This window comes from Amycolatopsis vancoresmycina (assembly GCF_000716785.1).
GTDB classification, from domain to species: Bacteria; Actinomycetota; Actinomycetes; order Mycobacteriales; family Pseudonocardiaceae; genus Amycolatopsis; species Amycolatopsis vancoresmycina.
Genome location: NZ_JNYY01000007.1, coordinates 169937 through 225582, shown reverse-complemented (window position 1 = coordinate 225582; position 55646 = coordinate 169937). Strand labels below are relative to the sequence as shown.

60 protein-coding genes (2 of these 60 running past the window's edge) are annotated in these 55646 nt (G+C 72.1%); 34 read left to right on the top strand and 26 right to left on the bottom strand.

What is annotated here, in order from left to right; translation table 11 throughout:
* On the bottom strand, positions 1-1013 hold the 5' portion of the coding sequence (locus OO60_RS19405; protein WP_003093653.1) for an anhydro-N-acetylmuramic acid kinase. Its footprint begins 193 nt before the window's first position; the window shows 1013 of its 1206 coding nt (coding positions 1-1013); its start codon is at positions 1011-1013; the stop codon falls past the left edge of the window.
* 139 nt (positions 1014-1152) lie between these two features.
* Here OO60_RS19405 and ftsY point away from each other — a divergent pair, with 139 nt between their 5' ends.
* Entirely contained in the window at positions 1153-2436 is a 1284-nt protein-coding gene (ftsY, locus tag OO60_RS19400; protein ID WP_003093652.1) for a signal recognition particle-docking protein FtsY, read from the top strand.
* Here ftsY and OO60_RS19395 read toward each other — a convergent pair.
* A complete protein-coding gene (locus OO60_RS19395; RefSeq protein WP_156081311.1) occupies positions 2433-3257 on the bottom strand; it encodes a hypothetical protein in 825 nt (274 codons plus the stop codon). The genes ftsY and OO60_RS19395 overlap by 4 nt on opposite strands.
* A 62-nt stretch (positions 3258-3319) precedes the next feature.
* On the bottom strand, positions 3320-3790 hold the full coding sequence (locus tag OO60_RS19390) for a hypothetical protein (protein ID WP_003067696.1): 471 nt from the start codon (positions 3788-3790) through the stop codon (positions 3320-3322).
* A gap of 136 nt (positions 3791-3926) precedes the next feature.
* Here OO60_RS19390 and OO60_RS19385 point away from each other — a divergent pair, with 136 nt between their 5' ends.
* Complete coding sequence (locus tag OO60_RS19385) at positions 3927-4427, top strand: GNAT family N-acetyltransferase (protein WP_003067698.1); 501 nt, start codon at positions 3927-3929, stop codon at positions 4425-4427.
* A 1-nt stretch (position 4428) separates the two neighbouring features.
* On the opposite strand, the gene OO60_RS19380 is transcribed toward OO60_RS19385, so the two are convergent.
* Positions 4429-4728, bottom strand: a complete 300-nt coding sequence (locus OO60_RS19380) for a hypothetical protein (RefSeq protein ID WP_003067700.1) — start codon at positions 4726-4728, stop codon at positions 4429-4431.
* A gap of 74 nt (positions 4729-4802) precedes the next feature.
* Complete coding sequence (locus OO60_RS19375) at positions 4803-5579, bottom strand: IclR family transcriptional regulator (RefSeq protein ID WP_003067702.1); 777 nt, start codon at positions 5577-5579, stop codon at positions 4803-4805.
* A 112-nt stretch (positions 5580-5691) separates the two neighbouring features.
* Here OO60_RS19375 and aceB point away from each other — a divergent pair, with 112 nt between their 5' ends.
* Together aceB and OO60_RS19365 are read left to right on the top strand one after the other, a co-directional pair.
* Positions 5692-7269, top strand: coding sequence for a malate synthase A (aceB, locus tag OO60_RS19370; protein ID WP_033261813.1), 1578 nt, complete (start codon positions 5692-5694; stop codon positions 7267-7269).
* On the top strand, positions 7269-8456 hold the full coding sequence (locus OO60_RS19365; RefSeq protein ID WP_003067708.1) for a DUF6986 family protein: 1188 nt from the start codon (positions 7269-7271) through the stop codon (positions 8454-8456). Before aceB ends, OO60_RS19365 begins: the two co-directional genes overlap by 1 nt.
* Before the next feature lie 3 nt (positions 8457-8459).
* On the opposite strand, the gene OO60_RS19360 is transcribed toward OO60_RS19365, so the two are convergent.
* Genes OO60_RS19360 through OO60_RS19350 form a run of 3 tightly spaced genes read right to left on the bottom strand, consistent with a single transcriptional unit; the run spans position 8460 to position 11324 of the window.
* Positions 8460-9497, bottom strand: coding sequence for a DUF2786 domain-containing protein (locus tag OO60_RS19360; protein WP_003067710.1), 1038 nt, complete (start codon positions 9495-9497; stop codon positions 8460-8462).
* Positions 9497-9985, bottom strand: coding sequence for a MarR family winged helix-turn-helix transcriptional regulator (locus OO60_RS19355; RefSeq protein WP_003067713.1), 489 nt, complete (start codon positions 9983-9985; stop codon positions 9497-9499). The genes OO60_RS19360 and OO60_RS19355 overlap by 1 nt, the downstream gene beginning before the upstream one ends.
* Before the next feature lie 4 nt (positions 9986-9989).
* Positions 9990-11324: a PucR family transcriptional regulator gene (locus OO60_RS19350; RefSeq protein ID WP_033261812.1), complete on the bottom strand. Its 1335-nt coding sequence runs from the start codon at positions 11322-11324 to the stop codon at positions 9990-9992.
* A 124-nt stretch (positions 11325-11448) separates the two neighbouring features.
* On the opposite strand from OO60_RS19350, the gene OO60_RS19345 reads away from it, so the two are divergent.
* Genes OO60_RS19345 through pucD form a run of 4 tightly spaced genes read left to right on the top strand, consistent with a single transcriptional unit; the run spans position 11449 to position 16362 of the window.
* A complete protein-coding gene (locus tag OO60_RS19345) occupies positions 11449-12312 on the top strand; it encodes an FAD binding domain-containing protein (protein WP_003102986.1) in 864 nt (287 codons plus the stop codon).
* A complete protein-coding gene (locus tag OO60_RS19340) occupies positions 12303-12770 on the top strand; it encodes a (2Fe-2S)-binding protein (RefSeq protein ID WP_003102989.1) in 468 nt (155 codons plus the stop codon). The genes OO60_RS19345 and OO60_RS19340 overlap by 10 nt, the downstream gene beginning before the upstream one ends.
* Positions 12767-14107, top strand: coding sequence for an 8-oxoguanine deaminase (locus OO60_RS19335; RefSeq protein WP_003102992.1), 1341 nt, complete (start codon positions 12767-12769; stop codon positions 14105-14107). Before OO60_RS19340 ends, OO60_RS19335 begins: the two co-directional genes overlap by 4 nt.
* On the top strand, positions 14104-16362 hold the full coding sequence (gene pucD / locus OO60_RS19330; protein ID WP_003102995.1) for a xanthine dehydrogenase subunit D: 2259 nt from the start codon (positions 14104-14106) through the stop codon (positions 16360-16362). Before OO60_RS19335 ends, pucD begins: the two co-directional genes overlap by 4 nt.
* 1 nt (position 16363) lies before the next feature.
* Here pucD and OO60_RS19325 read toward each other — a convergent pair whose 3' ends face one another.
* The 6 genes from OO60_RS19325 to OO60_RS19300 all read right to left on the bottom strand — a co-directional run bounded on the left by OO60_RS19325 (position 16364) and on the right by OO60_RS19300 (position 20857).
* A complete protein-coding gene (locus OO60_RS19325) occupies positions 16364-17938 on the bottom strand; it encodes a glycoside hydrolase family 27 protein (protein WP_003102997.1) in 1575 nt (524 codons plus the stop codon).
* Positions 17939-18065: 127 nt separating this feature from the next.
* Positions 18066-18650, bottom strand: a complete 585-nt coding sequence (locus tag OO60_RS19320) for a TetR/AcrR family transcriptional regulator (protein WP_003102999.1) — start codon at positions 18648-18650, stop codon at positions 18066-18068.
* 27 nt (positions 18651-18677) lie between these two features.
* Positions 18678-19559, bottom strand: coding sequence for a factor-independent urate hydroxylase (gene pucL, locus OO60_RS19315; protein ID WP_003103002.1), 882 nt, complete (start codon positions 19557-19559; stop codon positions 18678-18680).
* Positions 19560-19561: 2 nt separating this feature from the next.
* Positions 19562-19879, bottom strand: a complete 318-nt coding sequence (uraH, locus tag OO60_RS19310) for a hydroxyisourate hydrolase (RefSeq protein ID WP_003103005.1) — start codon at positions 19877-19879, stop codon at positions 19562-19564.
* A complete protein-coding gene (gene uraD / locus OO60_RS19305; RefSeq protein WP_003103007.1) occupies positions 19876-20325 on the bottom strand; it encodes a 2-oxo-4-hydroxy-4-carboxy-5-ureidoimidazoline decarboxylase in 450 nt (149 codons plus the stop codon). The genes uraH and uraD overlap by 4 nt, the downstream gene beginning before the upstream one ends.
* A 55-nt stretch (positions 20326-20380) precedes the next feature.
* Positions 20381-20857 (bottom strand): helix-turn-helix domain-containing protein, encoded by a 477-nt coding sequence (locus tag OO60_RS19300; protein WP_033261811.1) that lies wholly within the window; start codon positions 20855-20857, stop codon positions 20381-20383.
* Between the two features lie 128 nt (positions 20858-20985).
* Here OO60_RS19300 and allB point away from each other — a divergent pair, with 128 nt between their 5' ends.
* Positions 20986-22314, top strand: a complete 1329-nt coding sequence (gene allB, locus OO60_RS19295; protein WP_033261845.1) for an allantoinase AllB — start codon at positions 20986-20988, stop codon at positions 22312-22314.
* A 1-nt stretch (position 22315) separates the two neighbouring features.
* A complete protein-coding gene (gene alc, locus OO60_RS19290) occupies positions 22316-23329 on the top strand; it encodes an allantoicase (RefSeq protein ID WP_003103030.1) in 1014 nt (337 codons plus the stop codon).
* Here alc and OO60_RS47165 read toward each other — a convergent pair.
* The 4 genes from OO60_RS47165 to OO60_RS19275 form a co-directional block, all read right to left on the bottom strand.
* A complete protein-coding gene (locus OO60_RS47165; RefSeq protein ID WP_003103033.1) occupies positions 23326-23499 on the bottom strand; it encodes a hypothetical protein in 174 nt (57 codons plus the stop codon). The two genes, alc and OO60_RS47165, sit on opposite strands and share 4 nt — an antisense overlap.
* 114 nt (positions 23500-23613) lie before the next feature.
* On the bottom strand, positions 23614-24357 hold the full coding sequence (locus OO60_RS19285; RefSeq protein WP_003103036.1) for an MBL fold metallo-hydrolase: 744 nt from the start codon (positions 24355-24357) through the stop codon (positions 23614-23616).
* A 41-nt stretch (positions 24358-24398) separates the two neighbouring features.
* Complete coding sequence (locus OO60_RS19280) at positions 24399-24875, bottom strand: CoA-binding protein (protein WP_003103039.1); 477 nt, start codon at positions 24873-24875, stop codon at positions 24399-24401.
* Complete coding sequence (locus OO60_RS19275; protein WP_003103043.1) at positions 24872-26158, bottom strand: O-acetylhomoserine aminocarboxypropyltransferase/cysteine synthase family protein; 1287 nt, start codon at positions 26156-26158, stop codon at positions 24872-24874. Before OO60_RS19275 ends, OO60_RS19280 begins: the two co-directional genes overlap by 4 nt.
* A 75-nt stretch (positions 26159-26233) precedes the next feature.
* On the opposite strand from OO60_RS19275, the gene OO60_RS19270 reads away from it, so the two are divergent.
* Positions 26234-26671 carry a VOC family protein gene (locus tag OO60_RS19270; protein WP_051767724.1) on the top strand — a complete coding sequence of 146 codons (438 nt, stop codon included), beginning with the start codon at positions 26234-26236 and terminating at the stop codon, positions 26669-26671.
* Positions 26672-26674: 3 nt separating this feature from the next.
* On the opposite strand, the gene OO60_RS19265 is transcribed toward OO60_RS19270, so the two are convergent.
* Entirely contained in the window at positions 26675-27493 is an 819-nt protein-coding gene (locus OO60_RS19265; RefSeq protein ID WP_033261808.1) for an SDR family NAD(P)-dependent oxidoreductase, read from the bottom strand.
* Between the two features lie 71 nt (positions 27494-27564).
* Between OO60_RS19265 and OO60_RS19260 the strand changes: the two genes are divergently transcribed.
* Both OO60_RS19260 and OO60_RS19255 read left to right on the top strand, forming a co-directional pair.
* Positions 27565-28467 (top strand): LysR family transcriptional regulator, encoded by a 903-nt coding sequence (locus OO60_RS19260; RefSeq protein ID WP_205624231.1) that lies wholly within the window; start codon positions 27565-27567, stop codon positions 28465-28467.
* Between the two features lie 73 nt (positions 28468-28540).
* Positions 28541-29395, top strand: a complete 855-nt coding sequence (locus tag OO60_RS19255; RefSeq protein WP_003103048.1) for a sigma-70 family RNA polymerase sigma factor — start codon at positions 28541-28543, stop codon at positions 29393-29395.
* Here the strand turns inward: OO60_RS19255 and OO60_RS19250 are convergent.
* Together OO60_RS19250 and OO60_RS19245 are read right to left on the bottom strand one after the other, a co-directional pair.
* Positions 29392-30018: a (2Fe-2S)-binding protein gene (locus OO60_RS19250; RefSeq protein WP_003103051.1), complete on the bottom strand. Its 627-nt coding sequence runs from the start codon at positions 30016-30018 to the stop codon at positions 29392-29394. The two genes, OO60_RS19255 and OO60_RS19250, sit on opposite strands and share 4 nt — an antisense overlap.
* Before the next feature lie 18 nt (positions 30019-30036).
* Positions 30037-30885: a putative RNA methyltransferase gene (locus OO60_RS19245; protein ID WP_063749400.1), complete on the bottom strand. Its 849-nt coding sequence runs from the start codon at positions 30883-30885 to the stop codon at positions 30037-30039.
* A 174-nt stretch (positions 30886-31059) separates the two neighbouring features.
* Here OO60_RS19245 and OO60_RS19240 point away from each other — a divergent pair, with 174 nt between their 5' ends.
* From OO60_RS19240 to OO60_RS19230, 3 genes are read left to right on the top strand one after another with little or no spacing between them, the layout of a single operon-like run.
* Entirely contained in the window at positions 31060-32445 is a 1386-nt protein-coding gene (locus OO60_RS19240) for an ammonium transporter (protein ID WP_162146240.1), read from the top strand.
* Complete coding sequence (locus OO60_RS19235; protein ID WP_003103060.1) at positions 32442-32780, top strand: P-II family nitrogen regulator; 339 nt, start codon at positions 32442-32444, stop codon at positions 32778-32780. Before OO60_RS19240 ends, OO60_RS19235 begins: the two co-directional genes overlap by 4 nt.
* A gap of 10 nt (positions 32781-32790) precedes the next feature.
* Positions 32791-35103: a [protein-PII] uridylyltransferase gene (locus OO60_RS19230; RefSeq protein ID WP_003103064.1), complete on the top strand. Its 2313-nt coding sequence runs from the start codon at positions 32791-32793 to the stop codon at positions 35101-35103.
* Here the strand turns inward: OO60_RS19230 and OO60_RS19225 are convergent.
* The 3 genes from OO60_RS19225 to OO60_RS19215 all read right to left on the bottom strand — a co-directional run bounded on the left by OO60_RS19225 (position 35100) and on the right by OO60_RS19215 (position 38257).
* Positions 35100-36404: a GGDEF domain-containing protein gene (locus OO60_RS19225; RefSeq protein ID WP_003103074.1), complete on the bottom strand. Its 1305-nt coding sequence runs from the start codon at positions 36402-36404 to the stop codon at positions 35100-35102. The two genes, OO60_RS19230 and OO60_RS19225, sit on opposite strands and share 4 nt — an antisense overlap.
* Positions 36405-36896: 492 nt before the next feature.
* Positions 36897-37649, bottom strand: a complete 753-nt coding sequence (locus tag OO60_RS19220) for a glucose 1-dehydrogenase (RefSeq protein ID WP_003103076.1) — start codon at positions 37647-37649, stop codon at positions 36897-36899.
* A gap of 23 nt (positions 37650-37672) precedes the next feature.
* Positions 37673-38257, bottom strand: a complete 585-nt coding sequence (locus OO60_RS19215; protein WP_003103078.1) for a TetR/AcrR family transcriptional regulator — start codon at positions 38255-38257, stop codon at positions 37673-37675.
* Positions 38258-38377: 120 nt separating this feature from the next.
* Between OO60_RS19215 and OO60_RS19210 the strand changes: the two genes are divergently transcribed.
* Together OO60_RS19210 and ku are read left to right on the top strand one after the other, a co-directional pair.
* Positions 38378-38740 carry a hypothetical protein gene (locus OO60_RS19210; protein ID WP_003103080.1) on the top strand — a complete coding sequence of 121 codons (363 nt, stop codon included), beginning with the start codon at positions 38378-38380 and terminating at the stop codon, positions 38738-38740.
* Between the two features lie 53 nt (positions 38741-38793).
* Complete coding sequence (gene ku, locus OO60_RS19205) at positions 38794-39669, top strand: non-homologous end joining protein Ku (protein WP_003103082.1); 876 nt, start codon at positions 38794-38796, stop codon at positions 39667-39669.
* 357 nt (positions 39670-40026) lie between these two features.
* Here the strand turns inward: ku and OO60_RS19200 are convergent, their stop codons facing one another.
* Together OO60_RS19200 and OO60_RS19195 are read right to left on the bottom strand one after the other, a co-directional pair.
* Entirely contained in the window at positions 40027-40476 is a 450-nt protein-coding gene (locus tag OO60_RS19200) for a MarR family winged helix-turn-helix transcriptional regulator (protein WP_003103084.1), read from the bottom strand.
* 9 nt (positions 40477-40485) lie between these two features.
* Positions 40486-42264, bottom strand: coding sequence for an ABC transporter ATP-binding protein (locus tag OO60_RS19195; RefSeq protein ID WP_003103088.1), 1779 nt, complete (start codon positions 42262-42264; stop codon positions 40486-40488).
* A 195-nt stretch (positions 42265-42459) separates the two neighbouring features.
* Here OO60_RS19195 and ffh point away from each other — a divergent pair, with 195 nt between their 5' ends.
* From ffh to OO60_RS19115, 16 genes are all read left to right on the top strand, one after another.
* On the top strand, positions 42460-43998 hold the full coding sequence (ffh, locus tag OO60_RS19190; RefSeq protein WP_003103091.1) for a signal recognition particle protein: 1539 nt from the start codon (positions 42460-42462) through the stop codon (positions 43996-43998).
* Complete coding sequence (locus tag OO60_RS19185) at positions 43995-45071, top strand: amidohydrolase family protein (RefSeq protein ID WP_003103093.1); 1077 nt, start codon at positions 43995-43997, stop codon at positions 45069-45071. Before ffh ends, OO60_RS19185 begins: the two co-directional genes overlap by 4 nt.
* A gap of 45 nt (positions 45072-45116) precedes the next feature.
* A complete protein-coding gene (locus OO60_RS19180) occupies positions 45117-45842 on the top strand; it encodes a CPBP family intramembrane glutamic endopeptidase (RefSeq protein WP_003103095.1) in 726 nt (241 codons plus the stop codon).
* Positions 45843-45942: 100 nt separating this feature from the next.
* The gene (locus OO60_RS19175; RefSeq protein ID WP_003103099.1) at positions 45943-46746 is read left to right on the top strand and encodes a CPBP family intramembrane glutamic endopeptidase; all 804 of its coding nucleotides are present in this window, start codon (positions 45943-45945) and stop codon (positions 46744-46746) included.
* 171 nt (positions 46747-46917) lie between these two features.
* On the top strand, positions 46918-47358 hold the full coding sequence (gene rpsP, locus OO60_RS19170) for a 30S ribosomal protein S16 (protein WP_003103106.1): 441 nt from the start codon (positions 46918-46920) through the stop codon (positions 47356-47358).
* A complete protein-coding gene (locus tag OO60_RS19165; RefSeq protein WP_003103110.1) occupies positions 47355-47594 on the top strand; it encodes an RNA-binding protein in 240 nt (79 codons plus the stop codon). Before rpsP ends, OO60_RS19165 begins: the two co-directional genes overlap by 4 nt.
* A gap of 20 nt (positions 47595-47614) precedes the next feature.
* Complete coding sequence (gene rimM, locus OO60_RS19160) at positions 47615-48127, top strand: ribosome maturation factor RimM (RefSeq protein ID WP_003103114.1); 513 nt, start codon at positions 47615-47617, stop codon at positions 48125-48127.
* A 1-nt stretch (position 48128) separates the two neighbouring features.
* Entirely contained in the window at positions 48129-48908 is a 780-nt protein-coding gene (trmD, locus tag OO60_RS19155) for a tRNA (guanosine(37)-N1)-methyltransferase TrmD (RefSeq protein WP_003103116.1), read from the top strand.
* 133 nt (positions 48909-49041) lie between these two features.
* Entirely contained in the window at positions 49042-49410 is a 369-nt protein-coding gene (rplS, locus tag OO60_RS19150; RefSeq protein ID WP_003103119.1) for a 50S ribosomal protein L19, read from the top strand.
* A gap of 31 nt (positions 49411-49441) precedes the next feature.
* A complete protein-coding gene (gene lepB, locus OO60_RS19145; protein WP_033261807.1) occupies positions 49442-50380 on the top strand; it encodes a signal peptidase I in 939 nt (312 codons plus the stop codon).
* Positions 50381-50463: 83 nt separating this feature from the next.
* Complete coding sequence (locus OO60_RS19140; RefSeq protein ID WP_051767720.1) at positions 50464-51306, top strand: ribonuclease HII; 843 nt, start codon at positions 50464-50466, stop codon at positions 51304-51306.
* Positions 51303-51626 (top strand): DUF2469 domain-containing protein, encoded by a 324-nt coding sequence (locus OO60_RS19135; RefSeq protein ID WP_003096226.1) that lies wholly within the window; start codon positions 51303-51305, stop codon positions 51624-51626. Before OO60_RS19140 ends, OO60_RS19135 begins: the two co-directional genes overlap by 4 nt.
* A gap of 266 nt (positions 51627-51892) precedes the next feature.
* Positions 51893-52270, top strand: a complete 378-nt coding sequence (locus OO60_RS19130; RefSeq protein ID WP_003096227.1) for a YraN family protein — start codon at positions 51893-51895, stop codon at positions 52268-52270.
* On the top strand, positions 52270-53781 hold the full coding sequence (locus tag OO60_RS19125; protein WP_003096228.1) for a YifB family Mg chelatase-like AAA ATPase: 1512 nt from the start codon (positions 52270-52272) through the stop codon (positions 53779-53781). Before OO60_RS19130 ends, OO60_RS19125 begins: the two co-directional genes overlap by 1 nt.
* The gene (gene dprA, locus OO60_RS19120; protein WP_205624219.1) at positions 53778-54917 is read left to right on the top strand and encodes a DNA-processing protein DprA; all 1140 of its coding nucleotides are present in this window, start codon (positions 53778-53780) and stop codon (positions 54915-54917) included. Before OO60_RS19125 ends, dprA begins: the two co-directional genes overlap by 4 nt.
* 103 nt (positions 54918-55020) lie before the next feature.
* Positions 55021-55646: the 5' portion of a tyrosine recombinase XerC gene (locus OO60_RS19115; protein WP_033261806.1), read on the top strand. It continues 355 nt past the right edge of the window; only the first 626 of its 981 coding nucleotides appear in the window; it begins with the start codon at positions 55021-55023; the stop codon falls past the right edge of the window.

Sequence of the window (55646 nt, the reverse complement as noted above, 5' to 3'; positions counted from 1 at the left end):
TTGCCGCCGCTTGGCAGTCCGAGGTTGTCGCTGGTCCGCAGCGCTGCCGGCGCCAGCTTCTTCGCCAGTGCCGTCATCAGTGCCGGGTTCGCGACTCCGCCGCCGGAAGCGACGACGGTGGCGACGTCGTGGCCAAGGCACTCCTCGGCGACGGTCGCCGCGGTCAGCTCGGTCAGCGTCGCCAGCAAGTCGTGGGGGCCCACCGGCGGCAGTCCGGCCAGCGCCGCGTCGAGGTAGTCCGCGGTGAAGTGCTCCTTGCCGGTGGACTTCGGTGGCGGGGCGGCGAAGTACGGGTCGGCGAGCAGCCGGCCGAGCAGGTCCCAGCGCACCGAGCCGCCGAGCGCGAGGCGGCCGTCGACGTCGCGGTGCCGCCCGGTGACGCGGTGGGCCGCGAGGTCGAGCAGGGCGTTCGCCGGCCCGGTGTCGTAGGCGATCGCGGGTTCGCCGCCGGCGACGACGGTGATGTTCGCGATGCCGCCGAGGTTCAGCGCGGCGACCGGCCGGCCGGTGTCCTCGGCGAGGCCGCGCAGCCACAGCTGGTCGAGCGTACTGGCCAGGGGAGCCCCGTGGCCGCCCGCGGCGACGTCGCGGGCCCGCAGGTCGGCGCACACCGGCAGCCCGGTGCGTTCGGCGATCCAGGCGGGCTGGCCGAGCTGCAGGGTGCCGCGGGCGTGCCCGTCCTCCACCCAGTGGAAGACCGTCTGGCCGAGTGACGCGACGAGGTCCGCGCCGCCCAGCTCGTCGACGCCGCGTGCGGCCGCTTCGGCGAACGCCTGGCCGACGCCGGTGTCGAGCCGCGTCAACTCGCCGGCGGTGCACGGGTTCGGCGGCAACGCGGCGAGCAGGGCTTCGCGCAGGGGTTCCGGGTAGGGGATTTCGAGCTCGCCCAGCGGCGTCAGCACGACCGTGCCGTCTTCGGCGTGCAGGTCGGCGGCGGCCACGTCGATGCCGTCGAGCGACGTGCCCGAAATGAGCCCGATCACCCGGACGCCGTGGCTCGCACGTTTCCCCATCCGGAGGGGTTTAGTGCAGCTCCCGGGGCGGCGCAACCCGTGTGGTGAAGTCTTGGCTCAATCGGGACCCAGCTCGTTACGAATTGCCTGTGCGGACGGGGTGTCCGCGGCGGCGCGGCGCGGATGAAAGGATGGGCGCGTGTCGAGCACCTGGTTCCTGTTCGTAGTCGTCGCCGTCGTCGTGCTGGTCGCCCTCCTGGTGACCGGCCTGCTGGTCGCGCGCAAGCGCCGGATCAGCCTGGACGCCCAGCGCGAGGTCGAGGAGAAACCCAAGGGCGGCTCGTACGCGGCCAGCGGGGGCATCGCGCTGGCCCCCGGTGGCACCGAGGCCCCCGAGCACCCGGTCGAGGACCGGCCCGAGGTCGACGGCCAGCCGGCCGTCGGCGACGACGCGGCGGTGCCGCGCGACTCGGCGCAGCGCACGGTCCGGGACGTCAAGCTGCCGGACGCCGAAGTCGCCGAACCGGCCCCGGCGGCCGCCGAGGAGATCGAGCCGGCGACGGGCCGCATGGAACGGCTGCGCGGCCGGCTGTCGAAGTCGCGTTCGATGTTCGGCACGAGCCTGCTGGGCCTGCTCGGCGCGGGTGACCTGGACGAGGACTCCTGGCAGGACGTCGAGGACACGCTGCTGATGGCCGACCTGGGCGCGGCCACCACGAACCAGATCGTCGAGCGGCTGCGCGACGAGCTGTCCCGGCGCGCGGTCCGGTCGTCGGCCGAGGCCCGCGAGGTGCTGCACGAGGTGCTGACGGCGCAGCTGTCCACCGACGGCCACCGCGCGGTGCGCGCGCTGCCGCACACGGTCGACGGCCGCAAGCAGCCCGCGGTGGTGCTGGTCGCGGGGGTCAACGGCACGGGCAAGACGACGACCACGGGCAAGCTCGCCCGCGTCCTGGTGGCCCAGGGCGGCACGGTCCTGCTGGGCGCGGCGGACACGTTCCGCGCGGCGGCGGCCGACCAGCTGCAGACGTGGGCCGAGCGCGTGGGCGCGGAGGTCGTCCGCGGCAAGGAGGGCGCGGACCCGGCGGCGGTGGCGTTCGACGCGGTCAAGCGCGGCGTGGACACCGGCGTCGACGCGGTCCTGGTCGACACCGCGGGCCGCCTGCACACGAAGACGGGCCTGATGGACGAGCTGGGCAAGGTCAAGCGCGTCGTCGAGAAGCAGGCGAAGGTCGACGAGGTGCTGCTGGTCCTCGACGCGACCACGGGCCAGAACGGGCTCATGCAGGCCCGGGTGTTCGCCGAGGTCATCGACGTGACGGGGATCGTGCTGACGAAGCTGGACGGCACGGCCAAGGGCGGCATCGTGTTCCAGGTCCAGAGGGAGCTCGGCGTGCCGGTGAAGCTGGTCGGGCTCGGCGAGGGGCCGGACGACCTGGCGCCCTTCGAACCGGGTGCGTTCGTGGACGCGCTCCTGGGCTAGGTGATCGGCTGCCGGCTGCTCCAGTCGTACACGGTTTCGCCGCGGTTGAGGGCGTTGTGGTGCAGCATGCACAGCCCCGTGCCGCCGATGCCGAACGGCGGGTGGAAGCAGCGCGAGCCGAACCGGCTGGTCGCTGCCCGGCACCGCGGCCGGCCGGCGCGCTGCGCGGACCGGCCGAACCGGTCGGCACTCGCGGCGGCCGCCGCGTGGCGGGCCGCCGCCGCCGCCGCGCTCGCCGCCGCGGCACCGGCGCTCGGGAGCAGCCGCGGGGCGGGCGTGGTCCGCGGGGCGATTTCGAACGGGCTGGTCCCGTCCGCCGACCGCAGCCCCAGCTTCTCGAGGAGCTGGGGCGTCGGGACCTGGCTCGCGATGGTGAGCCGGTCGGTCCCGCTGCTCGCGACCCAGTGGCGGACCCAGCCGACGCCGTGCAGCACCGGCTTGCCGCCGAGCTCCGCGGGCGGGTCGAGGACCAGGGCGCTGATCAGGTAGTCGTCGCGGGGCAGGGTGAGGTGCGCGGTCTCGCCGAGCACCATCGGCACGGTCACGCCCGCGGTCCGCTCGCCTTCGCGCGGCGCGGTCTGGAACGCCAGCAGCACCGGCCGCCGCCCGGCGAGCGCGGCCCGCACGGTGATGTCGACGTCGCTGGTGACGTCGCCGAGCCGGTGCCGCCGCGGCTCGGCCCGGGGCGGCACCGGGGGCAGGACCACCTGGCGGGGCCCGTCGAGCAGCCGGTCGATCCCGCGTTCGGCGAGCCGTCCGACGATCGCGGCGCCTGCCGTCTGCCCCAGCCAGATGAGCGACATGGTGAACGGTTCCGGCACTTCGTCTCCCTCCGCGAGCACGTGCTGCCAAGAAAGACGCTCCGGGTTCCCCCCGGTGATACCTAGATCCGGAACAGCGGCGTCCCGTCCGCCTTCCGCAGTCCCAGCTGCAGGATCACCGGCGCCGACGGGCGGGCGACCGGGATCAGGCAGGGGGACGTCCGCCGGGCCGCGACGGTCAGCCGGGACCAGCCGATGCCCTGCAGCGTGCGGCGGGCCGGGTCGACCACCATCGCCGCACCGAAGTAGCGGCCGCCCGGGAGGGCGATGCGGGCGGTGTGGCCCAGCACCACCGGGAACGCCGTGCCGGTGCGGCTGCCGTCCTCCTGCAGGGTGATGATCACCGGGGTCCGGGCCTTCGCGGCGAGGTGGTGCCGGACGGTGATCTCGGCCGTCCCCGCCGGCGTGGTCACCGGCCGCGGCCACGCGGGTGGCGGCGCCGGCCCGTCGAGCGCGCGGTCGACGAGGCGGTTCAGGAGGTTCGAAGCGGCGCCCTGGGCGAGCCAGGCCAGTGCGCCGGTGTGGGAGTCCATGCGGTCCTCCGGCGATATTCGGATGACGGCGGCGGCGGTACGAGCGCAGAATCCGGGCATGCCCGGTTGACGCACGCGCGCCCCTCCTCGTGACAGACGCTCCGAAGCCGTCGTTCGCTACGAGAGAGGACCAATCATGACCGCCATTCACGGAGATCGGGTGCGGCTGCGCCCGATCGGCTCAGCGGACCGCGTCCGGGTGCGCGAAATCCTGGCCACCCCGGAGGTCGCCCGGTGGTGGGGCGACCCGGACCGAGAGACCGAAGGCCTGTACGAGGTCGAAGCGGGCTACACCGTCTACGTGATCGAATTCGACGGTGAAGTCGTCGGCCTGATCCAGAGCTGCGAAGAGCTGGACCCGCAGTACCGCCACGCGGGTATCGACATTTCGGTGCACCCGGCGTTCCACGGCCGCGGCCTCGGCACGGACGCGATCCGGGCGGTGGCCCGCCACCTGTTCGCGGCGGGCCACCACCGGCTGACGATCGACCCGGCGGCGTCCAACGAGACGGCGATCCGGGTGTACACGAAGGTGGGATTCCGGCCGGTGGGCCTGATGCGCGACTACGAACGCGCCCGCGACGGCACCTGGCACGACGGACTGCTGATGGACCTGCTGGCCGGGGAGCTGACCTGAGTCAGCCCTTTTCGACGACCTGCTGAAGCAGCCTGCTGATCTGCTCCATATTGATGTTGATCTTGGTGAACCCGCTGCGCATTTCGGCCCTGAGGTCGACGATCTCCTGGCCCTGCTCGATCTGCGTCTCGCGCAGCGCGTTCAGCACCTGGGTGTTGCCGTTCAGCGTCTGCTTGAAGTCGGAGACATCACGGTCCGCCGCGCCGGCCAGTATGCGAGCAGCCGCGGCGTCCTGCCGGGTCTGCCGTCCCTGCTCCTCCAACGCGGTCACGCGGGCTTCGAGGTCTTCGAGGCTTGCCATGCCGCGTACTTTACCGGCGGCCTTCGAACCTTCCGCCCTGGGGTCACTTTCCGTCATAAATTTATCACTCTCCGTCATACTGATAGCGGCGCCCGCGAGAGGCTCGCGCCCAGGGCGTCCGCGACCCGCTGCACCGCCGGGGCGATGTGCGCCACCGCCTCGGCGGTCAGCCGCCCGGACGGCCCCGACACCGACACCGCCGCCGGGACCGGCGCGCCCGGCACCGCGACCGCGACGCACCGCACCCCCAGCTCCTGCTCCGCTTCGTCGAGGGCGTAACCCTGCGAAGCGATCCGCGACAGCTCGACCGCCAGCGCATCCGGGTCGGTGAACGTGTGCTCGGTGTACGCGGGCATCCCCGTGCGGTCGAGCAGCGAACGGACCTCCTCGGCGGGCAGGTGTGCCAGCATCGCCTTCCCGACCCCCGTCCCGTGCGGGAGCAGCCGCCGGCCGACCTCGGTGAACATCCGCATCGAGTGCTTCGAAGGCACCTGGGCCACGTACACGACTTCGTCGCGCTCCAGGACCGCCAGGTTCGCCGTCTCGCCGACCTCCTCGACCAGCTCCGCCAGCAGCGGGCGGGCCCACGCGCCGAACTGCATGCTCGCGTTCTCGCCCAGCCGGATCAGGCGCGCGCCCAGTGCGTAGCGGCGGTTCGTGTTCTGGCGGACGTACCCCAGGTCGACCAGGGTGCGGATCAGCCGGTGGATCGTCGGCATCGGCAGCCCGGACAGCGTGGCCAGTTCCGACAGGCTGGCTTCGCCGCCGGTGTCCGCGAGGTGTTCCAGCAGCTCGAAGGCGCGCTGCAGGGACTGGACGCCGCCGTCGCGACCGTTCTTCTCCGCCGGCACGGTGGCCCTCCTTACGTCGGCGTTGAGCTTCCGCTATGCAGAAACTATAGTCCGGCTGGTAGAAAACCGTAGGGCCGTTATCCAAAGATCCGAACCCTCGAGGTGTTTCCCCATGTCTTCTGAAGTCCAGGTGCTGGGCGACCCGGTCGAGCGCGGCGACGAAATCCTCACGCCGGAAGCGCTCGCCTTCCTCGCCGGCCTCCACGACGCCTTCGCCGGCCGCCGCGACGAGCTGCTCCAGGCGCGGAGCAAGCGCCGGGAAGAGGCCCGGGCCACCGGCAAGCTCGACTTCCTGCCGGAGACCAAGGAGATCCGCGACGGCGACTGGCAGGTTGCCGGGGCTCCGGAGGCGCTTCGCGACCGCCGCGTCGAGATCACCGGGCCGACCGACCGCAAGATGACCATCAACGCGCTCAACTCCGGCGCGAAGGTGTGGCTCGCCGACCTCGAAGACGCCAACACCCCGCACTGGCACAACGTCGTCTCCGGCCAGGTCAACCTCCACGACGCCATCCGCGAGACGATCACCCTGGAAAGCGGCGGCAAGAGCTACGCGCTGAAGGACGACGTCGAGCACGCCACCATCGTGGTCCGCCCGCGCGGCTGGCACCTGCCCGAAAGCCACCTGAAGTTCGGCGACCGCGAAGGCGTCGGCGCGCTCGTCGACTTCGGCCTGCACTTCTTCCACAACGCGGCCGAGCTGCTCAAGCGCGGCAAGGGCCCGTACTACTACCTGCCGAAGATGGAGAGCCACCTCGAAGCGCGGCTCTGGAACGACGTCTTCACCCACGCCGAGAAGACGCTCGGCATCGAGCACGGCACCGTCCGCGCGACCGTGCTGATCGAGACCATCCCGGCCGCGTTCGAGATGGAGGAGATCCTCTACGAGCTGCGCGAACACGCGTCGGGCCTGAACGCGGGCCGCTGGGACTACCTGTTCAGCGTCATCAAGTACTTCCGCGATGCGGGCGAGAAGTTCGTGCTGCCCGACCGCAACTCGGTCACCATGACCGCGCCCTTCATGCGCGCCTACACCGAGCTGCTGGTCCGCACCTGCCACAAGCGCGGTGCCTTCGCGATCGGCGGCATGGCCGCGTTCATCCCGAGCAAGGACCCCGAGACCAACAAGGGGGCCTTCGAGAAGGTCCACGCGGACAAGTCGCGCGAGGCCGGTGACGGCTTCGACGGCTCCTGGGTCGCGCACCCGGGCATGGTCGAGCTGTGCAAGGAGGAGTTCGACAAGGTCCTCGGCGAGCAGCCGAACCAGCTCGGCCGCACCCGCGACGAGGTCAGCGTCACCGCCGACCAGCTGCTCGACGTCGCTTCGACGCCGGGTGGCGCGACGGCGGCCGGCCTGCGTGCCGCGGTCGACGTCGGCGTCCGCTACATCGCGTCCTGGCTGGGCGGCAACGGCGCGGCGGCCATCCACAACCTGATGGAGGACGCCGCCACCGCCGAGATCTCGCGCTCGCAGATCTGGCAGTGGGTCAAGAACGGGACCACTTTGGACAGTGGCGACGTCGTGACCTCCGAGCTGGTGCGGGGCGTGCTGGCGGACGTCCGCGGCGAGCTGGCGGGCGAGCTCAAGCCGGAGCTGCTGGAGCCGGCCGTGGAGCTGTTCGAGCAGGTCGCGCTGGCCGAGGAGTTCCCCGACTTCCTGACGCTGCCCGCGTACGAGAAGATCAAGTAGTGCGGCTGACCGAGGACGTCTACGACGCTGCCGACGCGCGCCTGGCTGCGGCCGACGCGCGCGTCGCGGCGTCGTACCCGGGGGAGCGGCCGGGGCGGCAGCCCGTGCACACGGTGTACGTCCCGGCGTCGCAGTACAAGACGCGCCTGGTGGCCGACTGGGGCAAGCAGGCGATGCGCGTGTTCATCGAGCACGGCGACCTCCTCGGCGCCGACGCGGACGTCTACGAACGCGTGCGCGCGAAGCTGCTCACCGAGCCGATCGAGGACCTGCGGATCGACTTCGAGGACGGCTATGGCCGCGTGCCCGGCGACGTCGAGGACGCGGCGGCGCGCGCGGCCGGGCAGACCTTGGCGACGACCGGCGGGACGCCGTTCTGCGGCATCCGCTTCAAGAGTTTCGAGGCGGCGACGCGCCGGCGTGGCATCCGCACCTTGGACCTGTTCCTGGGTTCGCTGCTGGACAACGGCCCGCTGCCGCCCGGCTTCGTCGTCACGCTGCCGAAGGTGACGGCGGTCGAGCAGGTGGCGGTGGCCGCGGAAGTGCTGGCGCGCCTGGAATCCGCGTACGACCTCGCCGCCGGCGCCCTGCGGTTCGAGGTCCAGATCGAGACGTCCCAATCCATTGTGGACACTGACGGGACGCTGTCGGTGGCGCGGATCGTGCAGGCCGCTTCGGGCCGCTGTTCGGGCCTGCACTACGGGACCTACGACTACAGCGCGGGCCTCGGCATCGCGGCGGCGTACCAGAGCATGGAGCACCCGGCGGCGGACCTCGCTAAGGGCCTGATGCAGGTCGCGGCGGCCGGCACCGGCGTCCGCCTCTCGGACGGCTCGACCAACCGGCTCCCGGTCGGCGACGCGCTGCCCGCGGCGTGGGCCGAGCACCTGAGGCTGGTCCGCCGGTCGCTGGAACGCGGCTTCTACCAGGGCTGGGACCTGCACCCCCACCAGCTGCCGACGCGCTTCGCGGCGACGTACACGTTCTACCGAGCGGGTTTTGCGGAGGCGGCGGAGCGGTTGAGCGCGTACGCGGAGAAGAAGGCCGGGGGAGTGCTCGACGAACCGGCGACCGCGCAGGCGCTCGCGGTGTACCTGCTGCGAGGGCTGGACTGCGGCGCGCTCGACGAGGGCGAGCTGCCGTTCGGGCGTCCCGAGCTGGAGAAGTACGCCCAGCGGCTCGCCTGAGGGTCACTCACCGAGCCGGGCGCGGTCGGCGGCCGAGCGGCCGGCGTGCCAGCCCTCGGCGCTGCGCACGGTCACCGACTTGCCCGCCACCTGGGGGAACAGGGCCGTGAACGCCGTGTTCACCCGCAGGTCGTGCGACGCCAGCGCCGGCCGCAGGCGGTCCGCATCGGGCGTGGCCGTGAGGGTGGCCGCGGCCGCCTGTTCGAGGCGCTCGCCGATCCGGGTGGCGTAGGAGACCAGGAACGACTTGCGGAACGGCCGCGACCGGCCCGCCGGGTCGGCGACCATCGCCCGGGTCGCCTGGACCAGCAGGGACGTCGTCAGCAGCGCGACGGCGTCCAGGTCGTCGCCGACCACGGTGACGAAGTCCCAGCGCGGGTCGAAGACCGCGCGGCAGCGGTTGGCCTTCGCGACCACGTGCACCAGCAACGACTTCGCGTCGGTGTACGGCGTGTCGAGCCAGATCCGGCGGGACGCCGGCAGCTCCGGCCCGGCCGTCACCAGCACGCGGTCCAAGGCGTGCCGGGTCATGAGCTCCTGGGCCTTCGCCGACAGGGCCTCGGCCTCCTCCGGGAACGAGCTCGACTCGGCCTTGGCCAGCAGCGCGCGGACCCGGCCCAGCTTCCTGTCGTCGACGCCGTGCCGGACGGCCGGCTGCGGCGCGGCCGCCAGGACCGGCAGGGTCAGCAGCAGGCCCAAGGCGTCGACCACGGCCGTCACCGCCTCGGCCGGGGTGAGGATGTGCTTCGCCGCCCACTCCGCCAGGTGCGGTCCGTCGTCGAGCAGGTACGAGCAGGCGAATTCGCCGAGGCGGCGGTTCGCGGCCTGACGCAGGTCCTCCGGCGGCCAGCCGCCCCGGCGGGCCCGGTCGAGCAGTGGCCGGACAGCCAGCTGCGCGCCTCCTGCCAGCTCGGTGGGCAGCTCGAAGCCCGGGGCGAGCCACCGCGGGTCGTCCCCGGCCCGGGCGGTGGCCAGCAGCGCCGCGGCGAAGCCCTCGGCCGTGGTCGGCAGCTCGCGAGCAGGGGGTTTCCGCTTGCCCACTAGCGCAGCCGGGGGAGGGCGTCGCGGGCGAAGTGGCTCAGCGTCCGCAGGTCTTCGGCGAACCGCTCGCGGTGCCCCTCGGGCAGGGGCCGGAAGAAGAGCTGCTCGATGTTCTCCACGTGCACGCGGGTGGCTCGCACGGTGGTCTCCTCGCCGAGCGCGGTCAGGCGCACCAGCTGCACCCGCCGGTCGCGCGGGTCGGCGGTGCGGGTGACCAGCCCGAGGGCTTCCATCCGGTCGACCAGCCGGGTCGCGCCGCCGGTGGTGAGCACCTGTTCCTGGGCGATCGAGCGCATGGTCAGGCCGTCCTCGCCGGCGCGGCCCACGATCAGCAGCACCTCGTAGACCAGGTGTGTGATCCCGCACTCGCGCTCCAGCGCCCGGCCGAGCAGGTACTCCAGCCGGTTCGCCGCGCCCTGCAGCCGCCCGAAGGCCTGCACGCGGGCGTCGCTCGCCGCCTGCCGGGCCGAAGTGATTTCGGGGTCCACGCCCTCATCCTCCCGCCTCGCCGCCGGCGCGCAACGCGAGGTAGACGTCGAGCTGGTCGGTGAACTCCGTCAGGTCCGCTCCCAGCAGCTCGCCCGCCCGGCCGATCCGGTAGCGCAGCGTGTTGACGTGCACGTGCAGGGCCTTTGCCGCCCGGGTCGGGGAGCCCGAGCACTCGAGGAACACCCGGACCGTGTGCACCAGGTCCGTGTGCTGCTCGGCGTCGTAGGCCTGCAGCGGCCCGAGGACGCGCCGCCGCAGGGCCGCGTGCAGGCCGTCCGGGGCCCCGGCCAGCAGCAGCTCGTGCACGGCCACCTCGCCCGCCCGGACCACCGCCACCCGGCCCGGGCGCCGCGCCGCCACCGCCACCGCGTACCGCGCGCTCTCCAGCGCCTCCTCGCGCGGGCCGGGATCGCTGACGCCGCACAGGATCCGGGTCGCCCGGAGCAGGGGTTCCACAGTGGACAGCGCGGCCGGGGCGGGCGGCACCGCGGTCGCCGCGAACGCCGTTTCCCCGGCGGCTTCGAGCAGGACCGCGTCCGGCAGCCACTCGCTCAGGAGGTCGCGGCTTTCGTCGCTGCCCGAGGTCCGCAACGCGACCACGTGCACCTCGTCCGGCAACGACGGCTCCGGCCGGGCCGCCCGGGCCCGGGTGACCCCGACCAGGCCCGCGAGTTCCTCGGCCAGCTCGGCCTGGGCGGTGCTCAGCGGCCCGCCGGCGGCGATCAGCCACGGCACCGCGTGCCGCCCCTCGACCGGGACCACCGTCAGCGGCCCGGGCTCGCGCGCCGCGTACCGGCGGACGACGTCCTCGGCCGGCATCGGCAGCGGCGCCGTCCCGGCGACCACCCGGCCCAGCCCCGACAGCACCCAGCAGGGCAGCCCGAGTTCCGCCGACGCGCGCTCCAGCAGCGTCTCGACCGGCGCCCCGGCCGCGGCCTGCAAACGTTTGCGGGCGCTGTCGGACGCCGCCGCCAGCGCCAGCACCACCTGCTCGGTGATCACCGAAAACGACAGGTCCGCCGGCACCTCCAGCAGCGGGATCCGGTGCCGGACGCAGGCGTCGACGACGTCGTCCGGGATCCCGCCGGAGTCGGCGCCGGACGCGGCCAGCGCGGCCGCGCCCGAGCGCGCCAGCGCGGCCACGAACGGCTCGGCGTCCCCCGGCGCGCGCCACCAGAGCAGGCCGGAAAGCACCAGCTCACCCGCCGACAGGTACCGGCCGGGGTCGGACAGCTCCGTGACGTAGATGCGCGTCACCGGCCGGTCGAGCAGGTCGGTCCCGGCCCGCGGGCGCAGCCGCAGGCCGCTGAGGCCCAGCAGAGTTTTCACCGTCGTCATGAGGCTTGTAGGAAAGCACAACCGCGGCGGGTTTCGCTCCTGTGCGTTTCATGCGTGGTGCCGTTGCCGCCCGCGCCCGGTCCGTCGTCTACTGGTCTATCGCCCTCACGAAGGAGCAACGCCCGTGGAGTTCCTGCGTCCCGCGACGCTCGAGGAGGCCCTCGCCCTGAAGGCCGCGCGGCCCGGCGCGGTGCCGATCGCCGGCGGCACCGACGTCATGGTCGAGCTGAACTTCGACCACCGGCGTCCCGAAGCCCTGCTGGACCTGACCACCGTCGGCGAGCTGACCGAGTGGTCCACATCGGACGGCACGGTCCGGCTCGGCGCCGGCGTCCCCTACTCCCGGGTCATCGCCGAACTGGGTGATTCCGTCCCGGCGCTGGCCATGGCCTCCCGCACGGTCGGCTCGCCGCAGATCCGCAACCGCGGCACGGTCGGCGGCAACCTCGGCGCCGCCTCGCCCGCGGGCGACACGCACCCGGTGCTGCTCGCCCTCGGCGCGCGGGTCGAGGTGGCCTCCGTCCGGGGGACCCGCCTCCTCCGCGCGGAGGAGTTCTACGTCGGCGTGAAACGCCACGCCCTCGAGCCGGACGAGCTGATCACCGCCGTCCACCTGCCCGAACACGCCGGGCCGCAGCAGTTCGCCAAGGTCGGCACGCGCAACGCCATGGTGATCGCGGTCTGCTCATTCGCGCTGTCGCTCCGGGACGGCACGGTCGGCGCCGCCATCGGCTCCGCCGCCCCGACCCCGCGCCGCGCCCGGGAAGCCGAGGACTTCCTGGCCGCCGAACTGCCCTGGACGTCACCCGAACCGCTGCCGGACTCCCTGAAACGCCGCTTCGGCGACCTGGTCGGCGCGGCGGCGCAGCCGATCGACGACGTCCGGGGCAGCGCCGCGTACCGCAAGCACGCGCTTGGGGTGCTCGCGCGGCGTACGTTGACCTGGGCCTGGGACGAACACCGGACGGGGGAGCGCGCATGCGCCTGAATGTCACGATCAACGGCGAGCCGCGGCAGGCGGACGACGTCTGGGAAGGCGAAAGCCTGCTCTACGTGCTGCGCGAGCGGCTCGGCCTGCCGGGCTCGAAGAACGCCTGTGAGCAGGGCGAATGCGGCTCCTGCACGGTCTACCTCGACGACCTCCCGGTGTGCGCCTGCCTGGTCGCGGCCGGGCAGGCGGAGGGGCGCGTGGTCCGCACGGTCGAGGGTCTGGCCGACGGCGACACCCTGGATCCGGTCCAGCAGTCCTTTGTGGACGCGGGTGCGGTGCAGTGCGGGTTCTGCACCCCCGGCCTGGTCGTCGCCGCGCACGACCTGCTGAACCGCGTCCCCGATCCGAGTGACGAGGAGATCCGGGAAGCGCTGGCCGGCAACCTCTGCCGCTGCACCGGCTACGAGAAGATCCTCGACGCGGTGCGCGCGGCGGCGAAGGGCGGTGTCGCGTGAGGACGCTCATCGCGAACGCGGCCATCGCCACCGTCACCGGCGAGGAGTACGCGAGCGGCCACGTCGTCGTCGAGAACGACCGGATCGCCGCGGTCGGCGAAGGCGTCTACACCGGCGAGTTCGACGAGCGCATCGACGCCGAAGGCTGCCTGGTCACGCCCGGCCTGATCAACACCCACCACCACCTCTACCAGTGGGCCACCCGCGGCCTGGCCGCCGACCACACCCTCTTCGAATGGCTGGTCGCGCTCTACCCGGTCTGGGGCCGCCTCGACGACGGGATCACGCACGCCGCGGGCACCGCCGGGATGGCCCGGCTGGCGCTGACCGGCTGCACCACCGTCGCCGACCACCACTACGTGTTCCCGCGCGACGGCGGCGATCAGGTCGCGGCGCTGGCCGCGGCCCGCCAGCGCATCGGCGTCCGGCTGCACGTCGTGCGCGGGTCGATGGACCGCGGCGAGTCCGACGGCGGCCTGCCGCCGGACAACCTCGTCGAGACGACCGACGACGCCCTGACCGGCACCGAAGCGGCGATCGACCGTTTCCACGACGACTCCGCGGGCGCCCACCTGCAGATCGCCGCCGGGCCCTGCTCGCCGTTCTCGGTCACCGAACGGCTGATGTCCGGCGCGGCGGAGCTGGCCCGCCGCAAGGGCGTCCGGCTGCACACCCACCTCGCGGAGACCCTCGACGAGGAACGCCAGTGCCTCGCCGAGGTCGGCTGCACGCCGGCCGAGTACGCCGACAAGCTCGGCTGGCTCGCCGACGACGTCTGGCTCGCGCACACCATCCACCTCGCGCCCGACGCGATCCGCCGCTTCGGTGCCACCGGCACTGGCTCGGCGCACTGCCCGACGTCCAACGGCCGCATCGGCGCCGGCATCGCGCCCGTCCGCGACCTGCTCGACGCGGGCGTCCCGGTCGGACTGGGCGCCGACGGGGCCGCGTCCAACGAGTCCGGCGGCCTCGGCGAGGAACTGCACCAGTCGCTGCTGCAGGCCCGCCAGCGTGGCGGGCCGCGCGGGCTGACCACGCGCGAAGCCCTGTGGATGGGCACGATGGGCGGCGCCCGTTGCCTGGGCCGGGCGGCCGACCTCGGCTCGATCGAGCCCGGGAAGCTCGCCGACCTCGCCGTCTGGGACCTGACCGGGCTGAACTACGCCGGCATCACCGACCCGGTCGCGGCCCTGGTGCTCGGCACCACGCCGCCGCTGCGCCGGCTGCTCGTCGGCGGCAAGGCCGTCGTCGAGGACGGCACCCTGCGCGAAGCCGACGAGACCGTCATCGCCCGCGAGCTGGCGGCCGCGAGCGCGAGACTGCGGGAGGACCGATGACCGCCACGTCCGTCACGACACCGACCGCGAACGGCGTCGGTGCTTCGCCGCGCCGCCCCGACGGCACGGTGAAGGTGCGCGGCGAATTCGCCTACTCCTCGGACCTCTGGCACGAGGACATGGTGTGGGGCGTGACCCTGCGCAGCCCGCACCCGTACGCGCGGATCATCGCGATCGACATCGCGGAAGCCCTCGCCGTCCCCGGCGTGTACGCGGTGCTGACGCACGAGGACGTCCCCGGCGTCAACCGCTACGGCCTCGAGCACGCCGACCAGCCGGTGCTCGCCTCCGACGTCGTGCGGTACCAGGGCGAGCCGGTGGCGCTGGTCGCCGCCGACCACCCGGAGACCGCGCGCCGCGCGATGAAGCGGATTCACGTCACCTACGAAGAGCTCTCTCCGGTGACAGACTCCGAAGCGGCCGTCGCGGGTGAAGGGCCTTCGCTGCACGAAGGTGGCAACGTCGTCCGGCACGTGAAGATCCGCCGCGGCCCGCAGGACGTCCCGGCCGACGTCGTCGTCTCGGGCGTCTACGAAGTCGGCATGCAGGACCAGGCGTTCCTCGGCCCGGAGTCCGGGCTGGCCGTGCCGGACACCGAAGGCGGCGTCGACCTGTACGTCGCGACGCAGTGGCTGCACGTCGACCAGCAGCAGATCGTCGCCGCCCTTGGCCTGCCGGTGGCGAAGGTCCGGCTGACGCTCGGCGGCGTCGGCGGGGCGTTCGGCGGCCGCGAAGACCTGTCGATGCAGGTCCACGCCTGCCTGCTGGCGCTGCACACCGGCAAGCCGGTGAAGATGGTCTACAACCGCGAAGAGTCCTTCTACGGGCACGTCCACCGCCACCCGGCGAAGATGTACTACGAGCACGGCGCCACGTCCGACGGCCGTCTCGTGTACGTGAAGACGCGCCTGTACCTCGACGGTGGTGCGTACGCGTCCTCGACCGGCGCGGTGGTCGCGAACGCCGCGACCCTCGGCGTCGGGCCGTACAAAGTGGACAGTGTCTCGGTGGACTGCTGGGGCACGTACACCAACAACCCGCCGTGCGGCGCCATGCGCGGCTTCGGCGCGGTGCAGGCGGCGTTCGGCTACGAGTCCCAGATGGACAAGCTGGCGGACGCCTGCGGCCTCGACCCGGTGGAGATCCGCGTCCGCAACGCGATGCGCGAGGGCGACCTGATGCCGACCGGCCAGGTCGTCGACGCCGAAGCGCCGGTCGCCGAGTTGCTCACCCGCGTGCGGGAGATGCCGCTGCCGCCGGAGCGGCCGTTCGACCTGCGGCACATGCCGGGCGGGGTGTCGAACACGACGCACGGCGAAGGCGTCGTCCGCGGGGTCGGGTACGCCGTCGGGATCAAGAACGTCTGCTTCTCCGAAGGCTTCGACGACTACTCGACGGCCCGCGTGCGGCTGCAGCTGGTCGGCGGGGAACCGGCCGCGACCGTGCACACCGCGGCCTGCGAGGTCGGCCAGGGCCTGGTGACGATCATGCAGCAGATCGTGCGCACCGAACTGGGCGTCGACCAGGTGACGATCCTGCCGATGGACACCTCGATCGGCAACGGCGGCTCGACGTCGGCGTCCCGCCAGACCTACGTCACCGGCGGCGCGGTGCAGGCCGCGTGCGCGGCGGTCCGGGCGCGGCTGCTGTCCCGGTTCGACCCGAAGGTGCGGGTCGTCGGCGGCAAGCTCGTCGCGGCCGACGGCCAGGTGGTCGCCGACCTGGTGGACGTCCTCGGCGACGACGTCCACGACGAAACGATCGAGTGGCGGCACCGGCCGACGTCGGCGTTGGACCCGGAGACCGGGCAGGGGACCGCGCACGTGCAGTACGCGTTCGCCGCGCACCGGGCGGTCGTCGACGTCGACACCGAGCTCGGCCTGGTCAAGGTGGTCGCGCTGGACTGCGCCCAGGACGTCGGCAAGGCGCTGAACCCGCAGGCCGTGCTGGGCCAGATCCAGGGCGGCTCGGCGCAGGGGCTCGGGCTCGCGGTGATGGAGGAGATCCAGACCTCCGGCGGGAAGATCCGGAACCCCTCCTTCACCGACTACCTGATCCCGACCGTCCTGGACATGCCGCCGATGAGCATCGACGTCCTGGAGCGCCCGGACCCGCACGCGCCCTACGGCCTGCGCGGGGTCGGCGAGCCGCCGACGATCTCGTCGACCCCGGCGATCGTGGCTGCGATCCGGGCCGCGACCGGGCTCGCCCTCACCCGCGTCCCGGTCCGGCCGGAGCACCTGACCGCCACCTGAACTACCGGAGCTGCCAGTTCTGGTTGGCGTCGTCGTTGCAGGTCCAGAGTTCGAGCTGGACGCCGTTGACGTTGCCGGCGGGCTTGTCGCCGCCGGTGACGTCGACGCACAGGCCGGCCTGGCTGATCGAGCCGTCGGCCTCGAGCTTGAACTTCTGGTTCGCGCCGCCGTGGCAGGTCCAGGCGATGAGCTTGGTCCCGGACGCGCTGGTGCCGCCACTGGCGTCCAGGCAGAGGCCGTTGGCCCGGAGCTCACCGGCGCTGGTGAACGTCCAGGACTGGTTGGCCCCGCCGTCGCAGTCCCAGATGTCGACCTGGGGGCCGGGCGTGGGGGCGGTGCCGTTGATGTCGATGCAGCGCGACGAAGCCGCGCCCTGGATCGGGTGCGCGGTGCCGATGCTGGTGCCGGACGAGTTCGCCTTCACGCGGTAGACGACCGTGCTGTGCGACGGCACCGCGGCGCTGATCGTGCCGGTGCTGGTGGTCAGCTCCTTCGACCACAGGTTGGTCAGCCGGTAGCTCGACGCGGCGGGCAGCCCCGCTGCGGCAGCCGTCGTCGACACGGTCTTCGTGGTGCTGTTCTCGTTGAACAGCACCACGGCCGCATCGCCGTTCTGGAGCGGCTTCGCCAGGACGTCGAGGCCGCCGGACGACGAGATCCGCGTGGCCTGCTTGCCGAGCGGGTCCTGGTCGACGGCGATGACGTCGCCGTTGAGGTAGGTCGAGAAGGTGGCGACACTCGCGCTGCGCAGGTCCGCCCCCGCGATCAGCGGCGCGGCCATCGCGGCCCACAGCGTGAAGTGGGCGCGGTCCTCCTGGAAGTCCATGCCGTCGCCGACCTCCAGCATGTCGGGGTCGTTCCAGGCGCCCGGCTTCGCGGCGGACGCGAGCCCGACGTTCTGGTGGTAGATCGAGTCGATGCTGCCCCAGTTGTTGGTGATGTCGCCGGTGGTGCGCCACAAGTTGCCGACGTCCGGGGCCCAGGTCGACGGGCTGAAGTTGCCCCATTCGCAGATGCTGTAGGCGATCGCGCGGCCGGTGGCCTTGAGCGCGTCGCGCATCGCCGAGTAGCGGCGGACGTAGTCCTGCTGGGTTTCCCCGGCCGGGCTGCCGCAGTTGTCGTACTTGAGGTAGTCGACGCCCCAGCTCGCGAAGAGGTTCGCGTCGGCCTGTTCGTGGCCGAGGCTGCCCGGGTAGTGCTGGCAGGTCTCGGAGCCCGCGCTTTCGTAGATGCCGAACTTCATGCCGCGGGCGTGGATGTAGTCGCCGAGGGCCCTGAGGCCGCTGGGGAACTTCGCGGAGTCGGCGACGAGGTTGCCGGCGCTGTCGCGGGAGCGGGTCATCCAGCAGTCGTCGAGGTTGACGTAGGTGTAGCCGCGGTCGCGCATCCCGGAGCTGACCATCAGGTCGGTCGTCTGCTTGACCAGGGTTTCGTTGATGTTGCACTCGAAGGTGTTCCACGTGTTCCAGCCCATCGGCGGGGTGCGCGCGAGGCCGTTTTCGAGGGCGTGGGCGGGTGGGCTGAAGATCGCGGCGGTCGCGACGGCGGTGGCGAGGACGGCGAGGACTCGGCGCATGGCGGCTCCAACCGGACGGCGGTGTGAGGCAGGAGGACTAGACCACTTGTTGACCAGCACTGTGCAGCTTCGGTGTCGGATGCTGCGCGGTCAAGCGCCACTTTGGTGGTTCGTGTTGGATTCCCGACTAAAGTTGTGTGCGCTCCTGGAGGAGTCGCCGGGCGACATCGACGGTCGCGGCCCCGGCGACGGCCATGGCTTCGGTGTCGCGCAGCGAGCGGCAGAGCACGAAGGCGCCTTCGAGGTTGTTGACGGCGGTGATGGTGAGCGTCCGCGCGGCTTCCCGGGACAGCCCGAACTGCGCGAACTTCTCGGTGCCGGCGTCGATCCAGGCGGTGAAGACGTCGGCGGTGGCCTGCCGCAGGGGTTCGTTGGTGCTGGCGACCTCCAGGGCCACGGTCGCGATGGGACAGCCTTCGACGTAGCCGGTGGCTTCCAGGGTGGCGATCCCGGCGGCGAAGAAGGCTTCGATCCCGCTGACCACGTCCGGCGCGGGCGCGATGAAGAGGTCGAACAGCTGGATGTAGGCGAGGCCCGAGGTGCGGACGACCTCCGCGCCGAGCTGCTCCTTGCCGCCGGGGAAGAAGTGGTACAGGGACCCGAAGGGCGCGCCGGCCTCCGAGACGATCTGCTTCAGCCCGGTCCCGGCGTAGCCGTTGCGCCGGAACAGCTCGGCGCCGGCGGCAATGATGCGGTCCTTGGTCCCTGCCACCCCACGATGATAGAGCGTTCTATCAACTCAGTGGATGTCCCAGGCCGGCCCGGGGTCCGCGGCGTCGTCGCGCAGGATCGTGCCCTCGATCAGCCCGTACGGCCGGTCCGCCGCGTAGAACACCTCGTTGTCGTTCTTCAGCCCGAACGGGCTCAGATCCACCAGGAAGTGGTGCTTGTTCGGCAGCGACAGCCGCACCTCGGCGACCTCTTCGCGGGTTTCGAGCACCGCTTCGCCCATCGCGTACAGCGTCTGCTGCAGCGAAAGGCTGTGCTTCGTCGCGAACGTCTCCAGCATCACCCGCCGGATCTCGCGGTGGCTCTCCGCCCAGTCGATGCCCTCGCCCTGGTAGCGCCACTTCGCCGTGACGGCGGTGGCCAGGATCCGGTCGCTCGTCTCGGCGAGCGTCGTGTACTGGTCGCGCGGGAAGCCGTGGAACTCCGAACCGGTCGACTTCAGCAGCGTCAGCCCGTCGATGCCGGAGACGACCCACGCGCGGCCGTCCCGGACCGTCACCGCCGTCGTGCGGCGCTCGTCGCCGGACCGGCTGAACGCGTGGTCGTGCGGCGCGCCGCCGACCGGGATGCGGTCCCAGCCGTGTTCGTCGATCTTGATCCGCGCGCCGGTGATGTTCTCCTGCGTGCCGACGAAGTGGCGGGCCAGGCGCAGGCCGAAGTCCTCGATCTCGCCGACCGGCGCCTCCTTCGCGAAGGCGTACACGGTGTTCTTCTGCGTGTCGGTCGCCAGCACGCCGGCGTTGTCGCCGGTCAGGTGCGTCGCGGCCAGCTCGCCGCGCAGCGACGTCGACACCGTGAGGTCCTTCAGGTGGTGCACGGAACCTTCGCGGCGCACGGTGACCAGGCGGACCTCCGCCTTGCCGTACTGGTTGGGGCCCAGGGTGACGGCCACGGTCAGCTCCCTCGGTAGGTCGAATAGGCGAACGGGCTGAGCAGGAGCGGCACGTGGTGGTGCGCGGTGCCGTCGGAGATCCGGAAGGTCAGCGTGACCTCCGGGAAGAACGTGTCCGGGCCCAGGTGGGCGCCGGTGTCGAAGATCAGGCGGTAGACACCCGGTTCGAGGGTCTCGGGGCCGAGGTCGCGGATGCGGCCGTCGTCGTCGGTGCGACCTTCGGCGATCGGCTTGCCGCCGGCGGTCTCGAACCGGACGGCGATCCCTTCGGCGGGGCGTCCCTGGGCCGTGTCCAGGACGTGGGTGGTCACGAGGCTCACGCGGTCACCGCTTTCGCGAGTCGGAGTTCGGCGATCTTCAGCAGTTCGCGTCCCGCGACGGCCAGCTCGGTCGCCGGGTCGTTGGCCAGCCGCTCGCGCAGGATTTCCAGCAGCTCGTCGCCGCTGCGGCCGCTCGCGCAGACCAGGTAGACGTGCCCGAACTTGGCTTCGTACTCGGCGTTCGCCGCGGCGAACGCGCCGGGATTGTCCACACCGGACTGTTCCGACCGCGCCCAGCCCGCTTTCGGCTTCTCCCCGATCCGCGGGTGCGCGGCCATCGCCTGCCGGATCTCGTCGCTGCTCAACGGCAGGTCGGCGGCGGCTTTCAGTGCGTCGAGATCGGCGTACGGCCGCCCGGCGAGCACGGCGTCGGCCCACCGGGGCACGGCGAGGCACTCCGTCAGCAGCGGCCGGACGTCGGTGGTGTTGAACTCGGTGAGCAGCACGGGCTGACCGTACGTCGGCGCCGGAGTTCCGTCAACATTTTGTTGAAAGCGCTGGTCAGTCGGCTTCCCGGTTGAGGTAGTTGTAGACGGTGAACCGGGTGACGCCCAGTGCGTCGGCGACCGACGAGACGGACTTCCGCAGCCCGAAGGCGCCGCGTTCGCGCAGCAGCCGGACCGCGCGCTGCTTGCCCGCGCGGTCGAGTTCGCCCAGCTTGGCGCCCAGTTCCCGCTCGACGTCGGCGATCAGCCGGGCCAGTGCGTCGTTGAGCTCGACGACGGGCGCGCCGCCCGGGTCGTCGGCCCGGCGCAGCTGCAGCGTGACCCGCGTGGCGCCGCCGTCCAGGGCCGCCTTCGCGATCGCCGGCAGGGCTTCGAGCAGCTCCTTCGCCTCGCCGCGGGCCAGCGTGCCGAGCGGGCCGAAATCGGTGTCCAGCCCGGCATCCGCGGCGGCGTCGCGGGCGGCGACGGCGTGTTCGGGTGGCGAACCTTCGCCGTGGAACGGTTCGCTGGTGAACTCCGCTTCAAGCCGCACGGGTCGACCGTAACGCGCCGCGTCCGTCGTTGACGAGCGGCGCGCGCCGTGGTTACTGTCGTTGTGCGAAACCGTCTTTCCGTTCTGTGAAATCGGCGGTGGTCATCCTCCCGCAGAAGGGCTTTCGGATGGATCTTGTGGTGCGCGCCGCCCGGGCCGTGACAGCCGAGGGCGAGGTCCCGGCGACCGTCGGCGTCGAGGGCGGCCGGATCGTCGCGGTCGAACCCGGCGGCGCGGCGCTGAGCGGCGACCGCGTCCTCGACCTGGGTGACGACGTCGTGCTGCTGCCGGGGCTGGTCGACACGCACGTCCACGTCAACGACCCCGGCCGCGCCGAGTGGGAGGGCTTCGAGACGGCGACCCGCGCGGCCGCGGCGGGCGGGGTGACCACGATCGTGGACATGCCGCTGAACAGCCTGCCGCCGACCGTCGACGTCGCCGCGCTGGAGGTCAAGCGCAAGGCGGCAACCGGCCGGGTGCACGTCGACGTCGGCTTCTGGGGCGGCGCGATCCCGGGCAACGCCGGGGATCTCCGCGGTCTGCACGACGCCGGGGTGTTCGGCTTCAAGTGCTTCCTGCTGCACTCGGGTGTCGACGAGTTCCCGCCGCTCGACCCGGCCGGGCTCGACGAAGCGTTGCGGGAGCTGAGTTCCTTCGACGCGCTCATGATCGTCCACGCCGAAGACGCGCACGAGATCGACGACGCCCCCGAGCCGCACGGCGGTCGCTATGTCGACTTTCTGCAGTCGCGGCCGCGCCAAGCCGAGAACCTCGCGATTTCGCAGGTGATCGACGCGGCCCGCCGTCATTCGGCGCGGGCGCACATCCTGCACCTGTCCTCTTCGGACGCCCTGCCGCTCATCGCTTCGGCCCGGCGTGACGGCGTCCGGCTGTCGGCCGAGACCTGCCCGCACTACCTCAGTTTCGTCGCCGAGGAGATCCGCGACGGTGCGACGCAGTTCAAGTGCTGCCCGCCGATCCGCGAGGCGGCCAACCGCGAGCTGCTCTGGCAGGGCCTCGCCGACGGCGTCATCGACACGATCGTCAGCGACCACTCGCCGTGCACGCCGGAGCTGAAACGCTTCGACAGCGGCGATTTCGGCCAGGCGTGGGGCGGGATTTCCAGCCTGCAGCTGGGCCTTCCGGCGATCTGGACGCAGGCGCGGCAGCGCGGGTTCGCGCTCACCGACGTCGTCGCGTGGATGGCCGAGCGCCCGGCCGCGCAGGCCGGGATGCGCCGCAAGGGCCACCTCGCGGTGGGTTACGACGCCGACTTCTGCGTGTTCGCGCCGGACGAGGCGTTCGTGGTCGACGTCGCGAAACTGAAGCACCGCAACCCGGTCAGCGCCTACGACCGGCGGCCGCTGGCCGGCGTCGTGCGCTCGACCTGGCTGCGGGGCACCGAAATCACCGGCGACTCACCGCACGGCGAGCTGCTGACCCGGGGGAACTGCTGAAATGGAGGCCCAGGTGTCCGACCGTCCGGAGTGGACAGAATTGCCCGACCTCGCGTCCCGCCGCTTCGGCGGCACGGTGATGTGGGCGACCGACGAGCTGTTCGCCGAGAAGGAGAACCTGGTCAACCCGTGGGTGCCGGCGCACCGGGCGGAGACGTTCGGGCCGAAGGGCCAGGTCTACGACGGCTGGGAGACCCGCCGCCACCGCGAACCGGGCGACGACCAGGCCATCGTCCGGCTCGGCCTGGCCGGCACGGTCACCGGTGTCGTCGTCGACACGGCGTTCTTCAAGGGCAACTACCCGCCGTTCGTCTCGGTCGAGGCGACGTCGGTCCCGGGCTACCCGAGCGCGGCGGAGCTGCAGACGGCGGACTGGGACGTCCTGGTCGACCGCGCCCCGGCCGCGGGCCACACGGAGAACTTCTACGCGGTCAACGGCTCCCGGCGCTACACGCACGTCCGGCTGACGCAGCACCCGGACGGCGGCGTGGCCCGCCTGCGCGTGCACGGCGCACCGATCCCGGATCCGGCGCTGCTCGACCTGGACGCCCTCGACCTGGCGGCCCTGGAGAACGGCGCGATCGTCACCGGCTGCAGCAACCGGTTCTACTCGTCACCGAACAACATCCTGTCGCCGGGCCTAGCGGCCCACCAGGCGGAGGGCTGGGAAACGGCCCGCCGCCGCGACGACGGCAATGACTGGGTGACGCTGCGCCTCGCTGGCGCCGGGATCGTCCGGTTCGTGGAGCTGGACACGAGCAACCTGAAGGGCAACGCGCCGGGCTGGGCGTCGGTGAGCGGCCGCGAGACGTACGGCGAGTGGGTCCCGCTGCTCCCGAAGACGCGGTTGCAGCCGGACACCCGCCACCGCTTCGCGCTCCCGGACGGCCCCGAGGTGACCGAGGCCCGCCTCGACATCTACCCGGACGGCGGCCTGGCGCGGCTGCGCCTGTTCGGCCGGCTCACGGAGGCGGGCCGGACGAACCTCAAGGCGCGGTTCGCGAAGACGCGTTAGTTGGCGCCGGGCCGGTTGAGGTAGGCCGAGGCCAGCGACAGGACGCAGGCACACCCGACGAGGGCACTGACCCACCAGGGCAGCCCGGCGACAACGCTCCAGACGAAGCCCGCCGCCGCGAGAAGGGCGACGAGGATGTTCCGGAACTGCAGCGGGGTGGGTTTGGCCATGCCGCCACCCTCTCACGGCGCCACCCCAGCGCTTCCCGGGGTCGTGAGTGGTAAGGCGAGTTCTAACTCGCCTTACCACTCACGACCAGCCGCGGCAGACCACTCACGACCGTGTCAGACCTCTGCGCGCTGGCCCGGCTCGAGGAGGACGAGCCGGTCCGCCAGACCCGCCGCGTCGAACGCCGACCGCAGGGTGTCCGGGCCCTCGCTGAAGTGCTGCCAGCCCCGGAAGTGCAGCGGCACCACCTTCGCCGCGCCCAGCACCTTCGCCGCCTCGACCGCGTCCACGCTGGTCAGCGTCAGGGGCGCGCCGTCGAACAACGCCGTCCGGGCCGCTCCGGCGAACAGCACCGCGATGTCCACCCGGAACCGGGCCGCGATCTCCCGCACCAGGTCCACCGACGCGTTGTCCCCGCTCACGTACACCGTCGGCAGCCCGTCGCCGGTCAGCACGAACCCCGTCACGTCCCCGGTGACCTGTGCCGCTCCGATGGGCCCGTGCAGCGCCGGAACCGCCGTCACGGTCAGCGCCCCGACCTCCGTCGATTCCCACGGCTCCAGTCCGCGCGCGGTCCCGCCGAGCCGCGAAGCCCCACTCGGCGTGACCAGCGTCAACGGCACCGTCGCCAGGTAAGCCCGGCCGCGGTCGTCGAGGTTGTCGGGGTGCTGGTCGTGGGACAGCAGCACCACGTCCACCACACCGGCCGACTCCTCGGTCAGCGCCGATTCCTCGGTTTTGACCAGCACCCGCTCGCCGATCGGGTGGTCGCCGGGCGCGTCGAACGTCGGGTCGGTGAGCAGGCGGACGCCGCCCAGTTCCAGGAGGGCGGTCGGGCCGCCGGAAAACGTGATGCCCATCGTCATACCCGGGCCAACAGCGGGACCGGCGGATCCGTTCCCTACGGCGCCGACGGCCGCCGCGAGCTGATCACGCCCGTGTTGAACCCGGCCAGGTGCAGCCCGCCGGCGAACCGCGCGTGCTCGATCTTCACGCACCGGTTCATCACGACGTCCAGCCCGGCTTCCCGCGCCCGATCGGCCACCGGCTCGTGCCACAACCCGAGTTGCAGCCACAGCGTCCGCGCGCCGGCGTCGATCACCTCTTCGGCCACCTGCGGCAGGTCGTCGTGCCTGCGGAAGACGCTGACCAGGTCGGGCTCGCCCGGGACGTCCTTCAAAGACGCGTACACCGGCTTCCCGAACAGCGTGTCCAGGCGCGGGTTCACGAAGTTGACCTCGTAGCGCGTCGACGAGAGCAGGTAGGTCGCGACGAAGTAGCTGGGCCGCGCCGGGTTGGCCGACGCGCCGACCAGCGTCACCGACTTCGTCCGGTGCAGGATGGCGCGCCGCTCGACGGCGCTCACGTCGTGCGTCACCCGGCCACCGCCTTGCCCAGCGCCTGGTCGAGGTCCCAGAGGATGTCCTCGACGTCCTCCAGGCCGACCGACAGCCGGATCAGGTCGGGCCCGACCCCCGCCGCGGCGAGCTGCGCCTCCGACAGCTGCGCGTGCGTGGTCGACGCCGGGTGGATGACGAGCGTCCGCGCGTCCCCGACGTTCGCCAGGTGCGACAGCAGCTCCACCGATTCGACGAACTTCTCGCCCGCCGCGCGGCCGCCGTCGATGCCGAACGAGAACACCGCGCCCGGCCCGGCGGGCAGGTACTTCCGCGCCAGGTCGTGGTGCGGGTGCGACGGCAGCCCGGCGTAGGACACCCAGGCCACGCGCGGGTCCGCTTCGAGGTGCTCGGCGACCGCCCGGGCGTTCGCGACGTGCGCGTCCATCCGCTGGGGGAGCGTCTCGACACCCTGCAGCAGCAGGAATGCCGAGTGCGGCGACAGGACCGCGCCGATGTCCCGCAGCTGCTCGGCGCGCAGCCGGGTGCAGAACGCGTACTCGCCGAAGTTCTCCCAGTACCGCAGGCCGCCGTAGCTGTCGACGGTCTCGGTCATCCGCGGGAACTTCCCGTTGCCCCAGTCGAACTTCCCGGACTCGACGACGATCCCGCCGAGCGTCGTCCCGTGCCCGCCGAGGAACTTCGTCGCCGAGTGCAGCACGATGTCGGCGCCGTGCTCGATCGGGCGGCACAGGTACGGCGTCGCCAGCGTCGCGTCGACGACCAGCGGGATGTCGTGGGCGTGCGCGAGGTCGGCCAGCGCGGCGAGGTCGGCGATGCCGCCGCCGGGGTTGCCGATGACCTCGGTGTAGAGCAGCCGCGTCCGCTCGGTGATCGCGGCGGCGTAGTCGTCGAGGCCGCCGCTGACGAAGGTCGTCTCGACGCCGAAGCGCCGGAGCGTGCCGGTGAGCTGGGTGACGGTGCCGCCGTAGAGCCCGCTCGCGGAGACGATGTGGTCTCCGGCCTCGGTGAGCGCGCTGAAGGTGAGGAACTCGGCGGCCTGCCCGCTGGCCGCGGCGACGCCGCCGATGGCGCCTTCGAGGCTGGCGATCCGCTCTTCGAAGGCAGCCACGGTCGGGTTCCCGATGCGGCTGTAGATGTTGCCGTACTTCTGCAGCGCGAACAGGTTCGCCGCGTCGGCCGCGTCCTCGAAGACGAAGCTCGTGGTCTGGTAGATCGGCACGGCCCGCGCACCGGTGGCCGGATCGGGGGTGCCGCCCGCGTGCAGGGCGCGGGTCCGGAAGCCCCAGCTGCGTTCACTCATCGCAGCCCACGGTAACCGCATCATCCCCCGGATGACACGCCCTCTCAGGGCGTGGGCGCGGTTACGCTCCAGTCCGTGACAGTGCGCTGGAGCGTGACGATCGACTGCGCGGAACCCCGCGCACTGGCGAGGTTCTGGGCGGTGGCCCTCGGCTACATCGAGCGCCCGCCCCCGCCGGGGTTCGCGACCTGGGAAGCGTGGTTCACCCAGCACGGCGTGCCCGAGGCGGAGTGGGACGACGGCGCCTACCTGACCGACCCGGAGGGCGTGCTGCCCGGCCTGAGCTTCCTCAAGGTGCCCGAGGGGAAGGTCGCCAAGAACCGCCTCCACCTGGACGTCCAGGCCGGCGGCGGCCGCGAGGTGCCGTGGGAGACGCGCTGGGAGCGGGTGGTCGAGGCGGTCGCGCGGTTGACGGCGGCGGGCGCGACGGTGCTGCGGCAGGACGAGCTGGACGGCCGCCCCGACCACTTCGTGATGGCCGATCCCGAGGGCAACGAGTTCTGCGTGCTCTGACAGTCAGCTCCGCCAGGGCAGTACCCGCCCGAACCGGACCAGCTCGCCGTAGGTCGCCGGATCGACGTCGGCGAACACCAGGTCCAGCACCGCGCGGGCGGCCTCGTCGGGCGTCTGCGCCTGGCTGAAGTCGCTGAACCACGGCCGGGATGCTCGGGTGTCGATCAGGCCCGGGCAGACCGCCGCCACCAGGGTGCCGTTCGCGAGGTCGGCGTCCCGGCGTTCGGCCGCCACCGCGCGCACCGCCGCGACCTGGGCCACTTTGGACGGCACGTTGATCCACTCCGGCCAGCCCTGCGCGGCGGCCGTGCCGTCGTGGATCGCCGAGCGCCAGTCCTCGACCGCCTTCTCGACGTCGTCGAGCGAGACGCCGTCGAAGCGCGCCTGCAGCGGCTCGGGCAGGTGCCCGAGCGTGCCCAGCGAACTCGCGACGACGAGCAGCCGTCCGCCCGGGCGCAGGACCGGCCCGAACGACCGCAGCACCGCGTGGGTGCCGCCGTTGGCGACGTCGAGGAAGACGTCGGCCTGCTCGGCCTGCGGACGGCCCGGGTCGAGCGGGCCGATGGCGTTGGAGAGCACGATGTCGGCCGGCTCGGCGAACCGGCTCACCGCATCCGCGTCGGAGACGTCGAGGACGCGGCCCTCGACCCGGCTGCGCGTCGCCGGATCGGCGGCGACAGCCGAAACCGCCGCGGCCACCCGCCCGGCGTCGCGGCCGGTGAGCAGGACGAGGTCTTCGGGGGCGAGCCGGGCGGCGAGCCCGCGGACGAGGGCGAAGCCGAGGCCCTGGTTGGCCCCGGTCACCACGGCGGTACGTGTCATACCGGCCACGCTAGGTCCGCTGGAGTCATGCGAAAAGCGAGAATCAGGCAACCCTGGTATGCGTGAACGTCATGGACTTCGGTGACGTCTCCCTGGTCGCCCTGCGCGTGTTCCGCGAGGTCGCCGAGCGCGGCACCCTCACCGCGGCCGCGGCGGCCCTCGGCTACACGCAGTCCGCGGTGTCGCGGCAGATCGCATCCCTCGAACGGGTGGCCCGGACGCCGGTGCTGGAGCGACGGCCCGACGGCGTCCGCCTCACCGCCGCCGGGAGCGTCGTGCTGCGCCGGGCCATCGCGGTGCTCGACGAGATCGACGCCGCCGGGCGTGAGCTGGCCGGTCTGCCCGCCGAAGCCGGGACGGTCCGCCTGGGCTGGTTCCCCAGCGCGGGCGCGGTCCTGGTCCCCCGCGCGGTCGCCGAGCTGCGGCGCACGCACCCGGGCGTCACCGTCGTCACCCGGGAGGGCACCACGCCGGTTCTCGTCCGCGCGCTGCGCGCGGGCACCCTCGACCTGGCCGTGCTCGGCTCGGTCCCGCCGTTCCGCCCGCCGGACGCCGAGACACCGGCGCTGCGCCTGGAGACGCTCGCCGAGCGCAGCCTCCGCCTCGCGGTGCCCGCGGGCCACCCGCTGGCCGGGGCAGGGGAGGTCGACGTCGCCGACCTGCGCGCGCAGCGCTGGATCGCCGGGCCGTCGGCGGGGGAGGACACGCTGATGGGCGTCTGGCCGGGGCTGGACGAGCGGCCCGAGATCGCCCACACGGCCCGCGACTGGCTGGCGAAGCTGAACCTGGTCGCCGCCGGGTGCGGGCTGACGACGGTGCCGGCGTCGCTGGCCGAGGCCGTCCCGCCGGGGGTGCGGGTGCTCGACGTGCGCGGCGGCCCGGCCGAACGGCGGCGGGTGGTGCTGGCGCGGCTGCCGGGTCCGCTGTCCGAACCCGCGGCTCTGCTCGCCGGCGTCCTGCGGCGGATGACCTAGATCACCTCCGTTCCGGTCACATCGGCGTCCGCCGCGGGGTCTACTGCTACGACCGGCGAACGAGAGGACCACGGTGGACGCGCTGACCGAGCGGTTCGAGCAGGAGCGGCCGCGGCTGCGGGCGGTCGCCTACCGCATGCTGGGCTCGGCGGCCGAAGCCGACGACGCCGTCCAGGAGGCGTGGCTGCGGTTCCACCGCACCGGCGCCGAGGAGATCGACAACGTCCCCGCCTGGCTGACGACCGTGGTCGCCCGCGTCTGCCTGTCCCTGCTGCGCACCCGCCGCAACCACCGCGAAGAGCCCTTGGACACCCGTCCCGAGCCGGACGACGACCGCCGCGACCCGGAGCAGGAGGCCGAGCTGGCCGACACCGTCGGCCTGGCGCTGCTGGTGGTCCTCGACGCACTGGGCCCGGCCGAGCGGGTCGCGTTCGTGCTGCACGACATGTTCGCGGTGCCGTTCGACGAGATCGCGACGGTGATCGGCAAGACCCCGGCCGCCACCCGGCAGCTGGCGAGCCGTGCCCGCCGCCGGGTGCGGGGCGGGACCACGGCGGACGCGGACCTGCCCCGGCGGCGCAAAGTCGTCGAAGCGTTCCTGGCCGCCTCCCGCGGCGGCGACTTCGAAGCGCTCCTGGCCCTGCTCGACCCGGACGTCGTGCTGCACGCCGACCGGTTCGTCGGCCCGAGCCCGGCACCGATCGAACTGCGCGGCGTCGAGAGCGTCCGCCGCGGCGCGATCCTGGCGTCCGAGCGGGCCCGCGCCAGCGAACTCGCCCTGGTCGACGGCGCCCCCGGCCTGCTCATGGTGCGCGAGGGGCGGTTGGCGGTGGTCCTGGCGTTCCGCGTCGACGGCGACCGCATCACCGGCATCGAGGTCATCGCCGACCCGGAGCGGCTGGCCGGGCTGGAGCTGGCGGTTCTCTAACCCAGGGCGGCGCGAAGGCGTGCTTCACGCTCTTCGGGCGTCTGACGCGGGCAGCTCACGCACTTGGGGTTGCCGACTTCGTAGATCAGGCAGCACGAAGCACGCCGTACGGCAGGCGTACGTCCGACGCGCACGAAGCGCGGCTTCGGCAGGCCCAGGTCGATGGCGTCCACCAGGGGCCCGGCGAGGGCCATCGCGCGCTCCGGATCGGGCGTCCACAGCAGCCGGTTGCCGATCGAGTCGGTGGCGATCGCCCCGAGGGCCCGCTCCCGCGCCCCGCTGACGGCCGCGATGGTGGCGATCGCGGTCCCGAGGGCGCCGGTGAGGGCGGCGCCCAGCTCGGGGAGGCCGCCGTCGAGCCGCCGGGTGGACCGCGCGCCGAGGAACCGCCCGTCGGCGACGAGGTCGAGCTCCACGGCGTCCAGCGACGGATCGGCGGGCGTCCCGGCCACCAGGCCCTCGACCGCCGGGGCCACCAGCACCGACGACAGCGAGTACCACCAGATCGTGCCGAGGACCTCCGGCCGGGCACACCCGTACAGCTTGGCCGCGCCGCCGATGCGGGCCCGCACCCACTCCGCGTCCGCGAGCCGGGTCGCGGACGCGGTCCAGTCGGGCTTCACCCCTTTACCCTCTCAGACTCAGCGACGCCGGTACGTGGAGACGGTGAACGAGATCGTGACGACCTGCGGCTGCTGCACCGCGTCCAGGCGTTCCCGGCGGCCGTCGCGGTCCAGGTGGAACCCGGCCGGGCCCATCTCGACCACCTGTCGCACCTGCCGCGGCGTGAGTTCCACCGCGCGCCGGACCTCCGTGCGGCCGGTGCGCGTGAAGTACTCGCCGAGAGTGGCGTCCAGGCGCTCGTCCTTGCGCTCGTCGACGGCCAGGACGAGGTCGCCCAGCTCGCGCAGGTGGTCCGGGGCCGGTGCGGCGACGACCAGCAGGCCGCCGGGCCGCAGCACGCGGTGGAACTCCGGCCCGTTGCGCGGCGCGAAGACGTTCAGCACGACCGACGCCACCCCGTCGCCGACCGGCCACGGCTCCCAGAGGTTCCACACCGCCGCGCCCAGCCGCGGGTGGGCCCGCGCCGCCCGCCGCAGCGCGACCGCCGAGACGTCGAGCGCGAGGCCGAACGCCTCCGACGCCTCCAGCACCCGCGCGAGGTAGTACCCCGTGCCCGCGCCGGCGTCGACGACCAGACCGTCGGCCTCCGCGCAGACGCGGGCCAGCTCGCCGGCGAGGGGTTCGTACGCGCCCGACGCGAGGAAGTCCGCACGGGCCGCGACCATCGGCGCGGTGTCGGCCGTCCCGGCCGGGATTCGCGCGTGCAACAGGTTCACGTAACCCTGCCGCGCTAGATCGAAAGAGTGGCGGTTTTCGCAACGCAGCGTGCGTCCCGCTGCGCCGATCGGGGCACCGCACACCGAACACCGCAGGGCCGCGACGACCGGGGGTGGCAGTGGGTCATTCCCGTGGTCGGCCGGTGTCATGGGGATATTCGACCACGACGTTTCGCAACCGGACACCGGAGGAGGGGGCTGGGGAAACCTGGCCGTAACAACCGGGCGCGGACAGTTCACGCGGGTGAAACCTCGCGAGCCGCCCGGTGAAACACCGCGCGCCAAAACTGCCAACGCACGAACCCAGGGCACGGGAGGACGATTGTGCTGAACGCAGGAGACACCGCGTGGGTATTGGCCAGCGCCGCGCTGGTCATGCTCATGACCCCAGGACTGGCGTTCTTCTATGGCGGCATGGTCCGCGCGAAGAGCGTCTTGAACATGCTGATGATGAACTTCATCGCGCTGGCCGTCGTGGGGGTGCTGTGGGCCCTGTACGGCTTCTCGATGTCCTTCGGCGACGACGCCTTCGGCGGCTTCGTCGGTAACTTCCACTTCGCCGGGCTCGAAAACACCTTCGGCAAGCTCGCCGGCTTCGCGGTCGCCGCCACCGACACCTCGCCGGCGGTCGCCTGGCCCGGCTCGGACGCGCTGCCGGTGCTCGCCTTCGTGATGTTCCAGCTGATGTTCGCGATCATCACGCCCGCGCTGATCTCCGGCGCCATCGCCGACCGCGCGAAGTTCTGGGGCTGGACGCTGTTCGTCGTCATCTGGGTGACGGTCGTGTACTTCCCGGTCGCGCACTGGGTGTTCTCCTTCAACGGCTTCGTCGGCGAGAACGCGGTCGGCGGCTGGATCGCCAACAACCTCAAGGCCCTCGACTTCGCCGGTGGTACCGCGGTCCACATCAACGCCGGTGCCGCGGGTCTGGCGCTGGCGATCGTGCTCGGCAAGCGCAAGGGCTGGCCGAAGGACACCGGCCGCCCGCACAACGTGCCGTTCGTGCTGCTCGGCGCCTCGCTGCTGTGGTTCGGCTGGTACGGCTTCAACGCCGGTTCGGCGCTGGCCGCCAACGACCTCGCCGCCGTCGCGTTCACCAACACCACCGTCGCCACCGCCGCCGCCGTCCTCGGCTGGCTGCTGATCGAGCAGATCAAGTTCGGCAAGCCGACCACCCTCGGCGCGGCGTCCGGTGCAGTTGCCGGCCTGGTCGCCATCACCCCGGCGTGTGGTTTCGTGAGCCCGCTCGGGGCCATCGCGATCGGCCTGATCGCCGGTGCGCTCTGCGCGCTCGCCATCTCGCTCAAGTTCAAGTTCGGCTTCGACGACTCGCTCGACGTCGTGGGCGTCCACCTGGTCGGCGGCATCGTCGGCACGCTGCTGATCGGCTTCTTCGGCACCACGAGCGTCAACTCGCTCGGTGCGGACGGCCTGTTCTACGGCGGCGGGTTCACCCAGCTGGGGCGTCAGGCCGCGGCCGCCGGTGCGGTGCTCGCGTACTCCTTCGTGCTGTCCTTCATCATCGGCTTCGTGATCAAGAAGGCCGGCGGCTTCCGCGTCAGCACCGAGGACGAGGTCAGCGGCATCGACGAAGCCCAGCACGCGGAAAGCGCCTACGACTTCACCGGAACGGGCGGCGGCCTCGGCTCGCCGAACACCATCCCGGTCAAGTCCACCCCGGCCGCGAAACTCGAGGAGAGCAAGGCATGAAGCTCATCACGGCGATTGTCAAGCCGTTCACGCTCGACGACGTCCGCTCCGCGCTGGAGCAGCTGGGCGTGCTGGGCATGACGGTCAGCGAGGTCCAGGGCTACGGCCGCCAGAAGGGCCACACCGAGGTCTACCGCGGTGCCGAGTACTCGGTGGACTTCGTGGCCAAGCTGAAGATCGAGGTCGTCACCGACGACACCAACGTGGAGAAGGTGCTCGACGCCATCACCACGGCCGCGCACACCGGCAAGATCGGCGACGGCAAGGTGTGGGTGACGCCGGTGGAGACGGTCATCCGGGTACGGACCGGCGAGCGCGGCACGGACGCCCTATAAGGCGTCTGGGATGGCCGACGGGGGCGAACTGGTCAAGGCCACCGAGCGTTTGCTCGAGGGCAGGCACGGGAGGCTGGGGGCGTCCGCACTGCGGGCGGCCCTGGTCGACCTCTACGAGTTCTGGCTGAGCAGGGGAGCCTCGGCGGCCGGCGTCGACACCGCGGAACCGGGTGTCGCGCTGGTCGCCGTGGGCGGGCTCGGCCGGCGGGAGCTGGTGCCGTTCTCCGATCTCGACCTGCTGCTGGTGCACAACGGCAACAGCGGCGTCGGGGAGATCGCGGACGCGCTCTGGTATCCCCTGTGGGACGCGAAAGTCGGGCTCGACCACTCGGTGCGCACGCCGGGTGAGGCCCTGAAGGTCGCTTCGGAAGACCCGCGCGTGGCCATGGGCCTGCTCGACGCCCGGCACCTCGCCGGGGACGCCGAGCTGACCGGCCGCCTGGCGTCCGCGGCGCGGGACCAGTGGCGCCGCACCGCGCGCAAGCAGATCCCGGACATGACGGCGTCGGTCCGGCAGCGCTGGGCCCGCAGCGGCGAAATCGCGCAGTCCGCCGAACCGGACCTCAAGCACGGCCGGGGCGGGCTGCGGGACTTCGCCGTCCTGGAAGCCCTCGCCGCGGCGCAGCTCACCGCGCGGCCGGGCGAGGAACTCCTGGAAGCCAAGGGGCTCCTGCTCGACGTCCGCACCGAGCTGCGGCGCGAAATCCGGCGTGAACGGGACGTCCTGTCCGCGCCGGAGGCCGACCTGGTCGCCGCCGAGCTCGGCTTCGGCGACCGGTTCACGCTGGCCCGCAGGCTTTCCGGCGCGGGCCGCACGATCGCGTACGCGGTGGACGTCGCCCTGCGGTCCACTGTGGAGCCACCTCGGGCGCGCTTCGGGCGGCGTCCCTCGCGGACACCGCTGGCGGAAAACGTGGTGCTGCACGGGAACGAGGTCGCGCTGGCCCGCGACGCCGTCCCGGCGAAGGACCCGGCGCTGCTGCTGCGGGTGGCCGCGGCCTCGGCGCGCACGGGCAAGCCGATCGCGCTCGGCACCCTGAAGGCACTGGCCGAGTCGGCGCCGGAGCTGCGCGCGCCGTGGCCGGCCGAGGCGCTGAACGCGCTGGTGGATCTGCTGGGCGCGGGCGAGGGCCTGGTCGACGCGGTCGAGTCGCTCGACCGGACGGGCCTGTGGTCCCGGCTGTTCCCGGAGTGGGGGGCGGTCCGCGACCTGCCGCCGCGCTCGCCGGTGCACCAGTGGACGGTCGACCGGCACCTGATCAGGACGTGCGTCGAGGCGGCCAAGCTGACCACCACGGTGCCGCGGCCGGACCTGCTCCTGATCGGCGCGCTGCTGCACGACATCGGCAAGGGCCGCGACGCCGACCACTCGGAGCTGGGCGCCAAGATCTCCGCCCAGGTGGCGACCCGGCTGGGCCTCACCCCGGCCGACGCGGCCACGGTGTCGGCGATGGTCCGCCACCACCTCCTGCTGCCCCACACGGCAACCCGGCGCGACATCAGCGAGCCGGCCACGGTGGCGCGGGTGGTGAAGACCCTGGACAGCGACATCGTCCTGGTGGAGCTGCTGCACGCGCTGACCCAGGCCGATTCCCTGGCCACCGGCCCCGGCGTCTGGACGGACTGGAAGGCCCGCCTGCTGGCCGAGCTGGTGTCGGGCTGCGAGGAAGTGTTGCGCGGCAAGGGTTTCACGGCCCCATCACCGATGGACGAAGAACAACGCGAGCTCGTCGCTTCGGCGGTGGCCTCGGGCACGGGCGAGATCCGGATCAGCTCGCACGGCAAGGTGGTGACGGTCCTCCTGGCGGTCCCGGCCCGAGCGGAACTCCTGGCCCCGGCGGCGGGCGTGCTGGCGCTGAATTCATTGGAGGTCCACTCGGCGGTCCTGCGCGGCCACGAAGGCGGCCGGGCGGGCATTTTCACGGCGTCTCCCAAGTTCGGTTCACTGCCGGACGCAACGCTGTTGCGCGAGCAGTTCGCCCGAGCGGTGGCGGGAACTCTGCCCCTGACCCAGCGCCTGGCGGCAAAGGAGCGCGACTACGGAACACCGGCAGCTGCGGCGGCACCGAAGGTGTTGTGGTTCGACGACGAGACATCGGGCCCGGACACGGTGGTCCTGGAACTACGCGCAGCCGACCGCATCGGCTTGCTGTTCCGGGTGGCGGGAGCGTTGAGAAGGTGCGACGCGGAGGTCCGCTGGGCCAAGGCGTCGACACTGGGCGGAGCGGTGGTGGACTCGTTCGCGGTGACACCCCGCAGCGGCCGCATCGAGCCGGGCTGGCGCCGCGAGGTGGAACAGGCCGTCCTGGCCGCGGCTTCCTAGGCGGTCGCCGTGCCGTCGACCACCTGGTTGCGGCCCGCGTCCTTGGCTCGGTACAGGGCCTTGTCCGCGGCCTGCAGCAGGCGGTCGACGGCCGTTCCGCCGTCCGGGTACGTCGCCACTCCGATCGAGGCCGACAGGTCCGCGATGACCCGGCTGTCGGTGCCGTCCTCGTACTCGACCTTCAGCGCCTCGATCGCCGACCGGATGCGCTCGGCCACCGCCAGGACCGCGGCCGGGCCGATGTCCGGGAGGAGGACCACGAACTCCTCGCCGCCGAAGCGGCCGACCGAGTCGTAGTCGCGGACCGCGCTCTTGATCGTCGCCGCGACCGCGCGCAGGACCGTGTCGCCCGCCAGGTGGCCGTGCTGGTCGTTGATCAGCTTGAAGTGGTCCAGGTCGATCATCAGCACGCCGAACGTGCTCCGCGTGCTGCGCTGCGCCCTGGCCAGCTCGCGTGAGGCCAGCAGGTGCCAGCCGGTCGTGTTGAACAGGCCCGTCTTCTCGTCGGTCGTCGCCGCGATCTCCAGCTGCTTGATCAGCACCGCCCGGTGCAGCACCAGCAGCGGCGGCACGATCGCGACGGCCAGCGCGGGCAGCGTCGCCAGCGTCAACGCCGTGAGCATGCCCAGGCAGAGCGTCGCGACCTCGAGGAGGTTGTCGCCGAGACCGCCGAAGAACGCCTTCACCGAGCGGGTCGTGATGGTCAGCGCCGGGATGATCGTGATCGCCGCGACCAGGAAGTACGTCACCGCCGCTAGCGTGATCGCGGTGACGCCCCGCCAGCCCGCCGTCAGCGCCGCGGACATGTCCCCGACCCCCAGCCGCGCGAGCACCAGGTCGGCGGAGTAGCAGGTGACGACGACCAGTGTCGCGTTCAGCGCGATCCGGAACGGCGGGACGCGCTTGATCCGCGCCAGGCTGCGCGTCCCGAGGTGCACGTACAGGACGACAACGAGAGCGGCCCCGAGCGCGGGCGGCAGGAGCAGCACGCCGGCGAACGTCCAGACCGACGTCAGGTTGATGTGCGGGGTGTCCGAAACCAGCCGCCGGACGCGTTCGACCTGCCGGCCCAGCTCGGCCTGCAGCACACCGAGCCCGGCGAGCACCCCGAAGACGACGAGGTCCCAGGACCGCACGGGCACCGAGACGGCGGTCCAGACGGTGGCGGCGAGCGCGACCGACTCGACGAGGAAGCAGTAGAGGATCAGGGACCGCCGCTGCCGCCAGAGCGTCCAGAGAGCAGGGTTCAGCGCCCCTCGGATCCGGGCCGGGTGGCGTTCGGCCGGACGGGCGCCGTCCATACTCAAGGCGGTGCAACTCCCCTGGGGGTGATCCGACGATCCGCATCCACCCCACCACACCGGACGGCCGCGATCGACGATTGCCACACGTTCGGAGCAGTGAAGGGAGGTCGCCGCCATGCGCAACCGCGAGTCCTGAGGCCCCCTGAATCCCGATGTCCGCGCGAACCCGCCGGAGGGAGGCCGTCATGCGCAACCGCGAGTCCTGAGCCTTCGCGAGCCCCTTGTCGCCGCGTCCGAGAGGAGTGCTGTGGTGCGCAATCGCGAGTCCTGAGCCCGAGCCGTCGGTCCCTGCGTCCGGAAGGAGTGCTGCTGTGCGTAACCGCGAGTCCTGAGCTGCTGCAACCCGCTGTCACCGCGCCCGGAAGGAGAGCTGTCGTGCGTAACCGCGAGTCCTGAACATCCGCCGTCCCCGCCCGTCCCAGCCCCAGAGAGGAATGCCGCCATGCGCAACCGTGAGTCGTGAACGGTCACCGCGCCCGGGTGGGCCGCTCAGGCGGTCGCGCCGCCGTCGACCACCAGGTCGTGCCCCACGGTGAACGCCGCCTCGTCCGAAGCCAGCCACAGCACCGCGGCGGCCACTTCGGCCGTGGCGCCCACCCGGCCCAGCGGGATCGCGTCCTTCAGCCGCGCGGCGCGGTCCGCGTCCGTCTCGCCGGGGCGCCGGGACATGTCCGTGTCGGTCGCGCCCGGGCTGACCGCGTTGATGCGGACCCCGTCGCCGATGTGGTCGCGCGCCGCCGTCCGGGTCAGCGCGCTCACCGCGGCCTTCGACGCCGCGTAGGCCGCCATGTTCGGCAGCCTGCCGTGCGCGCCGATGTTCGACGCCATGTTGACGATCGCGCCGCCGCCGTGCGCCCGCATGTGCGCGACCTCGTGCTTCAGGCACAGCCACGTCCCGGTGACGTTCGTGTCCAGCACCGCGCCGAAGCCGTCCTCGTCCAGATCCGCGACGGGCGCCGGCGACCCGAGGATGCCCGCGTTGTTGAACGCGACGTCGAGCCCGCCGTGCCGCGCGACGATCGTCTCGACCATCCGCGCCACGTCGGCGGAGTCGGTCACGTCGACGGTCACCGCGCTCGCGTCGCCGCCGATTTCCTCGACCGCCGACGCGAGGCGCCGCTCGTCGCGCCCCGCGACGACCACGGTCGCGCCTTCGGCCGCGAACGCCCGGGCCGTCGCCCGTCCGATACCCGAGCCGCCGCCCGTCACCAGGACGACCTTGCCCGCGAAACGTGCCCCCATTGTGTACTCTCTTTCTGGTCCGATCATTCTTGAATAAGCCGAATGGCCTGCGAGACGGCCGCGTGCACCCGGCTCGCCGCGTCGGTGCCCTTGCCGAGCACGCGCAGTCCCTGCAACACGGTGAGCAGGAACCGCGCCAGCGTCGCCGGGTCGCTCCCGCCGGGGAGTTCGCCCTGGGCTCGCGCGCGTTCCAGCGCCATGGTGAGGGCGACCTCGAGGGTGTCCCAGCTGCGCTCCACCAGCCTGGCGACGTCGGGGTCGTGGGGGAGCAGCTCGATCGCCGCGTTGACGACGAAGCAGCCCATCCTCGCCTCGTCACCGAGGATTTCCGCCACGTAGCTCTCGAAGAGCCGGCGCACCGCGGCCACGCCGGAGCCCGGCTCCGACAGCTGGGACATCACGCGCGCGTCGGCCTGTTCCGAGTAGCGCTTCAATGCCGTGACGTAGAGGTCGTGCTTCGTGCCGAAGGTGGCGTACAGGCTCGCCTTGGCGACGCCGAGGTGTGTCACGAGGTCGCTCACCGACGTCGCCTCGTACCCCTGACGCCGGAAGAGCGTGAGGGCGCCTTCGCAGGCTTCGCCGACGTCGAACTCCTTGACCCGGGACATGATCAAAACCCTATCGTCATTGAGAACGGTCGGTCAAATATGTGAGCGGCGGTGTGTCGGATCCGGTGACGGCGCGTGCGGTGGCACTATGGCTGCTCTGACCGGCCCGAGGGGTGATCGATGCAAGATCGGCTGACGCTGCCGCCGACGGTTGTCGCCACCCACCTGCGCACCTGTGCCGAAGAACTCGCCGCCGGCCTGCGCTGCGGCGGCCCGGGTGCCACGACCGGTGAACTCACCGACGTCGTCGCCCAGCTGGTGGCCGGCCAGGAGGCCATTTCCCACGCGCTCGCCGGCCTCGCCGCCCGCGTCGAAGGCGGTTCGGCCGCGCTCGCCGCGGCCCCGCCGCTGGACGTCGAAGTGGTCACCGAGGTGCTCCGCGCGGCGGCCATCGCCTCCCGCTGTTCCGCGGAGGCGCTCGACGAGGTCACGCCGTCCTTCGAATGTGTGAGCGAATCCGTTTCGCCTGACACCCGTTTGTAGCTGTCGATCCGCGCGGGCGGCTGTCTAGCCTGAGAGCTGCGGAGGTGGTGCGCATGCGTGCGGTGTGGACGGGCACGATCGGGTTCGGCAGTTACGCCGTTCCGGTGAAGGCGTACAGCGCCACCGAAGAGCGCGAGCTCCCGCTGCACCAGGTGCACGAAGCCGACGGCGGCCGCGTCCGGGTCAAGCGGGTCTGCGAGGTCGACGGCGCCGAGGTACCGCCGGAAGAGATGGTCCGCGGCTACCCGGTCCCCGGCGGCGACGTCGTCCTGCTGTCCGACCACGAGCTGGCGTCGCTCCCGATGCCGGGCCGCACGATCGCCATCCGCGGGTTCGCCCCGCTCGCCGACGTCGACCCCATCTGGTTCGCGAAGAGCTACTACCTCGAACCCGAGCCGGCGGGCACGAAGCCGTACGTGCTGTTCAGCGAAGCCCTGCAGCAGTCGGGCCGGATCGCGCTGGTCACGGTCGCGCTGCGCCGCCGCGAGACGCTCGGCGCCCTGCGTGTGCGCGACCAGGTCATCGTCCTCGAGACGATGCGCTGGCCGGACGAGGTGCGCGAGCCCGACTTCCCCTTCCGCCACGCGGACGTCGACATCCGCCCCGGCGAGCTGCGGCGCGCGGTGAACCTGGTCGAGGAGCTGACGGGCGAGTTCGACCCCGGCCGCTACCCCGACCGTTACCGCGAAGCGTTCCAAGCGTTGGTCCAGGCGAAGATCGACGGCGCCGAGGTCGTCCAGCCGACGGCTGCGGAGCAGGCCGAGGGCGTGACGCGTCTGCTGGCGGCATTGCAGGAAAGCGCCGCCGAAGCGGAGGGCGCGCGCAACGCGGCCGTCGCGAAGGCCAAGGCGGCGGCGTCGAGGGCGGCGAAGGCGCGTACGACGGCGAAGCGGGCTGCGACGCGCAGGAGCACGAAGACCTCCGGCTGAGTATTACTACCCACGGGTAATTGAGGGTTCTCACACTCAACTCACCGCTCCCGGCGCGGCAGACTTTGTCCTGCCGGCGGGTACCGGACCACCGGCCAGGAAGGAAGTCCGGACGGCCCCTGGGGAGGTGAGCCGTCCGGGCACCAGGGTTCCGGGGCGGGCCGGAGGAGGAGCAGCCCGTTCCGGAACCCGCCTCGCACCGCGGGGAGGCGGTGTGAGCATGGGGGTGTCCGAAGGCTGCCGTGGAGGGATCGAGGGGTCTCCACGGCAGTCTTCAGGCGTCTGCGCCCCTGGGCAGCCCGGCCGGCTGCGAGCCTGGCCGTTGGCGCCGACCAACGTCTCGGGGGCCAGGACCGCTCAGGAGTCGGCCACCCGGATCAGCAGGTCGGCCGCCAGCCTGAGCAGCTGCCGCTCGGTCGGCGACAGCGTCGACTCGAGGGCGGCCGCCAGCCACCGTTCGCGCTGGCTGCTGTACCGGCGCAGCACGGTCAGCCCGTCCGCGGTGATGCTGACCCGTGACCGGCGCCGGTCGTCCGGGTCCGGCACCCGGTCGACCCACCCGCGCAGCGTCAGCGACGCCAGGATCCGGGTGAGCGACTGCGGCTGCAGCCGTTCCGCCTCCGCGAGCTCCGTCGGCGTCTGCGTGCCCGCGCGGTAGAGCCGGCTCAGCACCGCGAGCACGGCCGGCCCGGGGATGCGGTGGTCCGCCTCGGAGCGCATCCGCCAGTTCAACCGTCCCACGCCTTCACGCACCCGCCGGGACAGGTCGGCGAGTTCGGCGTCCGCGTGGACCGTGTCGGGCTGCATGGCCCCAGGTTAGAGGGTTCCCCGTACGAGCCGGGCATAACGCCCGCCGCGCGTCAGCAGCTCCTCGTGTGTTCCTCGTTCGGCGATCCTCCCTTCGTGCAGCACCACGATCTGGTCCGCGTGTTCCACAGTGGACAAACGGTGCGCGATCGTCAGCGTCGTGCGGCCCGCGGCGAGCCGGTCGAGCTCGGCCTGCACCGAGCGTTCGGTGCGGGTGTCGAGCGCGCTGGTCGCCTCGTCCAGGATGAGCACCGGCGGGTTGCGCAGCAGGATCCGGGCGATCGCCATCCGCTGCTTCTCGCCGCCGGAGAACCGGTAGCCGCGCTGGCCGACGACCGTGTCGTACCCTTCGGGGAGGCCGGCCAGGGTGTCGTGGATGTGCGCGGCCTTCGCCGCCAGCTCGATCTCGTCGTCCGTCGCGTCCGGCTTGGCGAAGCGCAGGTTCTCCCGCACGGTGTCGTGGAAGAGGTAGGTCTCCTGCGACACCAGCCCGACGCCGGCCGCGAGCGATTCCAGGGTGACGTCCCGGACGTCGGTGCCGTCGATCGTCACCGAGCCGCTGCTCACCTCGTAGAGCCGCGCGACGAGGTAGGCGAGCGTCGTCTTGCCCGAGCCGGTCGAGCCGACCAGCGCCGTCGTGGTCCCGGCCGGCACGTCGAGATCGATCTCGTGCAGGGTCGGCGGGCCGCCCGCGTCATAGCTGAACGAGACGCCGCGCATCGAGACGTCGCCGCGGCGCACCGCCAGCTCCCGGGCCCCGGGTTTGTCCGCGATCTCCACCGGCAGGTCCAGTACCTCGAAGATGCGGCCGAACAGCGCCTTCGACGTCGCCACGTTCTGCCCGATCGACTGCATCGCGCTCGCCGGCGCGACCAGCCGGTTCAGCATGCTGGTGAACGCCACCACCGTGCCGAGCGAGATCGGCGACGCACCACCGGCCAGCGCCAGCCCGGCGATCCAGTAGACCAGCGCCGGGATCACGGTCAGGCTCATCGCCCGCGACGCCGTTTGCCAGCGGCCGGCCAGTGCGGCGGCCCGTTCCAGCGACGCGATCTCCCGCGACTCCGCCCCGAAGCGCTCGCGCACGGCCCGTTCGTTGCCCATCGTCTTGGCGAGCAGCACCCCGGTGACCGACAGGGACTCCTCGACCATCGTCGTCAGGCGGGCCATCCGGCGGGTGCGGCCACGGGCCAGGTTCCGCCGCTTCTTGCCCAGCCGCAGTGTGAACAGCAGGAACAACGGCACGACGATCAGGGACAGGGCCGCGAGCTGCCAGTCCAGCAGGATCAGCGCGGTGGCGATGGCGATCGTCGTGGTCGCGTTCTGCACCATCGCCCCGGCGGTCGTGGTGATCACGTTGTCGACCCCGCCGATGTCGTTGAACACCCGCGAGAGCACTTCGCCGCTCTTCGTCCGCGTGAAGAAGCCGAGCGACATCCGCTGCAGGTGGCCGTAGACCGAGACGCGCAGCTCGTTCATGACCCGTTGCCCGATGGTGTTGGACAGCCCGGTGGTCGCCACGCCGAGCGAGCCGCTGCCGACCGAGCAGACGATCATCCCGGCCGCCAGCAGGCTGATCAGCAGCGTGTCGCGGTGCGGCAGGGCGTCGTCGAGGATCTCGCGCAGCAGGAACGGCGAGACCACGCCGAGGCCGGCCTGCACGACGATCAGCGCGAACAGTGCACCGAGCGGCCCGCGGTGGGGGCGGAACAGCCCGGCGATCCGCCGCAGCGGCACCGGCTCGTCGGCGTCGGTGGCCGGCTCGCTCAGGACAGGGACAGTGGTCATGCACCTATGTTTACTAAAATCCGGCCACGGCGCCACCAGTTTTCGCGTGATCACTCGGAAGTGCGTCGAACGGTAGTTAACGCACGCGTACTAATGCGCGCACACCCGCGGAGGGAAGGAGCCGGAGCGACTACCCTCGACAGAGCCGGCTGTGTCCGGCGCGCCACCATCGACCCAGCTGGAGCGTGCACACCCGTGTTCGACACCCTCTCCGATCGGCTCACCGCCGCCCTGCAGACGCTCACGCGCAAGGGCAAGCTGTCCGACGCCGACATCGACGCCACCGCGCGCGAGATCCGCATCGCGCTGCTGGAGGCCGACGTCGCCCTCGGCGTGGTCAAGACCTTCATCGCGAGGATCAAGGAGCGGGCGAAGGGCGCCGAGGTCTCCCAGGCGCTCAACCCCGCGCAGCAGGTCATCAAGATCGTCAACGAGGAGCTCGTCGGGATCCTCGGCGGCGAGACGCGGCGGCTCAACCTGGCCAAGACGCCGCCGACCGTGATCATGCTGGCGGGTCTGCAGGGTGCCGGTAAGACGACGCTCGCCGGCAAGCTCGCGCTGTGGCTGAAGAAGCAGGGCCACGCGCCGATGCTGGTCGCCTGCGACCTCCAGCGCCCGAACGCCGTCACGCAGCTGCAGGTCGTCGGCGAGCGCGCCGGCGTCGTCACCTTCGCGCCCGAGCCGGGCAACGGCGTCGGCGACCCGGTCGACGTCGCCCGCCGCGCCATCGCCGAGGCCAAGCACGCGCAGCACGACGTCGTCGTGGTCGACACCGCGGGCCGCCTGGGTGTCGACGAAGAGCTGATGAAGCAGGCCGCGGACATCCGCGACGCGGTCGAGCCGGACGAGGTCCTGTTCGTCGTCGACGCGATGATCGGCCAGGACGCCGTGACCACGGCCGAGGCGTTCCGCGACGGCGTCGGCTTCTCCGGCGTCGTGCTCACCAAGCTCGACGGTGACGCCCGCGGTGGTGCCGCGCTGTCCGTCCGCGAGGTCACCGGGCAGCCGATCCTGTTCGCCTCCAACGGCGAGAAGCTCGAGGACTTCGACACCTTCCACCCGGACCGGATGGCGTCGCGGATCCTCGGCATGGGTGACGTGCTCACCCTGATCGAGCAGGCCGAGCAGGCCTTCGACCAGCAGCAGGCCGAGAAGGCCGCGGAGAAGCTCTCGAGCGGCCAGCTCACCCTGGAGGACTTCCTCGAGCAGATGCTGGCGGTCCGCAAGATGGGCCCGATCGGCAACCTGCTCGGCATGCTCCCGGGCGCCGGCCAGATGAAGGACCAGCTGGCCCAGGTCGACGACAAGCACCTGGACAAGCTGCAGGCGATCATCCGCGGCATGACCCCGGCCGAGCGTGAAGACCCGAAGATGATCAACGGGTCGCGCCGTCTCCGCATCGCCAACGGCTCCGGCGTCACCGTCCGCGAGGTCAACGACCTGGTCAACCGGTTCTTCGAGGCCCGCAAGATGATGGCCCAGATGGCCGGCCGGTTCGGCTTCGGCGGCGGGGGCGGCGGCTCGAAGTCCCGCAAGGGCAAGAAGGGGAAGAAGGGCCGCGGCCCCACGCCCCCCAAGGTCCGCGGCGGTTTCCCCGGCGGCATGCCGATGCTGCCCCCTGGCGGCAAGATGCCGGGCGGGATGCCCGACCTTTCGCAGCTGGGCGGCATGAACGACGTCCCGGGCTTCGACCCGACGAAGTTCAAGCTGCCGAAGAACCCGAAGGACAATTGAGCACGGCGCTCCACGCCGCCGGGGTGATCCTGCCCGGCGGCGAGCCGGGGGAGCTGTGGATCACCGGCGGCCGGATCTCCTTCGAGCCGGTCCCGGACGCCGAGACGCTCGGCCGGGACGTCTTCCTCGTGCCCGGCCTGGTCGACGCGCACTGCCACCCCGGCATCGGCGTCGGCGGCCCGGTGTCCCTAGAAGAGGCGGCCGAGCAGGCGATCACCGACCGCAACGCCGGGACGCTGCTCATCCGCGACTGCGGCCTGCCGATCGACGTCCGGCCGCTGCAAGCACGCGCCGACCTGCCGGCGATCATCCGCGCCGGGCAGCACCTCGCGCTGGCCAAGCGGTACATCCCGGGCCTGGGCATCGAGCTGGACGACCCGGCCCAGCTGCCGGAAGCGGTCGCCGGGCAGGCGCGTGACGGTGACGGCTGGGTCAAGCTCGTGGGCGACTGGATCGACCGCGGCGCAGGCGACCTCGCGCCGCTGTGGCCGGACGACGTCCTGGCCGAAGCCGTCAAGGTCGCGCACGAGAACGGCGCCCGCGTCACCGCGCACGTGTTCGGCGAAGCGGCGTTGCCGGGGCTGATCGCGTCCGGGATCGACTGCCTGGAGCACGGCACCGGCCTGAGCGCCGACCAGCTGGCCGAGCTGGCCCGGCACGACGTCGCCCTGGTGCCGACGCTGATCAACATCGAGAACTTCCCCGGCATCGCGGACAAGGCGGGCAAGTACCCGGCGTACGCCGCGCACATGCGCGCGTTGCACGCCGGTGTCGGCGAGATGGTCGCTTCGGCCATCGAAGCGGGCGTACGCGTCTTCGCGGGCAGCGACGCCGGCGGCATGGTCGAGCACGGCAGGCTCGTCGACGAGATCGAGGCGCTCCACCGCGCCGGCATGACGCGCGAAGCGGCCCTCGCGAGCGCGTCCTGGGCCGCCCGCGACTGGCTCGGCCACCCCGGCATCGCCGACGGCGCGCCCGCCGACCTGCTCGTCTACCCGGCCGATCCGCGCGAGGACCTGGGCGTCCTCCGGCATCCTTCGCACATCGTGCTCGGCGGGGCCGTCTACGCGTAGACCCCGCCGATTTCCTTGCGGGCTCGGCACTTTAGCGTGGGAGACGTGACGGACGACGACGGCGCACGGAGCGTGCTGAGGGCGCACTGGTGTTTCGTGGCGTTCTTCGCGGGCATCGCCGGCTACTACCTGACCAACCTGCTCATCGCCGCGGCGGTCAACCGCAACGTCGGCGAGTTCGACCCCCTCGAGCTGCGCGACATCGGCCCGCTGCTGCTCCTGGCGTTCGTGCCCAACCTGCTGCTCGGCCTCGGCCCGGCGGCGGGGTCGTGGCTCTGGGGCGACGGCCTGCGCGCGGACTTCGGGCTCAAGCCGACCTGGCGCGACGTCCGGATCGGCCTCGCCTGCGGCGTGCTCGCGCTGGTCGTCGGCTACCTGCTCAACCTGATGCTGATCGCGGTCTACGGCGCCGACGACGTCTCCGACAGCCCGCTGACCGACCTCGCCGACACCTTCGACGGCGACACGGTGTGGCTGGTGCTCGCCGCGGTGATCGTCATCGCCGGCGCGCCGATCACCGAGGAACTGCTGGTCCGCGGCACGCTGTGGAACGCGCTGTCGTTCCACCGGATCCCGCCGTGGGTGGTGCTCGTGCTCACCTCCCTGGTGTTCGCGCAGCTGCACGGCGAACCGACCCGCACCATCGCCCTGTTCGGCCAGGGCCTCGCGATCGGGCTGGCCCGCCACCTGTCCGGCCGGGTCAGCGCGGGCGTGATCGCCCACGCCGCCAACAACCTGCCACCGGCGGTGCTGCTGTTCGTCGCGCACTAGCCGTTGCGAAGTTCGATGGACAGTAGTTGGACGGATACTGTGCGATCACATCCCGGCGGCTAGGCTCGACGCAGGAGCCGAGCGACGCGGAGGGCAAGGCGTGACCACTTCCCAGCCCCGGGACCCGGCTGCCGACCCGACGCCGTTCCCCGAGCCCGAGGAGCCCGCCGCGACCGCCTTCCTGCCGTCTCCGCCGCGGCACCGGTGGGGCTTCGGCGCCTTCCTGCTCGTCGAAGCGGTGCTCCTGGCGTCCGCGGCCTTCGTGTCCGCCCTGGTCGGCGACACCGGTCCCGGTCCGCTGCCGATGCGCGTCGTGCTGCTCGGCACCATGCTCCCGACGATGATCGCGGCGGGCGTGGCGGTGCTGATCACCTTCGTCCGCGGCAACGGGCCGGTCGCCGACCTGCGGCTCGAGTGGCGCTGGGCCGACGTGAAGACCGGGTTCCGGTACGGCTGCGTCGGGCTCGTCTTCACGACCATCGCCGCCTACCTGTGGACGCACCTGGTCGGCGACGCCAACGCGACGTCGGCGATCAGCGCGCTGGTCGAGGACCGCCGGATGTCGATCTCCGCCGCCGTCGTGATGTTCGTCTACCTCTGGCTGCTCGGCCCGATCTGCGAGGAGATCATCTACCGCGGCCTGCTCTGGGGCGCGGCCGAGCAGCTGCAGTGGCGCAGCGAGCGCTGGGGCCGCGTCGCGGCGTTCCTGCTGTCCACGGCGGTGTTCGCGGCCAGCCACCTCGAGCCGCTGCGCACGACGTTGCTGCTGGTCATCGCGGTGCCCATCGGCCTGGTGCGGCTGGTCACCGGGCGGCTGCCGGGCAGCGTCGTCGCGCACCAGGTCAACAACTTCCTCCCCGCGCTGACCATCCTGCTCGGGGCGCTCGGGGTGGCGTCTTTCTGAGCCTCTTTCGGGGGGCGCGGGTGCCGTCTGGCAGAATGGGTCACTGCCTGCTTCCGCCGGACCCTCTCACCGTGCGAAAGCTCCTGACCTCCGGGTGCCCGCGACCGTGTCCCCACTCGGCCCGCGTGCGCCCAGCCCAGCACCAGAGAGACTCGAGGAGAACCCACACCCGTGGCCGTCAAGATCAAGCTGCAGCGCCTCGGCAAGATCCGTGCGCCGTACTACCGCATCATCGTCGCCGACGCGCGCACCCGCCGGGACGGCAAGGCCATCGAGACGATCGGCAAGTACCACCCGAAGGAAGAGCCGAGCCTGATCGAGGTCGCCTCCGAGCGCGCCCAGTACTGGCTGGGTGTCGGCGCGCAGCCGACCGAGCCGGTCCAGCGCCTGCTGGAGATCACCGGTGACTGGCAGAAGTTCAAGGGCCTGCCGGGCGCCGAGGGCACCCTGAAGGTGGCCGAGCCGAAGCCGTCGAAGCAGGACCTGTTCAACGCGGCGCTGGCCGCGGCCGGCGAGGAGCCCTCCACCGAGGCCACCACGCCGAAGAAGAAGTCGGCCCCGAAGAAGGCCGACGCGGAGAAGGCCGAAGCCGAGGGTGAGAAGGCCGAGTGAGCTTTCTGGCTGACTCCCTCGAGCACCTGGTGCGCGGGATCGTCGACAACCCGGACGAGGTCCGGGTCGAGCTGCTGACCACGCGCCGTGGCCGCACGCTCGAGGTGCACGTGCACCCCGACGACCTCGGCAAGGTGATCGGCCGGGGTGGTCGCACGGCGACCGCCCTGCGCACCGTCATGGGTGGCATCGGTGGCCGCGGCGTCCGCGTGGACGTCGTCGACACCGACCGCTGAGCCTCATCGGAACGGTCAGGATGGACGTCGTAGTAGGCCGCATCGCGAAGGCGCACGGGATCCGCGGGGAACTCGCGGTGGACGTGCGCACGGACTCGCCGGAAGAGCGGTTCAAGATCGGTGCGGCCGTCACGACGAAGCTGCGTGACGGCAGCAAGAGGGAACTCACCATCGCAGCCGCCCGCGAACACAGCGGGCGGCTGCTGGTGCGTTTCGAGGAGGTCCTGACCCGCGACGTCGCCGAGACGCTGCGGGGTGCGCTGCTGGTGGCCGACACGGCCACGCTGCCGCCCACGTCGGACCCGGACGAGTTCTACGACCACGAGCTGGCCGGCCTGCGCGCCGAGCTGGCCGACGGCACGGTCGTCGGCAAGGTCGTGGAGGTCGTCCACTCGCCCGCGGGCGAGCTGCTGGAGCTCGACGTCGAGGGCCGCGAGGTGCTGGTGCCGTTCGTCCGCGCGATCGTCCCCACCGTGGACGTCGCGGGCGGCCGGGTCGTGCTCGACCCGCCAGAGGGGCTCCTGGACGCCTGACATGCGGATCGACGTCGTCACGATCTTCCCCGAATACCTCGACCCGCTGCGCGCCGCGCTGCTGGGCCGGGCGATCGACCGCGGCCTGATCGAGGTCGGCGTGCACGACCTGCGCGACTGGACCCACGACGTGCACCGCGCGGTCGACGACGCGCCGTACGGCGGCGGCCCCGGCATGGTCATGAAACCGCAGATCTGGGGTCCGGCCCTGGACGACGTCTGCGGAGACGCGACGCGCCTGGTCGTGCCGACGCCGGCCGGACGGCCGTTCACCCAGGAGCTGGCGCACGAGTACGCGGCGGAGAAGCACCTGGTCTTCGCCTGCGGCCGCTACGAGGGCATCGACCAGCGGGTCGTCGACGACGCGGCCCGCCGGATGCCGGTCGACGAGGTGTCGATCGGCGACTACGTGCTCGTCGGCGGCGAAGCGGCGGTGCTGGTCATCGTCGAGGCCGTCGTCCGGCTGCTGCCCGGCGTGCTCGGCAACGCGCGCTCGGCCGCCGAGGACTCGTTCTCCGACGGCCTGCTCGAAGGGCCCAGCTACACGCGCCCGGAGGTGTGGCGGGACCTCGCCGTGCCGGACGTGCTGCGGTCCGGCAACCACGCGCTGATCGACCGCTGGCGGCGTGACCAGGCCCTCGAGCGCACCGCCCGCCGCCGCCCCGATCTCCTGGCGGCGCTGCCGGAAGGTAGTCTCGACAAGCACGATCGCGGGGTCCTGGAGGGCTTGGACCCCGAGCAGGCCGAGGGCCGGTTCGCCCGGCCCGATCCCGGTCTGTAATACTTGACAGGTTGGCGTGAGTGGACCTCCTCGTCCACGAGCCCGCCATCAGCCCCCCGGGTCGCCCGCAGCGGCACCGTTGCGCGCCCGGGATCTGTACGCAAGCCATACCGAAGACGAGGACGGACCACCGATGAACACCCTGGACGCGCTGGACAAGCAGTCGCTGCGTTCCGACATCCCGGACTTCCGCCCGGGCGACACGCTCAAGGTGAGTGTCCGCGTCATCGAGGGCAACCGCGAGCGCAACCAGGTCTTCCAGGGCGTGGTCATCCGCCGCCAGGGCGGGGGCATCCGGGAGACCTTCACCGTTCGCAAGATCTCCTTCGGCGTCGGCGTGGAGCGCACCTTCCCGGTGCACTCGCCGAACATCGCCGAGGTCGAGGTCCACAAGCGCGGTGACGTGCGGCGCGCGAAGCTGTACTACCTGCGCGACCTGCGCGGCAAGAAGGCCAAGATCAAGGAGCGCCGCGAGAACCGCGAGACGGCCTCGGCTAACTGAGTCACCACCCGGTTACCGGTAGCCTGACGACGTGGCCGAACCCGTGTCCCAGAACGCTCCCGAGGATGACCCCGACCGCTCCGAGGAGGACAAGCCCAGGCTGTCCCGCTCCGAGGAGCGCGGGGGATCCCGCCGGCGGCGAGCCAAGCCCGCCAAGAAACGGTCGTTCTGGAAGGAACTGCCGATCCTGCTCGTGATCGCCCTGGTGCTCACGATCCTGATCCAGACATTCCTCGCGAAGGTCTTCATGATCCCTTCGGGCTCCATGGAGGCCACCCTGCACGGGTGCCCCGGGTGCACCGGAGACCGGATCCTCGTCGACCGGGTCACCTACGACTTCACCGAGCCCGCCCCGGGCGACGTGATCGTGTTCAAGGGCCCGCCGGCGTGGATCAACAACGAGATCGCGCCGCAGGAGTCGAGCAACATCATCGTCCAGGGCCTGCGCGGTCTCGGCTCGCTGGTCGGGTTCGCCCCGCCGGACGAGCGCGACTTCGTCAAGCGCGTGATCGCGGTCGGCGGCCAGACCGTCCAGTGCTGCGATCCGCAGGGCCGGATGATCGTGGACGGCAAGGCGCTCGACGAGCCGTACATCCACTGGGAAGACCCGTCGGTCCAGGAGCAGAAGACCTTCGAGCCGGTCAAGGTGCCGGCCGGGATGGTCTGGGTGCAGGGCGACAACCGCAACAACTCCGACGACTCCCGTTTCCAGGGCGGCGGCGGCGTGAACGGCGCGGTCCCGGTCGACAACATCATCGGCAAGGCGCGGATCATCGTCCTGCCGCCGAGCCGGTGGGGCGGGATCACCGACCACAACCCGCAGGAGTCGGCGCAGCCGGTGGCGCTGGGCGCGCCGGCCTGGCAGAGCGGGCTCCCGCTGGGCGCCGGGATCGCGGCGGCGTGGCCGGCGTTGTTCCTCGGGCGCAAGCTCAAGTCCGGACTGCGCCGGGCGGCCGGGCGGAAACCCTAGCCTGTTTCCAGCAGACGGGTGATCCTGCTTTGACACTTCCCGTTCCCCTGACGGCGGCCGAGCCGATCCGGCCACCGCGAGCCGTGGTGCGCGGCGACCTCTTCTGGGGTCTGCAGGGCGCGCTCGACCGCCGTGGCCTCGGCCCGGTCGCCGGCGTGGACGAAGCCGGCGCCGGGGCGTGCGCCGGGCCGCTCGTGGTCGCGGCTTGCGTGCTCAAGCAGGGCGACGCGGCGAAGCTGACCGAGCTCACGGACTCGAAGCTGATGACGGCCAAGGCGCGCGACCGGGTCTACGACCTGGTCCTCGCCCGCGCCGTCGACTACTCGGTGATCGTCGTCCCGACGGCAGAGGTCGACCTCTACGGCATCCGGGTGATGAACCTGGAGGCCATGCGCCGGGCGGCGGCGGCGCTACGCGTGCAGCCGGGGTACATCCTCAGCGACGGGTTCCGCGTGCCGGGCCTGACGGCCCCGAACGCGGCGGTCATCAAGGGCGACCGTTCGGTGGCCTGCATCGCGGCCGCGTCGGTGCTGGCGAAGGTGACGCGAGACCGCATCATGGCGGGCCACCACGAGGACCTCCCGCACTACGGTTTCGACGTGCACAAGGGTTACAGCACGTCCGACCACCTGGCGGCGCTGCGCGAGCACGGCCCGAGCGACGTCCACCGCTGGTCCTACACGAACGTGGCCACGGTGGCGATCAAGCGCGGCCTGCGCCCGGCGCGGCCGGTCCTGCTCACGTATGCGGCGCTGGAAAAGGCCATCGAGACCCCCGGTGCGGCGAGCCTGGCCGCGGTCCTCGACGAGGCGTTGGAGCCGCAACTCAGCCTGCCGCTGCATGCCCCGGCCGCGGGTGTGGGTCACAATGAACGCTCTGCCGGCGGAGCACCAGCACGATCCCGAGGAGGGGCGCGGATTTCATGAGCGCAGAGGATCTCGAGAAGTACGAGACCGAAATGGAGCTCTCGCTGTACCGCGAGTACCGCGACATAGTCGGCCAGTTTTCGTACGTGGTGGAAACCGAGCGACGGTTCTACCTGGCCAACGCCGTGGACGTGCAGGTCCGCGACGGTGGTGGCGAGGTGTACTTCGAGGTCCGCATGTCGGACGCGTGGGTCTGGGACATGTACCGCCCGGCCCGGTTCGTCAAGCACGTCCGGGTGATCACGTTCAAGGACGTCAACGTGGAGGAACTGGACAAGCCGGACCTCCGCCTCCCCGAGGACGGCCCGTTCTCGGGCTGACCTCCCGACTCGACCGCGCCGGCTCTCCGTGGGGGAGCCGGCGCGGTGCGTTTCTACGGGCTCGCCGCCCCTAGCACACCCCACCGACAATCCGGGCTCCCCCAAGGCGATCCGTGGGCGAGTTGTCCCCAGCACCCCGGTTGTCCACAGGTTCGCGATTCCGCTCTGGTCCGCCCGGCCCGGTCCCTGCCATCGTCGAAGGCACACGCACCGTGATCGCCGGGACCGCCCCGGTGACGAGGGCGAACCGACGAGGGGGCGAACGGATGACGGGCACCGACGAGCTCGCAAGACACCGCCGCGACCTGGGTGCCTGGGGCGAGGACCTCGCCCTCCGCTACCTCCAGGACCGCGGCCTGGTCCTGCTGGCCCGCAACTGGCGCTGCCGCGAGGGCGAGCTGGACCTGGTCTTCACCGACCGGACCCGCGTCATCGTCTGCGAGGTGAAAACCCGCACCGGAACCGAATTCGGCCTGCCGACCGAAACGGTCACGGAGGAAAAGGCCGGCCGCGTCCGCCGCGCAGCCCAACGCTGGCTACGCGAGTACCGCATCGGCTGGTGCCCGGTCCGCTACGACGTGGTCACGATCCTGGCGGAACCAGGCACCCAGGCCCGCCTCCAGCACATCGAGGCGGCGTTCTGATGCCCATCGCCAAAGCCTGGTCAGCGGGCCTCCTCGGCATCAACGGCCGGGTGATCGAGATCGAAGCCGACCTCGGCGGTGGGCTGAGCCGGATCACCCTCGTGGGCCTGCCCGACGCCGGACTCCGCGAGGCGAAGGACCGCGTTCGATCGGCCGTGCGCAATTCCGGGGAGCCGTGGCCCGACGGCAAAGTCACTCTCGGCCTGTCCCCGGCGAACCTGCCCAAGATGGGGTCAGCCTTCGACCTGGGCATCGCGGCGGCGGTGCTCGCCGCATCCGGCGCGGTGCCGGCAACGCGGCTGCTCGGCACCGTGTTGCTCGGCGAACTGGCCTTGGACGGCCGGATCCGCGCGGTCCGCGGCATCCTCCCGGGCCTCCTGGCCGCCCGGGCGGCGGGCTACGGACGAGCCGTCGTGCCGACGGACTCCCTCGTCGAGGCAGGACTCGTGGACGGCATCGAGATCGCGGGCGCGCCGCATCTGCGGGACTTCGTGGCTTGGCTGAAGCGTGAAGCCGAGCTGGCAGGTCCGGAGCCGCCCGCTCCAGCAGCGCCGCCGGACGTGCCGGATCTCGCGGATGTCGTCGGCCAGCCGGAGGCACGGTGGGCCTTGGAGGTCGCCGCAGCCGGTGGGCACCACCTCCTCCTCACCGGCCCGCCCGGAGTGGGCAAGACGATGCTGGCGAAGCGGCTTCCCGGTCTGCTCCCGCAGCTGACGCAGGAGGAGTCCTTGGAGGTCACCGCGGTGCACTCGGTCGACGGCTCGCTGTCGAAGTCCTCCCCGCTGGTGACGGTCCCGCCGTTCGTGGCTCCGCACTATTCGATCTCGGTTCCCGCCCTGATCGGCGGGGGGAGCGGAATCGCGTCGCCGGGCGCGATCAGCCGGGCGCACCGCGGTGTCCTGTTCCTCGACGAGGTCTGCGAGTTCGGTGGGCAGTGCCTCGAGTCGCTCAGGACCGTTCTCGAAGAGGGTGAGGTACGCATTGCCCGGGTCAAGGGATCGATCACCTACCCCGCCCGGTTCCAGCTGGTCCTCGCCACCAACCCGTGCGCGTGTGCACCGCCGAAGGACACCGACTGCGTGTGCTCGCCGAGCGCTCGCCGTCGCTACCTCGCCAAGTTATCGGGACCGCTGCTCGATCGCGTCGACCTGAGAGTCCGATTGCGGCCGCTGAGCGCCATCAGCGCACACGACGCCGGCTCGGCAGAGCCGTCCGAAGCGGTCCGCCAGCGGGTCCTGGTCGCCCGTGAACGCGCGGCGCGACGGTGGAGCGAACACGGCTGGTCGTCCAACTCCGAGGTGCCCGGCCCGGCCCTGCGTCGTCAGTTCGCCCTTCCTGCCGCCGCAACGGTCCTGCTCGACCGAGCCATGGACCGCGGCGCCCTGAGCGGCCGCGGCGCCGATCGCTGCCTGCGCATCGCTTGGACGCTGGCGGACCTGGACGGCGAGTCCCGCCCAGGCGCCGAACAAGTCGGGTCGGCGCTGGCCTTCCGTGAACGGGTGGCGGCATGAACGCCGACGACGTGCGGCAGGCTCGCGCCTACCTGCTGCGGGTGGCCGAGCCGCCGGCGGCTGCCCTCGTGGCCTTCGTCGCCGAGCATGGGCCGGTTGCCGCCGCCGGGCGGGTTCGGCGTGGCGATTGCCCGCCTGATGTGCTGAAGGTGACCGAGGCGCGGCGGGGCTTCGACCTTGTCGCCCAGGACTTCGCCCGGGCCGCCGAGGCAGGTGCGCGCCTTGTCGTGCCCGAGGACGATGAGTGGCCTGCTTGGCCGTTGCTCGCCCTGGATCTCGCCGCACGGCGTGGGGTGGCCGAAGCCGTTCCGCCCTTGGCTCTGTGGGTGTCCGGGGAGGTTTCCCTCGGCGCCGCCGCCGATCGGGCTGTGGCCGTGGTCGGAGCCCGTGCCGCCACCGAATACGGGGAACACCACGCCGCCGAGTTCGCCTATGGGCTTGGCGTCCGGGGTGTCCCGGTCTTCTCCGGCGCCGCCTACGGCATCGATGGAGCTGCGCACCGAGGCGCTCTCGCCGCGTCCGGTGTCACCGTTGCCGTGCTGGGGTGCGCCGTCGACGCCGGCTATCCGGCGGGGCACGTCGCCCTGCTGAAGCGGATGGTCGGGGCCGGTGGTGCGGTCGTCAGCGAGTACCCGCCCGGTACTCCGCCGGCCCGGCACCGGTTCCTCGTCCGCAACCGGCTGATCGCCGCCCTCACCGAGGGCACCCTGGTCGTCGAGGCCGGGCGGCGCAGCGGCGCCCGCAACACCGCGAGCACCGCCGGTGCGCTCGGCAAAGTGGTGATGGCGCTGCCGGGGCCGGTGTCGTCGGGGATGTCCGCCGGCTGTCACGACCTGATCCGCGATGCCCGGGCGACGCTGGTCTCGACCGTCGACGAAGTCCTCGAGACCGTCGGTCACTTCGGCATCGCGGAAGACACCACCAGGCGGCCGAAACGGCGCACCGACCGGCTGGGGCCCGAGGCATTGCGCACCTTCGAGGCACTGGCTGTGCGCACCGACCGGTCAGACTCCGAGATCGCGGCCGAATCGGGCCTGCCGCTGCGGCGGGTGCGGGCGTTGCTGCCGGAACTGGAACTCGACGGATTCGCCGTCCGCGGGGAAGCGGGCTGGCGACGACGGAAGGAAAGCGCGTGATCACCACGGAATCCGGGCGAAATCGTCGACCGTGTTCGGCCGGTCCGGTGCGGACGCGTGGCGATCCTTGACCCGAGGCGGTTGTTCGCGCAGCGTGACATCCATGCCGTCAGCACGCTCCGGACGAGCCCGCCGCCCCGATCTGCGCGCGCTCCGGGCCGCGCTGCCCGAGCCCGTGCGGGCCGTCGTCGCCGGCTACGAACGGCACCTCGGGCTCGAACGCGGCCTGTCCGCGCACACCGTGCGGGCGTACGTCGGCGATGCGGTGGCGCTGCTGGGTTTCGTCGTGGACGGCGGGGGCGAGGTTGCGGACCTCGACCTCGCCCGGCTGCGGGCGTGGCTCGCCGCCCAGCAGGCCGGCGGGGCGAGCCGGACGACGCTCGCCCGGCGGGCCGCCTCGGTGCGGACGTTCACCGCCTGGGCGGACCGCACCGGGGTCCTGGCCACCGACCCGGGCGGCCGGCTCGCCGCCCCGCGGGCGCACCGCACCCTGCCCGGGGTGCTGCGTGCCGGGCAGGCGGGGGAGGTGATGCAGGCGTCGGCTGCCGGGGCCGCGCAACGCGATCCGGTCGCGCTGCGTGATCGCGCGATCGTCGAGCTGCTCTACGCCACCGGTATCCGCGTGTCCGAGTTGTGCGGGCTGGACGTCGGCGGGGCGGACTTCTCCCGCCGTGTCGTGACGGTGCTGGGGAAGGGCGGCAAGGAACGGGTCGTCCCGTTCGGCGTCCC

Bases quoted from the DNA above. Each gene is read 5' to 3' on its own strand.
- OO60_RS19390 (WP_003067696.1), bottom strand. From the start codon at position 3,790: ATGGACTCCCACACCGGCGCACTGGCCTGGCTCGCCCAGGGCGCCGCT.
- OO60_RS19385 (WP_003067698.1), top strand. From the start codon at position 3,927: ATGACCGCCATTCACGGAGATCGGGTGCGGCTGCGCCCGATCGGCTCA.
- OO60_RS19380 (WP_003067700.1), bottom strand. From the start codon at position 4,728: ATGGCAAGCCTCGAAGACCTCGAAGCCCGCGTGACCGCGTTGGAGGAG.
- aceB (WP_033261813.1), top strand. From the start codon at position 5,692: ATGTCTTCTGAAGTCCAGGTGCTGGGCGACCCGGTCGAGCGCGGCGAC.
- OO60_RS19350 (WP_033261812.1), bottom strand. From the start codon at position 11,324: ATGACGACGGTGAAAACTCTGCTGGGCCTCAGCGGCCTGCGGCTGCGC.
- OO60_RS19340 (WP_003102989.1), top strand. From the start codon at position 12,303: ATGCGCCTGAATGTCACGATCAACGGCGAGCCGCGGCAGGCGGACGAC.
- pucD (WP_003102995.1), top strand. From the start codon at position 14,104: ATGACCGCCACGTCCGTCACGACACCGACCGCGAACGGCGTCGGTGCT.
- OO60_RS19325 (WP_003102997.1), bottom strand. From the start codon at position 17,938: ATGCGCCGAGTCCTCGCCGTCCTCGCCACCGCCGTCGCGACCGCCGCG.
- allB (WP_033261845.1), top strand. From the start codon at position 20,986: ATGGATCTTGTGGTGCGCGCCGCCCGGGCCGTGACAGCCGAGGGCGAG.
- alc (WP_003103030.1), top strand. From the start codon at position 22,316: ATGGAGGCCCAGGTGTCCGACCGTCCGGAGTGGACAGAATTGCCCGAC.
- OO60_RS47165 (WP_003103033.1), bottom strand. From the start codon at position 23,499: ATGGCCAAACCCACCCCGCTGCAGTTCCGGAACATCCTCGTCGCCCTT.
- OO60_RS19285 (WP_003103036.1), bottom strand. From the start codon at position 24,357: ATGGGCATCACGTTTTCCGGCGGCCCGACCGCCCTCCTGGAACTGGGC.
- OO60_RS19275 (WP_003103043.1), bottom strand. From the start codon at position 26,158: ATGAGTGAACGCAGCTGGGGCTTCCGGACCCGCGCCCTGCACGCGGGC.
- OO60_RS19265 (WP_033261808.1), bottom strand. From the start codon at position 27,493: ATGACACGTACCGCCGTGGTGACCGGGGCCAACCAGGGCCTCGGCTTC.
- OO60_RS19260 (WP_205624231.1), top strand. From the start codon at position 27,565: ATGGACTTCGGTGACGTCTCCCTGGTCGCCCTGCGCGTGTTCCGCGAG.
- OO60_RS19245 (WP_063749400.1), bottom strand. From the start codon at position 30,885: ATGACACCGGCCGACCACGGGAATGACCCACTGCCACCCCCGGTCGTC.
- OO60_RS19235 (WP_003103060.1), top strand. From the start codon at position 32,442: ATGAAGCTCATCACGGCGATTGTCAAGCCGTTCACGCTCGACGACGTC.
- OO60_RS19230 (WP_003103064.1), top strand. From the start codon at position 32,791: ATGGCCGACGGGGGCGAACTGGTCAAGGCCACCGAGCGTTTGCTCGAG.
- OO60_RS19225 (WP_003103074.1), bottom strand. From the start codon at position 36,404: ATGGACGGCGCCCGTCCGGCCGAACGCCACCCGGCCCGGATCCGAGGG.
- OO60_RS19220 (WP_003103076.1), bottom strand. From the start codon at position 37,649: ATGGGGGCACGTTTCGCGGGCAAGGTCGTCCTGGTGACGGGCGGCGGC.
- OO60_RS19215 (WP_003103078.1), bottom strand. From the start codon at position 38,257: ATGTCCCGGGTCAAGGAGTTCGACGTCGGCGAAGCCTGCGAAGGCGCC.
- OO60_RS19210 (WP_003103080.1), top strand. From the start codon at position 38,378: ATGCAAGATCGGCTGACGCTGCCGCCGACGGTTGTCGCCACCCACCTG.
- ku (WP_003103082.1), top strand. From the start codon at position 38,794: ATGCGTGCGGTGTGGACGGGCACGATCGGGTTCGGCAGTTACGCCGTT.
- OO60_RS19200 (WP_003103084.1), bottom strand. From the start codon at position 40,476: ATGCAGCCCGACACGGTCCACGCGGACGCCGAACTCGCCGACCTGTCC.
- OO60_RS19195 (WP_003103088.1), bottom strand. From the start codon at position 42,264: ATGACCACTGTCCCTGTCCTGAGCGAGCCGGCCACCGACGCCGACGAG.
- rimM (WP_003103114.1), top strand. From the start codon at position 47,615: ATGGACGTCGTAGTAGGCCGCATCGCGAAGGCGCACGGGATCCGCGGG.
- trmD (WP_003103116.1), top strand. From the start codon at position 48,129: ATGCGGATCGACGTCGTCACGATCTTCCCCGAATACCTCGACCCGCTG.
- rplS (WP_003103119.1), top strand. From the start codon at position 49,042: ATGAACACCCTGGACGCGCTGGACAAGCAGTCGCTGCGTTCCGACATC.
- OO60_RS19135 (WP_003096226.1), top strand. From the start codon at position 51,303: ATGAGCGCAGAGGATCTCGAGAAGTACGAGACCGAAATGGAGCTCTCG.
- OO60_RS19130 (WP_003096227.1), top strand. From the start codon at position 51,893: ATGACGGGCACCGACGAGCTCGCAAGACACCGCCGCGACCTGGGTGCC.
- OO60_RS19125 (WP_003096228.1), top strand. From the start codon at position 52,270: ATGCCCATCGCCAAAGCCTGGTCAGCGGGCCTCCTCGGCATCAACGGC.
- dprA (WP_205624219.1), top strand. From the start codon at position 53,778: ATGAACGCCGACGACGTGCGGCAGGCTCGCGCCTACCTGCTGCGGGTG.